This is a genomic window from Streptomyces sp. NPDC026500 (assembly GCF_055567635.1).
In genome coordinates this window covers 227956-284841 of sequence record NZ_JBVHQB010000006.1, presented here as the reverse complement: position 1 = coordinate 284841, position 56886 = coordinate 227956, and the positions used below count along the sequence as shown (strand labels likewise).

Sequence of the window (56886 nt, the reverse complement as noted above, 5' to 3'; positions counted from 1 at the left end):
GGCAACCTCGGTCTGATCCGAGCCGTCGAGAAGTTCGACTACACCAAGGGCTACAAGTTCTCGACGTACGCCACCTGGTGGATTCGTCAGGCGATCACCCGCGCCATGGCCGACCAGGCCCGCACCATCCGTATCCCGGTGCACATGGTCGAGGTCATCAACAAGCTCGCGCGCGTGCAGCGCCAGATGCTCCAGGACCTGGGCCGTGAGCCCACCCCGGAGGAGCTGGCCAAGGAGCTCGACATGACCCCTGAGAAGGTCATCGAGGTCCAGAAGTACGGCCGCGAGCCCATCTCGCTGCACACGCCGCTGGGCGAGGACGGCGACAGCGAGTTCGGTGACCTCATCGAGGACTCCGAGGCCGTCGTCCCGGCCGACGCGGTCAGCTTCACGCTTCTCCAGGAGCAGCTGCACTCCGTCCTCGACACCCTGTCGGAGCGCGAGGCGGGCGTCGTCTCGATGCGCTTCGGTCTCACCGACGGTCAGCCGAAGACCCTCGACGAGATCGGCAAGGTGTACGGGGTGACCCGTGAGCGGATCCGTCAGATCGAATCCAAGACCATGTCGAAGCTGCGTCACCCGTCGCGCTCCCAGGTGCTGCGCGACTACCTCGACTAGGCCTCGGCCGCACCTCGACGAGGGCCCGACTCCCCATGGGGGTCGGGCCCTCGTCGTATGCGCGGAATGCGTGCCTTCGCTCACTGGATCACTCTGGGTGTTCCACGACCATCCCAGTGTGAGGAGCGCACATGCGCCGTGCCTACGTCCCGACGCTGGCCCTTGCGGCCGCCGCAGCGGTGATACCGCTGACGTCCCCCGCCCTGGCGTCCTCCGACAGCGTTGTCATCGGAAGTCGTCCGGTCCAGATCTCCGAGAGTCCGTGGACGGTCGCGCTGTCCAGCCGTGACCGGTTCGGGGGTACGCGCGCGGGGCAGTTCTGCGGAGGAGTGGTCATCGGTCCGACGACGGTCCTGACCGCGGCCCACTGCCTCGGAGACGACGTGCTGGGGGCGCCGCCGCGCCAGGCGCGCGATCTGAAGGTCATCGCGGGGCGCGAGGATCTGACGGCCGGCGACGGCAAGGAGGTCCCCGTACGCGACATCTGGGTCAACCCGCACTACGACAGTGATACGAACGCCGGGGACTTCGGTGTGCTGACCCTCGCCGAGCCGCTGCCGGCCGCCTCGGCGATCCGTATGGCCCCCTCCGGCGACCCGGCGTACGAGCCGGGGACGGCCGCCGTGGTCTACGGCTGGGGCGACCTGACGGGCGGTGGCGACTACGCGAGCAGCCTGCGGGCCGCGGACGTGCACGTACTGACCGACCGCTCGTGCGAGCGGGCCTATCCCGGCAGCGAGGCCGGGACCTACGACGCGGTGTCCATGGTGTGCGCCGGAGAGCAGGCGGGCGGCCGTGACGCCTGCCAGGGGGACAGTGGCGGGCCGCTGGTCGCCCAGGGCCGTCTCATCGGACTGGTGTCATGGGGGAGCGGCTGCGGGCGAGCAGGGAGCCCGGGTGTCTACACGCGGGTCTCGGAGGTGGTCCAAGCGCTCGACGCGCGCCGCTGAGAGCTCTTGGCGATGCGGTACGAGTGTGGGCGGTCACTCCCTGTGTCCAGGGGGTGACCGCCCACTCACCGGCCTGTCGCCGGCACCCGCTCGTCGTTGATGCGAAGGGTCAGCGTTCTTCGTCGTTGACCGTCTCGGGAACGGACGTGAGCCGCTCCGTCTCGTCCTGTATCTCAGCGGCGATCTTCTTGAGTTCCGGCTCGAACTTGCGACCGTGGTGGGCGCAGAAGAGCAGTTCTCCGCCGCTCAGGAGGACGACGCGCAGATATGCCTGGGCGCCGCAACGGTCGCAGCGGTCAGCGGCCGTCAGCGGGCTCGCGGGGGTCAGAACAGTAGTCACGTCGCCTCTTCTCTAGCTCGACGAGCTGTCGTACCAGGGTCAACATCCAACCAGGCCGAAAACGTTCCCGCTCGCGGCTTTTCCTCGAAATTTTCTTTCGAGCCGGCTGTCTGCTGCCGGTTGGCGGCGAATGAGCCGTATTGCGTGTCTTCGTGTCTGTACGGGTTCGCGCTGTCTGTCAGGTGTCGGTCCTCCCGGCTGGATTGCCGGTTGTTCATGAGGACGTGCCCGGAGCCTAAATGGTTCATGCCTCGAAGGGAACGTGATATGTACTTCACTCCATCGAGGGATCGAACACCCATGCGACCCTGGACTAGTGTGAGTTCATGCGAGGGTGGTGCTACAACGGCTCTACCAGGCCTCGGTACCCTCTGAACGGCGACCGAAGCCGGGCCCTTACCCAAAAGGGTCTCCCATGAAATTCAGCGAGGAGCGAACCGCGTGACCGCCGAGACGTCCGTGCCGTCCACAGCGCTGCTGACCGGAGCAGACCGGGACGGTTCCAACTACACCGCGCGGCACCTGCTCGTCCTTGAGGGGCTCGAGGCAGTGCGGAAGCGCCCGGGCATGTATATCGGGTCGACCGACAGCCGCGGCCTGATGCACTGCCTCTGGGAGATCATCGACAACTCCGTGGACGAGGCCCTCGGGGGCTACTGCGACCACATCGACGTCATCCTGCACGACGACGCCTCCGTCGAGGTGCGGGACAACGGCCGTGGCATCCCCGTCGACGTGGAGCCCAAGACCGGCCTCTCCGGCGTCGAGGTCGTCATGACCAAGCTGCACGCCGGCGGCAAGTTCGGTGGCGGCTCGTACGCAGCCTCGGGCGGTCTGCACGGCGTGGGCGCCTCCGTGGTGAACGCGCTCTCCGCCCGGCTGGACGTCGAGGTGGACCGCAACGGCCAGACCCACGCCGTGAGCTTCCGCCGCGGCACGCCGGGAGCCTTCCAGGCCGACGGCCCCGACGCCGCCTTCGACGCGACGAGCGGGCTCCGCAAGCTCAAGCGGATCCCGAAGACCCGCACCGGCACGCGCGTGCGCTACTGGGCCGACCGCCAGATCTTCCTCAAGGACGCCAAGCTCTCCCTGGAGCACCTCCACCAGCGTGCCCGCCAGACCGCCTTCCTGGTGCCGGGCCTGACCATCGTCGTCCGTGACGAATACGGGCTCGGCGACGGCGGCAGCAAGGGCGAGGAGTCGTTCCGCTTCGACGGCGGGATCAGCGAGTTCTGCGAGTATCTGGCCGCCGACAAGCCGGTCTGCGACGTTCTCCGCTTCTTCGGGCAGGGGACCTTCAAGGAGACCGTCCCGGTCCTGGACGAGCACGGGCAGATGACTCCGACCGAGGTCACCCGTGAGCTGGGCGTCGATGTCGCGATGCGCTGGGGCACCGGTTACGACACGACCCTGAAGTCCTTCGTGAACATCATCGCCACGCCCAAGGGCGGCACCCATGTCGCCGGCTTCGAGCAGGCCGTCGGCAAGACGATGAACGAGGTCCTGCGGGCCAAGAAGATGCTGCGGGTCGCCGAGGACGACATCATCAAGGACGACGCGCTGGAGGGCCTCACGGCCGTCGTCACCGTGCGTCTCGCCGAGCCGCAGTTCGAGGGGCAGACCAAGGAGGTCCTCGGTACCTCGGCCGCCCGACGCATCGTGACGAACGTGGTGACCAAGGAGCTCAAGGCGTTCCTGACCTCCGCGAAGCGGGACGAGGCCGCGCAGGCGCGGGTCGTCATGGAGAAGGCCGTCGCCGCCGCTCGTACGAGGATCGCCGCCCGTCAGCACAAGGACGCGCAGCGCCGGAAGACGGCGCTGGAGTCGTCCTCGCTGCCCGCCAAGCTCGCCGACTGCCGCAGTGACGACGTCGAGCGCAGCGAGCTGTTCATCGTCGAGGGCGACTCCGCGCTGGGTACGGCGAAGCTGGCCCGGAACTCCGAGTTCCAGGCGCTGCTGCCGATCCGGGGCAAGATCCTCAACGTTCAGAAGGCGTCCGTGACGGACATGCTGAAGAACGCCGAGTGCGGTGCGATCATCCAGGTCATAGGGGCGGGCTCCGGGCGGACCTTCGACATCGACGCGGCGCGTTACGGGAAGATCATTCTTCTCGTCGACGCCGATGTCGACGGCGCGCACATCCGGATTCTGCTGCTGACGCTGTTCCAGCGCTACATGCGGCCCATGGTCGAGGCCGGGCGAGTGTTCGCGGCGGTGCCGCCGTTGCACCGGATCGAGCTCAGCCAGCCCAAGAAGGGGCAGGACAAGTACGTCTACACGTACTCGGACCGTGAGCTGCGGGAGACGTTGCTGGAGCTGCAGCGCAAGGGCGTGCGCTACAAGGACTCGATCCAGCGGTACAAGGGTCTCGGCGAGATGGACGCCGATCAGCTGGCCGAGACGACGATGGATCCGCGGTTCCGGACGCTGCGCCGGATCAACATCTCCGACCTGGAGGCGTCCGAGCAGGTGTTCGATCTCCTGATGGGGAACGATGTGGCTCCGCGCAAGGAGTTCATTTCGAGTTCGGCTGCGACGTTGGACCGGTCGCGGATCGACGCGTAGCCCTCCTGGCGTCTTCGGGCGCCTGGTTCGTTGTGGGTTGGGGCCGTGCCGGTGCATCCGCCTGCCGCCGCTGGATCAGACGTGAGTTTCCATGGGAACCCGCTGCTCGATCCGGACGTCAGCGACGGGCGTGCGATGTACCGGCGCGGTCCCTTCCGCTGTAGGAGCGCTGCGGGCGCGTCGCGGCTTGGGCGCATCACCTACCGCCCGCGCTTCAGCCGCGGGGGCAGTTCTGGGGCAGTTCCACCTCCCGCCCACTTCCGACTGCGGGGGCAGGATTCAGCCCCTCCGGCATTTTGAGGAGCGTCTGGGGCGCGGAGCCCAGGCTTGCGAGGGGGAGGGACGCAGGGGCGGAGGCGGAGGGGGCGAATGAAGGCTTGGGTCGGCCCGCTCGCCGCTCGCCGCTCGCCGCTCGCCGCTCGCCGCTCGGCGTGTGGATGGGGCTCCACCCGTGGGTGGAGGGATGAGGGCGTGGGGGATCCACCCACGATCCACCCGGGCGCCGATCTGCCAAGGGCGCGATTTCCGTAGCGTCGGTGGTGTCGGCAGCGCTCGCCGCGGACACCCTCTCCTCGCTCACGGAGGCCGTGCATGTCCGGGCTCATCAATGCTGTGGTGATCTTCGCCGTTGCCGTCGTGGTGATCGCGCGCCAGTTCCGCGCGCGCCGGATCAGTTCGGACAGGCGCTGGTGGATCGTGCCCGCCGTGCTCGCCTTCATGGCCCTGCGCGACCCCGGAGTGATCGATCCGCACCACCAGGTCGAGGCGTCCCTCCTGCTGGGCACGGAGCTGGTGACGGCACTGGCCATCGGCGCCGGATGGGCGTGGACCACCCGGATATGGACGGAGCCGGACGGCGCCTTGTGGAGCAGGAGCACCAAGGCCAGCGGGGCCATCTGGATCGCGGGCATCTGCCTGCGCCTGGGTCTGTTCGGTATCGGTCACCTGCTCGGTGTGCACCAGAACTCCTCTGCCTTGATGCTCGGACTGGCGGCCACCCTGCTGGTCCGTTCCGGGCTGGTGACCTGGCGGGCGCGGTCCCTGCAGCCGGCGGCGCCCGGACAGGGCCCGGCGTACGGTGACGGCGTGGGCCGGGTCCTGCGGAAGGAGCGCCTGTGACGGACAACGCCTGGATGCGCTGGCCCTCCCGTGAGGCCCTCTCCCGAGTCGGCGTGCACAAGGCCCGCCGTGCGCTCGCCCGGGTCACGCGCGCCATCGTCCTCGCCATGTTCATCGCGACGACGCTCACGAACACGGAGCTGAACGGTTGGGCGCTCGCCGGAGCCATCACGGGAATCGTGACGTGCGGGTTCCTCGCCTGGGGGTTCTGGCGCACCACACTGGAGCATCGCCTGCTGCCGTCCCTGGTGCAGCTCGCTCTGTTGCTGGCGATCGCGGCCGTGGGGCAGAGTGCGGGCTTCCGGGTTCCGGCACTCGTTCTGTGGTGCGGGTGTGCCGTCAGCGCCATCGAACGGCTGCCCCTCGCGGCGGCGTTGCCCGCCACGGCGGTGGCGCTGAGCGCGTACGCGGCGGTCAACAACGACGTCTGGCTGACCACCGCGGCCACCACCGTGGGGCTCGCACTCGCTGGGTATGTGCTGCGCCTCGACGCGGAAGCGCGGGGGAGTGCGCAGCGGCTGCTGGCCCAGGAGCGTGCGGCCCGCGTGGCCGAGGCGGAGTCGGCGGCGCTCGCGGAGCGCGCGCGGATAGCGCGGGAGATCCACGACGTGCTCGCCCACAGCCTCTCGGCGCAACTCGTGCATCTGGAGGCGGCGCGGCTGCTCATCGAGAGAGGAGCCGACCGGGAGATCATCCTCGAACGGGTCGTGGCGGCACGGGGAATGGCCCGCGAGGGGCTCGCGGAGACGAGGCAGGCACTCTCCGCGCTGCGGGGCGAGATGTCTCCGCTGGAGGAATTCCTCGGCGAACTCGTCACCACCGCCGACGGTGCCGATGTCACGGTGACGGGCGACCGTCAGCCGCTGCCGGCGGAGGCCTCCCAGGCGGTACGCAGAGTCGCGCAGGAGGCGCTGACGAACGTACGCAAGCACGCTCCGGGCGCCAAGATTCACATCCGGCTGGACTACGGCGAGCACGAAGTGACGCTGGACGTACGGGATTCGGGTGGAAAACCGGGCGAGCTCAGCGGTTCGGGAGCCGGGTACGGTCTGCTGGGCATGCGGGAGCGCGCCGAGCTGCTGGGCGGCTCGCTGGATGCCGGACCGGGCGAGGAGGGGTTCGTGGTGACGTTGAAGGTGCCGGTATGACCGAGCAGGTGGAGGGCAGGAAGCCGGCGCGGGTTGTCGTCGTGGACGATCAGACGGTCGTGCGCGAAGGCATCGTGATGCTGCTGGGACTGCTGCCCGGGATCGAGGTGGTCGGAGCGGCCGGTGACGGAGCTGAAGCGGTGGCGCTGGTGGCCGAACTCGCTCCGGACGTCGTGCTGATGGATCTGCGCATGCCCCGCTGCGACGGGGTCGAAGCGACCCGGCGGATCCGTGCCGAGTACCCCGGGACGCAGGTCGTCGTGCTCACGACGTACGCGGACGACGAGTCGTTGTTCCCCGCGCTCCGTGCCGGGGCCCGTGGCTATCTGACCAAGGACGCGGGAGGCGACGAGATCGTGCGGGCCGTGGAAAGCGTGCTCTCCGGGGACGCCGGGCTCTCGCCGAGCATCCAGCGACGGCTGCTGGAGCGGCTGTCGGACCCGGAACCGGAGCCCCGCCCGCCCGCTGAGGCGCCGGACGGGCTCACCTCGCGCGAGACGGAGGTGCTCCTGCTGATCGCCGAGGGCCTCAGCAACAACGAGATCGCCCGCAAGCTGCATGTGTCCACGGCCACCGTGAAGACCCACATCAACAATCTCTTCGCCAAGACCGGTCTCAAGGACCGTGCGCAAGCAGTGCGTTACGCCTATGGGAAAGGTCTCGTACGGCCGCCCGCGGGATGAAGTCACCTGATGGGGTGAAGAGCGCGGAGAGAGGAGTCCGGGAGCCTCCCGATCTGCACATCCTTGGGCACGCGGCCGAAACGGGTCGCGGACAAGGAGAGTTCGGTGGACAAGCACGACGGCGGCGACTCCGGGGAGGTCCGGTTCGACGACCCCTGGTACGACGCGCTCGCTTCCGGCTGGGGCGAGTTGGACGGCACGGGTGCGCTCGCCCCCGCCGTGCCGACCGCCCGCTCGGAGCACGAAGGACGAACGGGCGGAGCGGCCCACGTCTATCTGGAGGTGCAGCGCAGTGCCGCCTTCCAGGAAGTGCGCGGCCGGTACCGCAGGTTCGTGATCCCGGCCGTCGCCGTCTTCTTCCCCTGGTACGTGGGTTATGTGGTGACCGCGACCACCGCGCCGGGGTTCATGGCGCGTCCGGTCGCCGGTGCGGTGAACGTGGCGCTGCTCGCGGGACTTGCGCAGTTCCTCACGACGTTTCTGTTCGCGTGGGCCTACGCACGGCACGCGCGGCTGCGCAGGGACCGGGCCGCGCTGGAACTGCGCTGGGACACCCAGGAGATGACGCGGAACGCCAGGGGTGGTGAGCGGTGAGCGGCCACCATCAGACCCTGGCGCTGCTGCTGTTCAGCGCGTTTGTCGCAGTGACGCTGGCGATCACGACGTGGGTGAGTCGCAACCGGCATGGTTCGGCCGAGGAGTTCTACGCGGGCGGGCGGTTGTTCTCGCCCATGGAGAACGGTTTTGCCCTCTCCGGGGACTACATGTCGGCCGCTTCCTTCCTCGGTGTCACGGGACTCATCTCCCTGTACGGCTACGACGGGATGCTGTACGCCGTGGGCTTCCTCGTGGCCTGGCTGGTCGTCCTCTTCCTGGTCGCCGAACTGGTGCGCAACTGCGGGCGGTTCACGCTCGCCGACGTCGTCGCGGCCCGGATGGACGAGCGGCCGGTGCGGATCGCGGCCGGAACTTCCTCGGTAGTGGTGTCCGTTCTGTATCTGGTGGCGCAGATGGTGGGTGCGGGCAGCCTGGTCTCGCTGCTGCTGGGAGGCACGAGCGACGCGGCGCGCAACTGGACGGTGATCGGTGTCGGCGCGCTCATGGTGATCTATGTGTCGATGGGAGGGATGCGGGCGACCACCTGGATCCAGATCGTCAAGGCGGTTCTGCTGATCGGCGGGGCCGGCGTGCTCACCGTGCTGCTCCTGATGCGGTTCCACGGGGACATCAACGACCTGCTGCGTTCGGCCGCGCGGCGCAGCGGGCACGGCCAGGCCTTTCTCGCGCCCGGGTTGAAATACGGCGGGGACTGGACGGCACGCTTCGACTTCATGAGCCTCGGGCTCGCGCTGGTGCTCGGCACCGGCGGGCTGCCGCACATCCTGTCGCGCTTCTACACCGTGCCGACGGCGCGAGCCGCCCGGCGCTCGGTTCTGTGGTCGATCGGGCTCATCGGCGGCTTCTACCTGATGACGATCGTGCTGGGCTTCGGCGCGGCCGCCGTCGTCGGTCCCGAGGCGGTGCGCGGATCGAACGCAGCAGGGAACACCGCGGTTCCGTTGCTGGCCCTCGATCTGGGCGGCGGAGTCGACTCCACGGGCGGGACCGTCCTGTTCGCGGTCGTCGCCGCCATCGCCTTCGCCACCATTCTCGCGGTCGTCGCCGGAGTCACCCTCGCGTCCTCGGCCGCCGTGGCCCACGACCTGTATGCCTCGCTGCGTCGCCGCCACGCGAAGCCGCACGGCGAGGTCGCGGTGGCGCGCGCCGCGTCGGTCGGCATCGGCGTGATCGCCATCGCCCTGAGCCTCCTGGCCCGCGATCTCAACGTGGCCTTCCTGGTCGGTCTCGCCTTCGCGGTCGCCGCGTCCGCGAACCTGCCGGTGCTGCTGTACTCCCTGTTCTGGCGGTCCTTCACGACGCGCGGTGCCGTATGGGCCGTATACGGCGGCCTGGTGCCCTCGCTGCTGCTCGTGCTGCTGTCGCCGGTGGTGTCGGGCAGCCCCGAATCACTGTTCCCGGGCGTGGACTTCGAGTACTTCCCACTCCAGAACCCGGGCCTCGTCTCGATCCCGCTGGGCTTTCTCGCCGGCTGGCTCGGCACCGTCACCTCGGCGGAGCCGCCGGACGAGGCCAAGCACGCCGAGGTCGAGGTCCGCGCGCTCACGGGCGCGGGGGCTGTCTGAGGGCCCCTGAGCCGCGTACACGACCGGACTCGGGCGGATGATCCACACGTCACCCCCGGTCACCGGAGTGCGGGCTCAGGGCGCCACCCACGCGTAGCGGTGTTCCGGCCGTCCTGCGTCGCCGTATCTGAGGGACAGGCGCAGTCGTCCCGCTTGTTCCAGGTGTCGCAGATAGCGCTGGGCGGTGGATCGGCTGAGGCCGGTCTCGGCGGCCACCTCGTGGGCCGACAGCGGTTGGCGCGCGCGGTGCAGCACGTCGCAGATCAGGTCCGTCGTCGGCTCCGAATGACCGCTGGGCAGCCCGGGGGAGGACGGCGCGGGTGCGGTGCGCAGGGCGCCGAAGATCCGGTCGACCTGCTCCTGGCCCGTCACCCCCCGGCCGCCCACCCGGTCGACGGTGCGGCGCAGGGCGGCGTAGGAGTCGAGGCGGGTGCGCAGGGCGGTGAAGGTGAACGGCTTGACCAGGTAGTGCAGGGCGCCCAGGCGCATCGCCGTCTGAACGGTGACCACATCGCTGGCCGCGGTGATCATGATGACGTCGGTGCCGTGACCGTTCTCCCGCATCTGGTGGACGAGTTCGAGCCCCGTCCGGTCCGGCAGATAGTGGTCGAGCAGCACCAGGTCGATGGGCGCGCGCTCGACCGAGGCCAGGGCCTGGGCGGCACTGTGCGCGCGGGCGGCCACCCGGAATCCGGGAACCTTCCCCACGTACCTCGCGTTGATCTCGGCGACGCGGAAATCGTCGTCCACGACCAGGACGTCAATCATCGGGCCTCTTTCTCTCAAGGCCTGGGCGAGTGTTACGCCCGTGTTTCGGCTCCGCTGTTGTAGCGCGAGCAAAATGAGCACAACAGACTCTTGCGAGCAGAAGAATGCCTTGCGCCCAGAAGACTGATGCTGTGGCCCGCACCACATCTACGGTCCCGGGCCATGAGCACAGACACCAGCCCCGCCATCGAGCTGCGGGGCGCCAGCAAGATCTTCAAGACTCCGTCAGGGGGTTTGCACACAGCCGTCAGGGAGCTTGACCTGACCATCGGCCGGGGGGAGTTCGTGGCCGTCGTCGGACCGACCGGCTGCGGAAAGTCCACCACGCTGACGCTGGTCAGCGGTCTTGAGGAGCCCACCGAGGGCGAGGTCCTGGTCGCCGGAGAGCCGGTCGCCGGCGTCGGAGAAAAGGTCGGCTTCGTCTTCCAGCAGGATGCCACTTTCCCCTGGCGCACGGTTCTGTCCAACGTGATGGCCGGGCCCCGCTTCCGCGGTGTGCCCAAGGCGGAAGCGAAGCAGCGTGCCCGGGAATGGCTCGCCCGGGTAGGGCTCGCGGCCTTCGAGGACCGCTACCCCCACCAGCTCTCCGGCGGTCAGCGCAAGCGCGTCGCACTCGCCGCCACCTTCGTCAACGATCCCGAGATCCTGCTGATGGACGAGCCGTTCTCGGCGCTCGACGTGCAGACCAGGGCGCTGATGTCCGACGAACTGCTCGAACTGTGGGAAGGCACGGGCGCCTCGGTCGTCTTCGTCACCCACGACCTGGAGGAGTCCATCGCGCTCGCCGACAAGGTCGTCGTGATGACCGCGGGTCCCGCCACCGTGAAGCAGGTCTTCGACATCGATCTGCCGCGGCCGCGCAAGGTCGAACAGGTGCGCCTGGAGCCGCGGTTCATCGAGATCTACCGCGAGATCTGGGAGTCCCTGGGCGAAGAGGTCCGCATCACCCGCGAGAGGGGTGCCGCTCATGTCGCCTGAGGTTCTCAGCACCCCGGTCGTCGACACGGCCAAGATTCCGGGCCGCGCGCACTCCCGAGCCCGTGCCGCCCGCAGACGCAAGATCGTGGTGGGTACCTCACGGGTGCTGCTCCTGGTCACCGTGCTCGGCTTGTGGGAGGTGCTTTCCCGGGCCAAGGTCATCGACCCGTTCAACTTCTCGATGCCCTCGAAGATCTGGGAACAGATCCAGACCTGGGTGATGCACGGGACCGCGCTCGGCTCTCTCGGCGAGCAGATCTGGTACACGCTTCACGAGGCGCTGCTCGGCTGGGTCATCGGCGTGGTCGCCGGCGTGCTCTTCGGCATCGCCCTGGGGCGGATCACCTTGCTCGCAGACATCCTTGGTCCATACATCAAGGTGCTCAACTCCATACCGAGGATTGTCCTCGCGCCCATCTTCGTGATCTGGTTCGGACTCGGACCGGCCTCCAAGATCGCCTCGGCCGTGGTGCTCGTCTTCTTCCCGGTGTTCTTCAACGCCTTCCAGGGTGCTCGGGAGGTCGACCGGAACCTGGTGGCCAACGCACGGATCCTCGGCGCGAGCGACCGCCGGGTGACGCTTCAGGTCGTCATTCCGTCCGCCACCTCGTGGATCTTCACCAGCCTCCACGTCAGCTTCGGCTTCGCGCTCATCGGCGCGATCGTCGGCGAGTACATCGGCGCCACCAAGGGCATCGGCCTGCTCGTCGCGCAGTCGCAGGGCACCTTCAACGCGGCCGGCGTGTACGCGGCGATGGTCATCCTCGCTGTCGTCGCCCTGCTGGCCGAAGGACTCCTGACCTTCGGCGAACGCCGCATCTTCCGCTGGAAGCCGTCGGAATCCGACCGCTGACCCCGGCTTGCGGGCACACACGAACCCGCCCCCACTCCCTCCCGACTCCGCCGTACGCACGCACGGCCCCTCCTCCCTTCACAAGGACGTGAACCACCATGCGCAAGACCGCCAGATACTCCGCGCTCGCAGCCGCCGGTCTGCTCGCTCTCACCTCGCTCACCGCCTGCGCCAACGACGCGGCGAGCACGACTGCCGACTCCGGCAGCGGCGGGGGTGGCGGCAAGGGGGAGCACGTCAAGATCATGGTCGGTGGCCTGGACAAGGTCATCTACCTGCCGGCGATGCTCACCCAGCGGCTCGGCTACTTCCAGGCCGAGGGCCTGGACGTCCAGCTCCTCAGCGAGCCGGCCGGTGTCCAGGCCGAGACCGCCCTCGTCTCGGGACAGGTGCAGGGGGCCGTCGGCTTCTACGACCACACCCTCGACCTGCAGACCAAGGGCAAGGCCGTCGAGTCCGTCGTGCAGTTCTCGCACGCTCCGGGTGAGGTCGAGATCGTCTCCAACAAGCGTTCGGGCGACATCACTTCACCCAAGGACTTCAAGGGCAGGAAGCTCGGCATCACCGGACTGGGTTCCTCCACCGACTTCCTCACGAAGTACCTCGCGGTCAAGAACGGCGTGCAGGTCAGCGAGTTCACGCCGGTCGCCGTCGGCGCCGGGCCGACGTTCGTCTCCGCTCTCCAGCAGGGCGCCATCGACGGCGGCATGACGACGGACCCCACCGTCGCCACGGTCATGGAGAAGAACCTCGGCAAGGTCCTCATCGACATGCGGACGCCCGAGGGCTCCCAGAAGGCGCTCGGCGGGCCGTACCCCTCGTCCAGCCTCTACATGCAGACGGACTGGGTCAACAGCCACAAGGAGACGGTCCAGAAGCTGGCGAACGCCTTCGTGAAGACCCTCCGGTGGATGTCCGAGCACAGCGCCTCCGACATCGCCGCCAAGATGCCCGCCGACTACTCCCAGGGCGACAAGACGCTGTACGCCGGGGCCATCAAGAGCACGCTCCCGATGTTCACCGAGGACGGTGTGATGCCCGAGAACGGTCCCGAGACCGTCGAGAAGGTCCTCAAGGCGTTCAACCCCAACATCAAGAACGCCGACGTGGACCTGAGCAAGACGTACACCACGGAGTTCGTGAAGAAGGCGGCCGGCTGACCGGCTGCGGCCGGGAACGCGTCTAGCTGTTCTGTCGCGCGTACGACTGTGCTCCCCCGGCAGTCGTACGCGCGACGGGTGCGGGGCTGTCGCGCCTCGTCGGCCGTGTCCTCAGGCGCGGGTCGCCCAGAAGTAGCGATGCTCCGGGCGGCCCGCATCGCCGTATCTGAGGGTCAGTCCGGCCCTCCCCGTACGCTCCAGGAGCTTCAGATAGCGCTGCGCGGTCTGCCGGCTCAGTCCGGTCTCCTCCGCGACCTCCTGCGCCGACAGCGAGCCCTCCGCGCTCAGCAGGGCGCGCCGTACGAGCTCGGCGGTCGGAGGGGAGTGCCCCTTGGGCAGATCGGGCACGATGCCTGCCGAGAGGGCCCCGAAGATCCGGTCCACATCGGACTGTTCGGCCTTGCCGCCGCAGTCGAGGGTGCGTCGCAGATCCGCGTACGCCTCCAACTTGGCCCGCAGCCCGGCGAACGAGAACGGCTTGACCAGGTACTGGAGTACGCCCTGCCGCAACGCCGCCCGGACGGTCGAGATGTCACGTGCCGCGGTCACCATGATCACGTCGGTCTGGTGGCCCCGTCGGCGCATCTCCTGGACCACCGCGAGGCCCGTACCGTCCGGCAGGTAGTGGTCCATGAGGACCAGGTCCAGGCGCGGCAGCGTCTCCATCCGGCGCAGCGCTTCGGCGGCGCTGTGCGCTTCCCCCGAGACACGGAAGCCCGGCACCTTCTCCACGTAGGCGGCGTTGACGCGAGCGACCCGAGCGTCGTCGTCCACGACCAGGACCTCGATCATCGCGACTTCCCCTCGGCGCTCCGGTCGCTCCGGGCGTTCCTGGTGCCTCCGGTGGCGGCATCGGCGGTCTCCGGAGAGGGGAGCTGTCGTACGACTCCTGGTTCCTGACCGGGGACGGGGGCGAGCCCGTCCTGCGCCGCGAGCCCGTCGTCCAGCACTCCGCTGTCCTTCGGCGCGAGCCCCGGGTCCGTCAGCGCCTCCGGCAGGACGACCGTGAACTGCGCGCCTCCGCCGTCCGCATCGGCCACCTCCGCGCTGCCGCCCTGCCGCTCGGCGAGGCGCCGCACCAAGGAGAGGCCGATTCCACGTTTGCCGTGCGCGGGGGGCTTCTTGGTGCTCCAGCCGTCCGTGAAGATCAACTCCCGCCGTTCCTCCGGGATGCCGGGCCCGGTGTCCCGCACCTGAAGTACGGCGGTGCGCCCTTCGGAGCGCAATTCGACCTCCACGCGCGCGTGGAGCGTGCCCGCGACGGCGTCCAGCGCGTTGTCGACGAGGTTCCCGACGACGGTGACGAGCCCTCGCGGGTCGATCAACCGGTCCGGCAGCAGCGTCCGGTCCGAGATCCACAGCGCCACCCCACGCTCGGTCGCCACCGTCGCCTTGCCGACCAGGAGGGCGGCGAGCAGCGGATCGTGGATCTTCTCGGTGACCTGTTCCGCGGTGACCCTGTGGTCACCGACCACCTCTCCGACGAATTCCACTGCGTCGTCGTACATCTCCAGTTCGAGCAGCCCCAGGAGCGTGTGCATGCGGTTGGCGTGCTCGTGGTCCTGCGCGCGCAACGCGTCGATCAGGCCGTGCGTGGAGTCGAGCTCGCGGCCGAGCTGCTCCAGTTCGGTCCGGTCGCGCAGTGTGGCGACGGCGCCGCCGTCCTCGGTGGGCATCCGGTTGGCGACCAGGACGCGCTGACCGCGGACGGTGAGCAGGTCCGTGCCGGTGACGCGCCCGGCCAGCACATCCGTCGTACGGCCAGGTCCCAGCGCGTCGTCGAGCGGCTGTCCGATGGCCTCGGAGCCGACCCCCAGTAGCCGCTGCGCCTCGTCGTTCAGGAGGCGCACGCGACCGCCGCGGTCGAGGGCGACCACGCCTTCCCGGATGCCGTGCAGCATCGCCTCGCGCTCCGCCAGCAGCGCCGAGATATCGGAGAAGGCCAGGTCACGGGTCTGTCGCTGGACCCTTCGGGAGATCAGATACGCGGCCAGCGCGCCGACGGCCATGGCCGCGCCCGCGTACGCGAACAATCCCGGGATCGCGTCGATCAACCGGGCCCGCACACTGTCGTACCTGATACCGACCGACACCGCCCCGATGATCCGGCCGTCGGCGTCGCGCAGCGGCACCTTGCCTCGTGCGGAGCGGCCCAGCGTTCCGGTGTCGATGTCCATGACGTCGCTGCCGGCCAGGGCCCGGTCGGGGTTCGTCGACACCGGCTTGCCGATCTCGGCAGGGTTCCTGTGGGACCAGCGGATGCCCTGCATGTTCATCACGACGACGTACTCGGCACGGCTCGCCTTCCGTATGCGCTCGGCCTCGGCCTGCACGGGGCCGGTCGTGGAGGGAGTTGTCCTCTGGAGGTCCACGGCGATCTGCGGCTGCGCGGCCGTGGTCCGCGCGATCGCGAGGGCGCGCTGCATGGCCTGGTCGTCCAGCTGCGCGCTCAGCGGCGCGAGGAACAGCCCGGTGGCGAGTACGGCGACTCCCGCCGCGATCGCGATCTGCATGAAGAGCACTTGTGAGAACACTCGCCGCGGCAGACCGAGGCGCAGTCGTCGTACGGGGGGAGTGGGGCTCATGCCCCTGACGGTACGGGGGCGTACGCGCCCCTCCGAAGGGAGTGTGGCGTGGATCTCTTGATCAATGGGCGAGGCGGTCGTGGGGCTGGCTGAGAGGAGAGGGATCTGGGAGGCGGGATCCGGGAGCTTGTGGTCGGTGCGCGGGAAGTCCGTGCCTGACGCCGACGGGTAGGGCACGGCTTCATTGATCGGGCAGCGGGAAGCCGGGCAACGGCCCGGTTCGGGCGAGCCCGGCAGCTCCGGCCGTCGGGCCGGACTCCGGAGTCGCCGATCCGGCGCCAGGGAGCGGACGAGGGCTCCCGGTTCGCGCGAGCCTCGGACTCTGGCCGGCGGGGCCAGGTCGCGGTGTCGTTGATCCGGCGGTACGGAGCCGGCGACGGCCCCGGTTCTTTCGGGCGAGCGCGGGACACGGGCCGTCAGCAGGCCACGGCGACCGCCGCCTCCTCCAGCTGCCGTACGGCCACCACGTCCATCCGCGCGGGTGAACCGAGTGCCGAGCCGCAGCTCTCCGGGCGGGGCGGCAGCGAGGCGCCCTGCGCGATCATGACCCGCCACAGGCGGCCGTCGGCGTGGGCGACGGTCACCGCCCAGCGCGGCGCCGCGCCCTCCGTGCGGATCACCGTCAGGACATCGGCGGCGTGCTCTCCCGAAGCCGTCCGTACGGCCAGCTCGGCCGCCTGGCCGGGGCGTTCCCAGGCGGAGTTCCCGCGACAGCCCTCGGTGACGACACGGCCTTCCCGGACGCCCTGGAGGATCTCCTTGACGGCGTGGGCCTCGGCACGGCCGTACGCGTACCCGTACGGCAGGACCAGCACCGTGGGCGAGAAGCGATGACCACCCAGATGGGTCACCTCCCAGACACCGTTGACACCGGAGGCGGCCAGTTCCGCCGCCAGGGGCCGTCCGAGCAGGGCGCAGCAGCGGTCGCGCTTGCCGTTGGTGCAGACGAGGGCCAGCGGATCGTCGGTGTGGGGCCGCCCTCGGAGAACCTGGTCGAAGGAGCGCGGATCACCCGTGCCGAGCGCGGTGAAGTCGAGGTCGAGCAGCCGCCCGGGATCACGCGTCATTGCGGCGCGCAGCCATACGTTTCCTGGGGTGGTGTGGGCCGCGTACACATGCCGCTCGGCGGGCGCACCGCAATCGGCATGGCGCCCGGGACGGCGGATGAGCGCGATCCGTACTCCTGTGCCCTGCGCGGCGGCTTCGAGGGCGCGGCCGAGCGTGGGGTCCAGGTGGCTCGAAGTGAGCGCCTTCGCACCCCAGGGTCCGGGCTGCTCGATGAGCAGCCATGTCGTCGCGGTGGCCGCGGTCCCGGAGAGGGGCTCGTCGAGGTGCCGCGACGCGGTCGTGCACGTACTCACAGAGGTGAGCCTAACCTGACTTCGCCCGGGGAGACTTCCCGCCGTGTACACGGGGGCGCGTCAGGGTTGGTCCGGGCGCGCTGTCGGGTGTGCGGAAGTGCGTGTGGGGCGAGCGCGCAGGGAGGGCGCGCACAGGGCGCTCTTCTCACGCCCGGCGTGCGCCGTCTAGCGGGGGAGCGGCTGCGGTGGCCGCTCGCCCACGTAGTGCCCGCTCGGTCGCATCCGCAAGGGGCGCTCCGCGTACTCCTCCAGGATGTGGGCGATCCAGCCCGCCGTCCGGGCGACAGCGAAGATCGTCTCTCCGGCCGAGGCCGGCATGCCGGACGAGACGGTGAAGACGGCCAGGGCCAGGTCGACATTGGCGTGCAGGGGTGTGTGGCGGGCCGTGGTGGTCACCACGTCATGGGCCGCCGCCATGGCGGGCGCCGCACCGGGCACTTCCTCCAGGAGCGCGAACAGGGCACGCGCGCGTGGATCCTCGCCCGGGTAGAGCCGATGGCCGAGTCCGGGGACATGGCGCCCGGCGCGCAGTTCGTCGGCGACCACGGGAGCGGCGGTGCCCTGGTCCAGAACGTCGAGCAGCAGCCGGTGCGCGAGCCCGCTGGCCGCCCCGTGCAGGGGCCCTTCGAGGACGCCGAGGCCCGCCGACACGGCCGCGTACGCGTGGGCGCGGGCCGAAGCCGCGACCCGCACCGCCAGCGTCGAGGCGGCCAGGTCGTGGTCGACGAGCAGCCCGAGTGCCGTGTCCAGTACGCGCAGTGACGCGTCGTCAGGTGTACGTCCGCTGAGCCGTGCCCACAGCCGATGGGCCAGCGGGCCCTCGTCGCGGTGGTCGTGCCGTACCGGGGGAAGCGCGGCGACGAGGGTGGGAATGAGGGTGCGCCCGGTGCCGAGCACGGCGCTCTCGGAGAGGTCGAAACGCAGTGGATCGGCCGCCGCGGCGGCGATCGCCGCGACGCGCAGCCGGTCGGTCGGGCCGCTGTGCTCGGGCAGCGCGTCGACGCTGCGCCGGGCGATGGCCGCGGAGGCCTCCGGGGTCGTGAAGGTGACGCCGGGGCGCAGCTCGCCGGTCCACAGCCATTCGGCGATCTCTTCGTAGGAGTACCGCGCGGCCAGTTCCGTCGCGTCGACGCCTCGGAAGTAGTACCGATCCTTGTCGATCAGGGTGATGCGGGTGCGGACGGACAGCTCGCCGCCACTGCTCGAAGTACCCCCGCTCTCCCGTCTGTTGCGCCGCGCGAGTGCCTCCACCTCCTTGGTGTCGAACGTGCTCCCGCGTCCTCCCGGCTCCCGCCTGCTGCTGAGCTGACCGCGGCTCACATACGCGTACACGGTCTCCGGCTTCACGCCGAGCAGTTCGGCGGTCTCCTTGGTGCTGAGCCGCCGGCCCTCGCGTGCCGGCGTTGCCGCTTCTCGATCCCTCATGAGCGCCACCGTATCTGTGGATCAGTGCATTGATTGGATCAATATTGACAGTCACACAGTCAAGCATGGACAGTCGAATCAAGTCCAGGGAGGAAACATGCCGATCAACCGGGCCGCGTCCACCTCTGTCGACGTGCCGCGAGGACTCGCGGGCGTCGTCGTCACCGACACCGAACTGGGTGACGTCAGGGGGCTGGAGGGCTTCTACCACTACCGCCAGTACTCGGCCGTCGACCTCGCGCAGACCCGCGGCTTCGAGGACGTCTGGCATCTGCTGGCCCATGGTGAACTGCCCGACCGGGCTCGCCGTGCCGCCTTCGCCGCGCGGACCGCGCGGCTCCGCCGGCTGCCGGACGACGTGCGCGCCGCGCTGCCCGCGATCGCGGCGGCGACCGGACCGTCGGGACCACTCGCCGGACTGCGCACCGCGTTGTCGCTGCTCGGGGCCTCGCTGGGGTTCCGTCCGGTCTACGACATCGACACAGGGCGGCGCCGCGACGACGGCCTTGCGGCGACGGCGGCCGTGCCGACGCTGCTCACCGCGCTGTACCGGCTCGGACAGGGGCTGGAGCCGGTGGAGCCGCGCGAGGACCTGGGGTACGCCGCCAACTACCTGTACATGTTGACGGGTTCGGAGCCGGAAGCGGCCCGTGCCCGTGCGGTTGAGCAATACCTCATCTCAACCATTGACCATGGATTCAATGCATCAACGTTCACGGCACGGGTGATCGCGTCCACCGGTGCGGATGTGGCGGCCTGCCTCGTTGGCGCGGTCGGGGCCCTCTCAGGCCCTCTCCACGGGGGTGCTCCCAGTCGTGCCCTGGACACCCTCGACGCGATCGGGACCCGCGACCGTATCGACCCCTGGATCCGCGAGCGTGTCCTCGCCGGCGATCGCATCATGGGCTTCGGGCACCCCGTCTATCGAACGGAGGACCCGCGTTCGCGCATGCTCCGCGGGCTGGCTCAGGGGTTCGGCGGCCCGCTCGTCGAGTTCGCCGTCGAGGTGGAACGCCAGGTGGAGGCGATCCTGGCCGAACTCAAGCCGGGCCGCGAGCTGCATACCAACGTGGAGTTCTACGCCGGTGTGGTCATGGAACTCTGCGGGCTGCCCCGCGGGATGTTCACCCCCACGTTCGCCGCCGCCCGTGTGGTCGGCTGGAGCGCCAACATCATGGAACAGGCGGAGGACTCGAAGATCATCCGCCCGGCGGCCCGGTATGTGGGACCGGTTCCGCCGGTGGCGGTGCCCGCTCTCGGCTGAGCGGCCCGAAACGGGCCCGGCACCAGGTCGGTGCCGAGCCCGGGGTGGCGGTTGTTCCGGAACCACTGCCGCTACGCGCGGGGAATATCGTCCTTGGCCTGGACGAGTGTCTCGCGCGTGATGACCACGATCCGCTCGTCGTCGGCTCGTGCGGCGTCGTGCGGGAGCTCCTGCTCGAGCTCCTGAGTGGCCTCGCGCCCGATGACGGCGAAGCTGCCGTCGCTGAGCTCGAAGATGTCGGGACAGGACTGGCCAGTTGCGCTGCCTCGTGCACGGGGAGAGGCACCGATCCGACGGACGACAGTCGTCATTGTCTCGGCCTTTCGTGCGGTGACCCTGAGGTCACGGTGTAGGTCGTCCCGTGGCCGCCCACCGGACAGGGGCGGCTTGCGAATCGGGGCTACCGAGGGCAAAGCGAACGCATAGCGATGTGATGGTCTGCCGTACTCGCGTGAGAGTACGGCGTTCGGCCACCTATACGTCGGGAATATCCGCCTTCGCGTGAATAAGGGTTTCCCGGGACACTACGACGATCCTTTCGTAGTCTGCCCGGGACGCGTCGGGGGGAAGATCGGCGTCGAGTGTCTCGGTGACATCTGTTCCGATCACAGCGAACCTGCCGTCGGACAGTTCGAAAATGTCTGGGCAAGTGGCACCGGACGTACTTCCTCGCAAACTCGGAGGAGTGCCAATCCGACGGATGATGTGGCTCACTGTTCTTGATTCCCTTTGATCTCGAGGTGGGATTGCCTGCGCACTGTTGCTGCGCGGCACGATGCGGCCCTGTGGGGCTGCGACCTCGGACCGGGCGGCGTGGAGCGACGGTTCGGTGGGGATCGACCCAAACGTAATAGCGCAGCAGTCAACCCTGTTGGCAACTGAGGAAACGCGGCGGTTTACTGGTTCGTTATGGCCCGAAGGTGTGATCCGCCCGCCAGGGTGGCGCAGATGAACATGTTTGCGCCGGAGCGTGGCGGACGGAAGGCGCTACTCGCTCGGCGGTTCACCCACGACCCACCACTCGTCCGTGTCCGTCTCCTCCAGCTGGGCCAGGAGATCTTCGACCATAAGTCCGATTTGGGCTTCTTCTGATGTGCTGATGAGAGCTGCTCGATGAGGGCGCGTCGCATACCAGTACTCGCGGAAGATCGGGTGCTGGAGCCATCCGCGGGCAAAGCCGAAGAATTCCTCGCGGGTGATGTTGCCCATGCGGTAGTAGCAGAGCGCGTTGGTGTACAAGGCGTTGGTGAAGAGGAACTGGCGCTGTTTCCTCGGGGAGACGTTCCCCTCGTACGCGTCCAGTACCTCGGCCAGTTCGGGATCGTCCATGGCCTTGCTCAGCAGCTCCCAGTGAAGACGCTGTTGGTGGGCGAGATTGGCCTGTCGCTGGGTCTGAGCGGCTTGCTCGAGCAGCTCGATCCGCGCGTGCAACGCGTCAAGCGTGGTTCGCTGCGCGACGAGGGTGACGGCGGCCCCTGTCAGCAGGCCGACCGCTGCCGCGGCGGCGGAGCCCAACCCACGCACTTTGACTTTCCGTGTGGCCATGTCAACCCCCGAATCAGGCGACCGTCCGCCGGTCGTCGGTTGTGGGGCGACAGGGAGCGGACCGGCGAGCGGTGGGCGGCGCGCTTGCCGCCCCCCAGTGTTGCCGAGCGGCTCTGATCGGCAGGGAGGCGGAGAGGAGGCGCACGGAGGGATGTGCGGGTCGCGTCCACCGGCGCCATGTCCAACGTGTGCCCCGCGAGCGCCGCTAACAATCGTTCACTTCGGGGCGTTTCCTCCCACTCGTATGCTGGGTCGGCATTCATTCCCCGCGTGAGCGCCGGTCCCGTGAGCCGGTGCGCGCACAGGTTCAGAGAGGGCGCATGGTGAGCCAGTCGAGTCCCCGGCAGATCCCGGTCATCGTTCTCGCCGGTTTCCTGGGGTCCGGCAAGACCACGCTGCTCAACCATCTCCTGCACCGCAGCGGTGGCAGCCGTATCGGAGCCGTCGTCAATGACTTCGGGGCCATCGAGATCGACGCGATGGCGGTGGCCGGAGCGCTCGGCGACTCCACGGTCTCGCTCGGCAACGGGTGTCTGTGCTGTGCGGTCGATGTCGGTGAACTTGATCAATATCTGGATCGGCTTGCTCAACCCTCTGCCCGGATCGACGTGATCGTCATCGAGGCGAGCGGGCTCGCCGAGCCCCAGGAGCTCGTGCGCATGGTGCTCGCCAGCGAGCATCCGGGGATCGTGTACGGAGGGCTCGTCGAGGTCGTCGACGCCGCCGAGTTCGCCGGCACACGCGAGAAGCATCCCGAGATCGACCGGCACCTCGCTCTCGCCGATCTCGTCGTCGTCAACAAGACCGACCGGGCCGACGACGCCGGGCGGGTGCTGAATGCCGTCCGGGAGCTCGCCGACCGCGCCGCGGTCGTCCCCGCGACCTACGGTCGTGTCGATCCGGAGTTCCTCTTCGACTGCAGGCCCAGCGAGGAGCGCATCGGACAGCTGTCCTTCGACGATCTCCACGCTCATGAGGAAGGCGAGGAAGGCGACCCGGGGGAGGGCGGCCATGAGGAGTACGGCCACCTCGGCCATCTGCACTCCGCGTACGAATCCCTCTCCTTCAGCTCCGAAGTGCCGCTGCAGCCACGGCGGTTGATGGCATTCCTCGACAGCAGGCCCGATGGGCTCTACCGGATCAAGGGATACGTCGACTTCGGCGTCCAGGACACCCGCAACCGGTACGCCGTGCACGCTGTCGGGCGGTTCCTGCGCTTCTATCCGGAGCCCTGGGCCGACGCGGACGAGCGGCTCACCCAGCTCGTCCTCATCGGCTCCGGGATCGACGCGGTGGCCCTGGCCAAGGAGCTGGAGGCATGCAAAGAGGACGTCCCGCATGCCGACGAACACAGCATGTGGGGCGTCCTCCGCTACGTACAGGAGCCGAACCCGGAGGGCTGACCGCGGACTACACCGGGCCCGCCACCACCGACACCGGCTTGCCGAGCGAGATGCCCGAGCCGTCACGGCGCGGGTCGATCTCCGGCAGGTCGACGGGCATGCCGGTCTTCTGCGCCGCGCGTCCCGGCGTCGGACCGGCCCAGGCCAGCGACAGGCAGTCCTCGCCCTTCAGGAACCGCTGGCAGCGCACACCGCCCGTGGCGCGGCCCTTGCGCGGGTACTGGTCGAAGGGAGTCAGCTTGGCCGTGGTCTGGACGGAGTCGTCCAGCGTCCCCCGCGAACCCGCCACCGTGAACACCACGGCGTCGACCGCCGGGTCGACCGCGGTGAACGAGATCACCTTCGCGCCCTCGGTCAGCTTGATGCCCGCCATGCCGCCCGCGGCACGGCCCTGCGGGCGTACCTGCGAGGCCTGGTAGCGCAGCAACTGGGCGTCGTCCGTGATGAAGACCAGGTCCTCCTCGCCGGTGCGCAGCTCGACGGCGCCGACGATCCGGTCGCCGTCCTTGAGGGTGATGACCTCCAGCTCCTCCTTGTTCGAGGGGTAGTCGGGCACCACACGTTTGACGACACCCTGCTCCGTGCCGATCGCCAGGCCCGGCGACGTCTCGTCGAGGGTCGCCAGACAGATCACCGTCTCGTCCGGCTCCAGGGTGGACAGGAACTCCGAGATCGGAGCGCCCCCGGAGAGATTGGGCGCCGACGCCGTCTCGGGCAGCTGCGGGAGGTCGATCACATTCAGGCGGAGGAGGCGGCCCAGGGACGTGACAGCACCGATCTCGCCGCGTGCCGTGGTGGGCACCGCGGAGACGATCACGTCGTGCTTGGTGCGCTTGCCGTCCGGTTCCTCCCCGAACGGATCAGCGGTCGCCGTGCGCGCCAGCAGTCCCGTCGAGGACAGCAGAACCCGGCACGGGTCGTCGGCGACCTGGAGCGAGACCGTCGCGGTGGGGCTGCCCGCGGACTCCAGGAGCACCGTACGCCGGTCGGTGGCGAACTTCTTGGCCACCGCGGCCAGTTCGCCGGAGACCAGCTTGCGCAGCTCCGCGTCCGACTCCAGGATCCCGGTCAGCTCGTCGATCTCGCCGTTGAGCCGGTCGCGCTCCGACTCCAGCTCGATGCGGTCGAACCGGGTGAGGCGGCGCAGCGGCGTGTCCAGGATGTACTGCGTCTGGATCTCCGAGAGGGAGAAGTGCTCGATCAGGCGTTCCTTGGCCTGCGCCGAGTTGTCGCTGGAGCGGATGAGGCGGATGACCTCGTCGATGTCCAGGAGGGCGACGAGGAGACCCTCGACCAGGTGCAGCCGGTCGCGCTTCTTGGTGCGGCGGAACTCGCTGCGGCGGCGCACGACGTCGAAGCGGTGGTCGAGGTAGACCTCCAGCAGCTCCTTGAGGCCCAGAGTGAGCGGCTGACCGTCCACCAGTGCCACGTTGTTGATGCCGAAGGACTCCTCCATCGGCGTCAGCTTGTAGAGCTGTTCGAGGACCGCCTCCGGCACGAAGCCGTTCTTGATCTCGATGACCAGACGCAGTCCGTGCGAACGGTCGGTGAGGTCCTTGACGTCGGCGATGCCCTGGAGCTTCTTCGCGCCGACCAGGTCCTTGATCTTGGCGATCACCTTCTCCGGGCCGACGGTGAAGGGCAGTTCGGTGACGACGAGGCCCTTGCGGCGCGCCGTGACGTCCTCGACCGACACCGTGGCACGGATCTTGAAGGTGCCGCGGCCGTTCTCGTACGCGTCCCTGATCCCGGAGAGGCCGACGATCCGGCCGCCGGTGGGCAGGTCGGGGCCCGGGACGTGCTTCATCAGCGTCTCGAGGTCGGCGCCCGGGTACCGGATGAGGTGACGGGCGGCGGCGATGACCTCGCCGAGGTTGTGCGGCGGCATGTTGGTGGCCATGCCGACGGCGATCCCGGAGGAGCCGTTGACCAGGAGGTTCGGGAAGGCGGCCGGGAGAGCCACGGGCTCCCGCTCCTGGCCGTCGTAGTTGGGCGAGAAGTCGACGGTGTCCTCGTCGATCGACTCGGTCATCAACGACGTCGCGTCGGCCATCCGGGCCTCGGTGTAGCGCATCGCGGCCGGCGGGTCGTCGTTGCCGAGCGAACCGAAGTTGCCGTGGCCGTCGACCAGGGGAAGACGCATGGAGAAGGGCTGCGCCAGACGCACCAGGGCGTCGTAGATCGACGCGTCGCCGTGCGGGTGCAGCTTGCCCATGACCTCGCCGACGACGCGGGCACACTTCACATAGCCGCGGTCGGGACGCAGGCCCATCTCGTTCATCTGGTACACGATGCGGCGGTGCACCGGCTTGAGGCCGTCGCGGGCGTCCGGCAGGGCTCGCGAGTAGATGACCGAGTACGCGTATTCGAGGAAGGAGCCCTGCATCTCGTCCACGACGTCGATGTCGAGGATCTTCTCCTCGTACGAGTCGTCGGGCGGCGGGGTCTTCGTGCTGCGGCGGGCCATCGCTGCTGCGGCTCCTTCACAGTCTCTGCCGGGGCATGAACGGGTTCTGACGCGCACCATTGTGGACCGCCCCACTGACAACGCCGACCGCGACCCGTCCGTAGCGCCCCTCCGGCGCGCTCCGCGGGCGTCGCCGCGACCGTTCCCGAGCGGCCCTCGAGCCCAGTACCCGGCGGCCCGCGAACGTATCCGCGGTGGTTCCCGGAGGGTTCCCCGGGGTGTGTCAGGGACACGCGTAAGTCTCGCTCTCGGCGTACGAGGTGCGGGAACTTCGCCAGCCGTCCGCGCGCTTGCATACAGTGGCAGGACCGACAGGAATGACGCAGTTCCGCGATCGAAGGGACGTACATGCCCATGGGTCACACGGCCACAGCTGAGGCAGGCTCCGGCGGCCTGACAGCGACCGAGCACCGCCTGGCCAACGGCCTGCGCGTGGTGCTCTCCGAGGACCATCTGACCCCGGTCGCCGCGGTGTGCCTCTGGTACGACGTCGGCTCGCGCCACGAGGTCAAGGGCCGGACCGGACTCGCCCACCTCTTCGAGCACCTGATGTTCCAGGGCTCCAAGCAGGTCCACGGCAACGGTCACTTCGAACTCGTCCAGGGTGCCGGCGGCTCGCTCAACGGCACGACGAGTTTCGAGCGCACCAACTACTTCGAGACCATGCCCACCCACCAGCTGGAGCTCGCCCTCTGGCTGGAGGCCGACCGCATGGGCTCGCTGCTCGCGGCTCTGGACGACGAGTCCATGGAGAACCAGCGCGACGTCGTCAAGAACGAGCGCCGGCAGCGTTACGACAACGTCCCGTACGGCACCGCGTTCGAGAAGCTCACCGCGTTCTCGTACCCCGAGGGCCACCCGTACCACCACACCCCGATCGGGTCGATGGCCGACCTGGACGCGGCCACCCTGGAGGACGCCCGAGCGTTCTTCCGCACCAACTACGCGCCCAACAACGCGGTCCTGTCGGTCGTCGGCGACATCGACCCGGAGCAGACGCTCGTCTGGGTCGAGAAGTACTTCGGCTCCATCCCCGGGCACGACGGCAAGGCCGCTCCGCGGGACGGCTCGCTGCCCGACATCATCGGCGAGCAGCTGCGCGAGGTCGTCGAGGAGGACGTCCCGGCGCGCGCCCTGATGGCCGCCTACCGGCTCCCGGAGGACGGCACGCGCGCGTGCGACGCGGCCGACCTGGCGCTCACCGTCCTCGGCGGCGGCGAGTCCTCACGGCTGTACAACCGGCTCGTACGCCGTGACCGCACCGCCGTCGCGGCCGGGTTCGGCCTGCTGCGGCTCGCCGGAGCGCCCTCCCTGGGATGGCTGGACGTGAAGACGTCCGGCGACGTCGAGGTCCCGGTGATCGAGGCCGCCGTCGACGAGGAGCTCGCCCGGTTCGCCGAGGAGGGCCCGACAGCCGAGGAAATGGAGCGCGCGCAGGCCCAGTTGGAGCGCGAGTGGCTCGACCGGCTCGGCACCGTCGCTGGCCGCGCCGACGAACTGTGCCGGTACGCCGTCCTGTTCGGCGACCCGCAGCTCGCCCTGACCGCCGTGCAGCGCGTCCTCGACGTCACGGCGGAGGAGGTCCAGGAGGCCGCCAAGGCCCGCCTGCGCCCCGACAACCGCGCGGTGCTCGTCTACGAGCCGACCACCGCCGAAGCCACCGACGCGGCTGACTCCGCCGACGAGACCGACGAGGAGGCGGCGAAGTGACCGAGCTCGCCACCATGGACTTCCACCCGCAGCCCCAGGCCGGCCGGCCCAAGCCGTGGGCGTTTCCCGCCCCCCAGCGCGGCACCCTGGACAACGGTCTGACCGTGCTCCGCTGCCATCGCCCCGGCCAGCAGGTCGTCGCCGTCGAGGTCATCCTCGCCGCGCCGCTGGAGGCCGAGCCCGCGGGCCTGGACGGCATCGCCACGATCATGGCGCGCGCCTTCTCCGAGGGCACCGACAAGCACTCGGCCGAGGACTTCGCCGCCGAACTGGAGCGCTGCGGCGCCACACTCGACGCGCACGCCGACCACCCCGGTGTACGCCTGTCCCTCGAAGTCCCGGTCTCGCGCCTGGCCAAGGCGCTGGGCCTGCTCTCCGACGCGCTGCGGGCCCCCGCGTTCGCGGACAGCGAGGTCGAGCGGCTGGTGCGCAACCGGCTGGACGAGATCCCGCACGAGACGGCCAATCCCGCCCGTCGTGCCGCCAAGGAGCTCTCCAAGGAGCTGTTCCCGGCGAGCGCGCGCATGTCGCGCCCGCGCCAGGGCACCGAGGAGACCGTCCAGAAGATCGACTCCGTGGCCGTACGCGCCTTCTACGACAGGCACGTACGCCCCGCGACGGCCACCGCCGTCGTCGTCGGTGACCTGACCGGTGTCGACCTCGACGAGCTGCTCGGCGACACGCTGGGCTCCTGGACGGGTTCGTCCGCCGAGCCGCGTCCCGTGCCGCCGGTGAGCGCCGACGACACCGGCCGCGTGATCATCGTCGACCGCCCCGGCGCCGTCCAGACGCAGCTGCTCATCGGCCGGGTCGGCGCCGACCGGCACGACCGCGTGTGGCCCGCCCAGGTGCTCGGCACCTACTGCCTCGGCGGCACCCTCACCTCACGTCTCGACCGCGTCCTGCGCGAGGAGAAGGGCTACACCTACGGCGTACGGGCGTTCGGCCAGGTCCTGCGCTCCGCGCCGGACGGCACCGGTGTCGCGATGCTCGCCATCAGCGGCTCGGTGGACACCCCGAACACCGGTCCGGCCCTCGACGACCTGTGGAAGGTGCTGCGCACCCTCGCGGCCGAGGGGCTGACCGACACGGAGCGCGACGTCGCCGTGCAGAACCTGGTGGGTGTCGCGCCCCTCAAGTTCGAGACGGCGGCAGCCGTGGCGAGCACGCTCGCGGACCAGGTCGAGCAGTACCTGCCGGACGACTACCAGGCGACGCTCTATCAGCAACTGGCCGCCACCGGCACGGTGGAGGCCACCGCGGCCGCGGTGAGCGCCTTCCCGATGGACCGTCTGGTGACCGTCCTGGTGGGCGACGCCGCGACGATCGAGGAGCCGGTCAAGGCCCTCGGAATCGGTGAAGTCAGCGTGGTGGCCGCCGAGTAGGGCCCGTGCGACCGAGGAGGGCCCTGGTGACTGAAGAGTCGTCAGGGCTCTCTTTTTCCCGCATGCGGTCCCCAAGATGTCCGTATTCGTGCGGGAGTTGCCCTTCTGCCCTGTGGGATGCGTTACAAAAATCGTGATCCGTTTGTTGTTCGAATGACACCACGTTTAGCGTCGGTCCGGCTGTTCGCCACGCACTGCGCCGCGCCCGCGGCACCGGACAGTCATCGCCGAGTCCCCTATGGCGCGAGTCAGGGGAGCCGGGGACCCACACGTAGTCCCTGGGGTGAATCGGACGCCCTCCCCGGAGGGGGTCCGTAGGAGACCTTCCTGCTCCGAACCCGTCAGCTAACCCGGTAGGCGAGAGGGAAGGAAAGGATCAGCCCCTACATGGCGTTCACCTGTGGCACCGGCAAGCATCGTCGTCCGAGCCGGGTGCACAGCACCACCACGACCGCCGTCGGGGTCGCGGCGCTCACCACCACCGGTGTGATCGGAACCCTGGCCGCCCCCGCGTTCGCGGCGGAAGCCTCCGTCGAGCAGACCGGGCTGACCCAGGCCGTCACCCTCGGCGACTCGGTCGCCGACCAGATCGACGCCCAGGCCTTCGCCCAGCAGCGTGCCGCCGACGAGGCCGCCGCGCGGAAGCAGGCCGAGCAGACCGCGCGCAAGCACGCCGCGGAGCAGGCCGCGAAGTCCCGCGAGGCCAAGGAGCGCGCCGCCCGTGAGGCCGAGCGCAAGCGCCTGAACACGTTCGTCATCCCGATCACCGGTTCGTACATCTCCACCGGCTACCAGGCCAGCAGCAGCCTCTGGTCCTCCGGCAGCCACACCGGCGTCGACTTCCACGCCGCGTACGGCACCTCGGTCCACGCCGTGGGCTCCGGCACCGTCGTCACGGCCGGCTGGGGCGGCGCCTACGGCAATCAAATAGTGATCAAGATGCACGACGGGACGTACACCATGTACGGCCACCTGTCGTCCATCGGTGTGTCCGTGGGGCAGACGGTCACTCCGGGGCAGCAGATCGGCCTCTCCGGGGACACCGGCAACACCACCGGACCGCACCTTCACTTCGAGGCCCGTACGACCGCGGAGTACGGCTCGGACATCGACCCGGTCGCGTACCTGCGCTCGCACGGAGTCAACGTCTGACGACCGCTTCGCGGCTTCTTCACCGCTTTTGATGCCCCGGCTCAACGAGCCGGGGCATCATCGTTTCCGGAGGCCCTCTGTCCAAAAAATATCCATGGATTCAGGCCCGCCATCGGAAATTCAGGCTTCCTGCAATAGAGTCACTGAACAAGCGTCAATCGATGGCGTTTCGCGGGGATTAAAGCGGAGGTCGGTCATGCGTATTCCGGCGCACTCGGTATGCACGGCGATCCGTGACGACATCGTCGCGGGTGTCTACGAGCGCGGCGGCCGGCTCACCGAGGAACTGCTCGCGCGGCGCTACGGCGTCTCGCGCGTCCCCGTGCGCGAGGCTCTGCGCACCCTGGAGGCCGAGGGCTTCGTGGTCACCCGCCGGCACGCGGGCGCGTGCGTCGCGGAACCCAGCGAGCAGGAGGCCGCGGACCTCCTGGAGATGCGCATGCTGCTGGAACCGCTGGGCGCCGCGAGGGCCGCCCAGCGGCGTACGGAGGCCCACCTCAAGGTGCTGCGAGGCCTCGTCAGGCTGGGGCAGGAGCGTTCCAGGAGAGGCCACAGCGAGGATCTGCGCTCTCTGGGCGGCTGGTTCCACGAGACGCTCGCACAGGCGTCCGGCAGCCCCGCGTTGACCTCCACGCTCGCCCAGCTGCGACACAAGATCGCCTGGATGTACTCGGTGGACGCGCCGGCCAACCCCGCGGAGTCCTGGGCGGAGCACGGCGGGATCGTGGACGCGGTAGCCCGCGGCGACAGCGAGCGGGCCCGCGCGATCACGGCCCTGCACACCGAGCGCGCGACGACCGTGCACCGGCTCCGATTTCCCGGCGGCGAGCGGGCGGACCGTGTGAGAAGTTCGCAACATCCCGTAAACATGATGGGCCCGCGTCATTAACACGGGCGCCGTATACAAAGAGGGATATTCGGCAGGGGCTTATTTCTGATGCCCTTTTATTCGCGTCTCCGGAATTGCGGTGCGCGCTATTCCCGTGACCGCGGCGTGAGGGCCGCGCGCGTCGCCGGGGGAATTCCTGCGCGGGGTACGGAAAACGGCTGAGCCGCACCGCCCGGGGGAAGGGGCGGCGCGGCTCAGCCGCGTGTGTCCTGGGTGCCTTGTGGGCTCAGACGGTCTCGGGGAGCTCGTCGAGCCCCTCGGCGACCAGCTTCGCCAGACGGTCGAGAGCGGCGTCCGCGCCCTCGGAGTCCGACGCGAGGACGATCTCCTCGCCGCCCTGGGCTCCCAGGCCGAGGACCGCGAGCATGGAGGCCGCGTTGACGGGGTTGCCGTCGGACTTGGCGATCGTCACGGGGATGCCGGAGGCCGTGGCGGCCCGGACGAAGATGGAGGCGGGGCGGGCGTGGAGGCCCTCGGTCCAGCCGACGTTGACGCGGCGCTCAGCCATGTGATGCTGCCCTTCGGGTTTTCAAGGTTGTCTAGACCAGTGTTCCATATCGTGAGGCATGCCCGGACGGACCCGGGTTCCGCCCGCTGCGGCGCCGGTCCGCGGCCCCGCTCCGGCGTCCGTCACCCTCAGACTGCCTCGCGCCGTTGTCGTACGCGAGCCGTACTCTGGGCCCCATGCAGACCTCGTCGGACCGGCACGAGTACCCAGCTCACTGGGAGGCCGACGTGGTGCTGCGCGACGGCGGCACCGCACGCGTCAGGCCCATCACCGTCGATGACGCCGAGCGCCTGGTCAGCTTCTACGAGCAGGTGTCCGACGAGTCGAAGTACTACCGCTTCTTCGCGCCGTATCCGCGGCTGTCCGCCAAGGACGTCCACCGGTTCACCCACCACGACTTCGTGGACCGCGTGGGCCTCGCGGCCACGGTGGGCGGCGAGTTCATCGCCACGGTGCGCTACGACCGCATCGACGCCGACGGGATGCCCGCGTCCGCGCCCGCCGACGAGGCCGAGGTCGCCTTTCTCGTACAGGACGCCCACCAGGGCCGCGGCGTCGCCTCGGCGCTGCTCGAACACATCGCGGCCGTGGCCCGCGAGCGCGACATCCGCCGCTTCGCCGCCGAGGTGCTGCCCGCCAACAACAAGATGATCAAGGTGTTCACGGACGCCGGATACACCCAGAAGCGCAGCTTCGAGGACGGCGTCGTACGCCTGGAGTTCGACCTCGAACCCACCGACCGGTCGCTCGCCGTGCAGCGCGCGCGGGAGCAGCGCGCCGAGGCCCGCTCCGTGCAGCGGCTGCTCGCCCCCGGCTCGGTCGCCGTCATCGGCGCCGGACGCAGCCCCGGCGGGGTCGGCCGCAGCGTCCTCGACAACCTGCGGGAAGCCGGATTCACCGGGCGTCTGTACGCCGTGAACGCGGCACTCCAGGAGAAGGAACTCGACGGAGTCCCGGCCCACCGCTCCGTCCGCGACATCGCCGAGCCCGTCGACCTCGCCGTCGTCGCCGTGCCCGCCGAGCACGTTCCCGAGGTCGTCACGGAATGCGGCGAACACGGGGTGCAGGGGCTCGTGGTGGTCTCAGCCGGGTACGCCGAGAGCGGTCCCGAAGGACGCGAACGCCAGCGCGAACTCGTGCGGCAGGCGCGCACGTACGGGATGCGCATCATCGGGCCCAACGCCTTCGGCGTCATCAACACGTCCCCCGAAGTGCGGCTGAACGCCTCGCTCGCCCCGCAGATGCCCCGCCCCGGACGCATCGGCCTGTTCGCGCAGTCCGGCGCCATCGGCATCGCCCTGCTGTCCCGGCTGCACCGGCGCGGCGGCGGCGTCACGGGCGTGACCGGCGTGTCGACCTTCATCTCCTCCGGGAACCGGGCGGACGTCTCCGGCAACGACGTACTGCAGTACTGGTACGACGACCCGGACACCGACGTCGCCCTGATGTACCTCGAATCCATCGGCAACCCGCGCAAGTTCAACCGCCTCGCACGGCGGACGGCGGCGGCGAAGCCGCTGGTCGTGGTCCAGGGCGCGCGGCACGGCGGGGCCGCTCCCCAGGGCCATGCCGTACGGGCCACCCGGCTGCCGCACGCCACCGTGTCCGCGCTGCTGCGCCAGGCCGGAGTGATCCGGGTGGACACCATCACCGAACTCGTCGACGCGGGCCTGCTGCTGGCCCGCCAGCCGCTCCCCAAAGGACCCCGCGTGGCGATCCTCGGGAACTCCGAGTCACTGGGGCTGCTCACGTACGACGCGTGTCTCGCCGAAGGGCTCAGGCCGCTGCCGCCGCGTGACCTGACCACGGCGGCCTCGGCGGAGGACTTCCACCGGGCGCTGTCGCAGGCCCTCGCCGACGACGGCTGTGACGCCGTGGTCGTGACGGCCATACCGGCGCTGGGGGAGACCTCGGCCGCCGACGCGGAGCTCGCCGAGGCGCTCCGGTCCTCAGCCCTGGCGGCTCCGGCGAAACCCGTGCTCGTCGTGCACGTCGAACTGGGCGGGCTCGCCGAGGCCCTGTCCGCCGCCGCGAGCACCGCCCCCCAGGCCCCCGGGACGGCGCCCGGCGCGGCGCCCGGCGCCCGCTTCCACCCCTCGGACCGATCGCCCACCGCGGTGCGTGCCGAATCCGCGCCGGACTCCCGGCTCATCCCCGCCTACCCGGCCGCCGAACGTGCCGTCCGCGCCCTCGCCGAAGCCGTCAAGTACGCCCAGTGGCGCCTGGACGCCGGCGAGCCCGGCAAGGTGCCCGAGTACGAGGACATCGACGAAAAGGGAGCGGCGCAGCTCATCGACGACCTCCTCGCGCGCGGGGAGGGCCTGACCCTGGGAGGCGAGGAGACGGGGGCACTGCTCGGGCGGTACGGCATCGACGTACACCGTGCCCTGCCCGCCCCCACTCCGGACGACGCGGTGGAGGCCGCCCGGGCCATCGGTTACCCCGTGGCCCTCAAGACCACCGCCCCGCACCTGCGGCACCGCGCCGACCTCGGCGGCGTACGGCTGGACGTGGCGGACGAGGAACAGCTGCGCCGGGCCTACGCGGAGCTGACCGAGCTGTTCGGGACGCCGACGGTGCTGCGCCCGGTCGTGCAGGGGATGGCGCCGCGGGGTGTCGACACGGTCGTCCGCGCGGTGATCGATCCGGCGGCAGGGGCAGTGCTCTCCTTCGGGCTCTCCGGAGCCGCCTCCGAACTGCTCGGGGACACGGCGCACCGGCTGATTCCGGTCACCGACCGAGAAGCGGCTTCTCTGGTGCGGTCGATCCGGACGGCGCCGCTCCTGTTCGGCTGGCGGGGCTCCGCGCCGGTCGACACGGCGGCCCTCGAAGAGCTCATGCTGCGGGTGTCCCGGCTGGTCGACGATCACCCGGAGGTCGTCGCGGTCTCGCTGGAGCCGGTGGTGGTCGCCCCGACCGGCCTGAGCGTGCTGGGCGCGACGGTGCGACTGGCCCGCGCCCCGCTCCGGGACGACCTCGGCCCCCGGACACTGCCCGTCGTCTGAGTCGTCTGAGTCGTCTGAGTCGTCCGAGTCGTCCGAGGGGTGCGTTGCCTCCGGGGACGGCGGGCGCCCCGGCCGGGGACGCTGGTCGTCGCCCGAGCGGTGCCGTCCGCGATCTCCCCGGCCCGGAACTCGGCGCAGTCCCAGGCGGCGTCCAGGGTGCCCCCGTCCGTCCGGAGTGCCGCAGCACCCGCTCCCGTGCCTGCACCGGTCCCCGCCCCGTCTGGGCCGTCGCATCCGCGCCATGGCCCTTGCCGTGCCCGCGTCGCACCGGCCGCCGTCGCCGAATCGATCTGATCGGTCCACGACAGACCCACGCGAGCGGTGCCTCGCAGTCAGTGGGCCCCCGTAGGATGGACGGCATGGCCAAGACCAGTACGACGACCCAGGGGCTGCGAGCGGCGATCGAGCGCAGCGGCTACTACCCGGCCCTCGTGGCCGAGGCGGTGGAGGCCGCGATCGGCGGCGAGACCATCCGGTCGTACCTGGTCCACCAGGAGACGACGTTCGACGCGAACGAGGTCCGGCGGCACGTGACCGTGCTCGTCCTCACCGGCAACCGTTTCATCGTGAGCCACACCGACGAGCAGAACGCGGACACCACGTCCCCGACGCCGTACGCCACGACCTCGACGGAATCGGTCAAGCTCGGCCGGATCTCCTCGGTCGTGGTCAGCCGCGTCGTCGCGAACCCGGAGTCGTACACGCCGGGCACGCTTCCCCGCGAAGTGGTCCTGACCATCGGCTGGGGCGCCGTCTCCCGCATCGACCTGGAGCCGGCCGCCTGCGGTGACCCCAACTGCGAGGCGGATCACGGCTACACCGGCAGCTCGACGGCGGACGACCTGAGCCTGCGGGTCAGCGAGGCGGGGGACGGTCCGGAAACCGTCCGTCAGGCCCTCGCCTTCGCGCAGTCCCTCTCCGAGGCGACCGCGGACGTCGCCCGCTGATGGCCCTGCACACCTGGGATCACCCGGAACCGCTCGCCATCGACTCCGCGCCCGTCCCCGAGTACGGCGCCGGTTCGCTGGCCGACCTGCTGCCCACGCTCGCCGCCGGCATGTCCGTGCCCGGTGCGACCGCCGCCATACCCGAACTGACCGAAGCCGACCGGAACTGCGTGTTCCTGATCGACGGTCTCGGCTGGGAGCAGCTCAAGGCTCACCCGGACGAGGCACCCTTCATGACGTCGCTCCTCGCGTCCTCACGCGGCGGCACGGGGCGTCCGATCACCGCGGGCTACCCGGCCACCACCGCGACCTCCCTCGCCTCCGTCGGCACCGGCCTGCCTCCGGGCGCGCACGGCCTGCCCGGCTACACCGCGCGCAACCCCGCCACCGGTGAGCTGATGAACCAGCTCCGCTGGAACCCGTGGACCGAGCCGCGCGCCTGGCAGCCCTACCCCACGATCTTCCAGCTGGCCGAGGCGGCGGGTGTGCACACCGCCCAGGTCTCCTCGCCGACGTTCCAGAACACACCGCTGACGAAGATCGCGCTGAGCGGCGGGACGTTCCACGGCCGACTGTCCGGCGAGGACCGCATGGACCTCGCCGCCGAGCAACTGGCCGCCGGGGACCGCTCCTTGGTCTACACGTACTACGCCGAGGTGGACGGCAAGGGCCACCGCTTCGGTGTCGACTCGGACCCCTGGCGCGGCCAGCTGATGTATGTCGACCGCCTGGTCCAGCGACTCGCGGAGCAGCTGCCGTCGCGCACGGCGCTGTACGTCACCGCCGACCACGGCATGATCGACATCCCGTTCGACGAGCAGCACCGCATCGACTTCGACGAGGACTGGGAGCTGCGCGCCGGGGTCGCCCTGCTGGGCGGCGAGGGCCGCGCCCGCCATGTGTACGCGGTCCCGGGTGCCGAGGTGGATGTGCTGACCTGCTGGCGCGAGGTCCTCGGCGAGCAGTTCTGGGTCGCCTCCCGTGACGAGGCGATCGAAGCGGGCTGGTTCGGCCCGCGCGTCGACGAGCGAGTGTACGGCCGGCTGGGTGACGTGATCGCGGCCGCCCGGGACGATGTCCTGATCACCGCCTCCGAGCGGGAGCCGAAGGAGTCGCTGATGGTCGGCAACCACGGTTCGATGACCCCGGCCGAGCAGCTGGTGCCCCTCCTCCAAGTACGCTCCTGACGCCCTTCCCCCTTCCTCCGTTGCCGAAAGGTGCTCAACTCCCCATGCCCGAGCTGGTGTTCTTCTCCGGAACGATGGACTGCGGGAAGTCCACGCTGGCTCTCCAGATCGAGCACAACCGCTCGGCGCGGGGTCTGCAGGGCATGATCTTCACGCGCGACGACCGCGCGGGCGAGGGCAAGCTCTCCTCGCGCCTCGGTCTCGTCACCGACGCGGTCGAGGTGGCGGACGACCAGGACCTGTACGCCTATCTGGTCGACCACCTCTCGCAGGGAGGCCGGGCGGACTACGTGATCGCGGACGAGGCGCAGTTCCTGGCCCCGCCGCAGATCGACCAACTGGCCCGTGTGGTGGACGACCTGGGTGTCGACGTCTTCGCCTTCGGGATCACCACCGACTTCCGTTCCAAGCTCTTCCCGGGCTCCCAGCGCCTCGTCGAACTGGCCGACCGGGTCGAGGTCCTCCAGGTCGAGGCCCTGTGCTGGTGCGGAGCCCGCGCCACGCACAACGCCCGCACCGTGGGCGGCGAGATGGTCGTCGAAGGCGCCCAGGTCGTCGTCGGCGACGTCAACCAGCCCGAGAACATCGGCTACGAGGTCCTGTGCCGCCGGCACCACCGCCGCCGTATGACAGCCGCCACGGCCCACGCGAGCGCCCTGTCCCCCGACGTCCTGCCGATCCACTCGGTCTGAGGCCTGTTCCCGGAGACCTGCTGCCCGAGGTCCGACGCGTGAGCCCCATGCCCGCCCCCATGGCCGACGCCCGGCCCGGCGTCGGATCGTCGGGCCGGACCGCTCAACGGGTCATGTGACGGAATGGATCAGGGAGAACATCGCGCCCTCCGGATCCGCCACCGTCGCCACGCGGCCGTACGGGGAGTCCTGGGCCGCCCGCAGGAGGTGGCCGCCGAGTTCCGTGACCCGGCGGACGGTGTCGTCCAATGCGGCGGCCTCGAAGTACGTCAGCCAGTGCGGGCCCCGGTCGCGCGGCAGGGCGTTTCCGACGCCGTGGATGCCGGCCACCGGCCGACCGTCGATGTGCAGGGTCACATAGTCGAAGTCGGCCGACACGGTCGGCTCCACTTCGTAGCCGAAGACCCCCTGGTAGAACTTGACGACGCTCTCGGTGTCACGCGTCACGAGCTCGTCCCACGCCGGCGTGCCCGGCACGCCGGTGATCCCCGTACCCAGATGGGCCGCCACCTGCCAGATGCCGAAGACGGCGCCCGACGGGTCGGAGGCGATCGCCAGGCGGCCGGCCTCGGCGGCGTCGATCGGGCCCACCCCCACGGTGCCGCCGCTGTGCCGTACCTTCTCGGCGGTCTGGTCCACGTCGGCCGAGGCGAAGTAGGGCGTCCAGGCGATCGGCAGGTGCCGGTCGGGCGGCAACTGGCCGATCCCGGCCACCTCGTGGCCGTCGAGAAGGGCCCGCGCGTACGGGCCGAGCTGCGGGGGGCCCGGCTGGAACTCCCAGCCGAACAGTGCTCCGTAGAAGTCCTGGGTCGCGGCCATCTCATGCACCATCAGACTCACCCAGCAGGGTGTGCCGGGCGCGTGCCGAGCGTGCGTGGTGCCGTTCGGGCCGGCCGATTCCCGTGCCTCGGTCATCGTCACTCTCTTCTCGGCCCCTCGCGGTGGCCGGTCACCTTCCGCCTGCGAACACGCGTACTCAGTCGCGTGCGTGCACGCCCCGTGCCGATGTTCGCACCACCGGTCGTGCCGTGCGTCCGGGCCGCGCCGCCGTTGAGCGGTGCACGGACGGCGGACGCCCGATCTGCCGTTCCTCATCCGTTTCGGAGTGATTGCCGCGTGGTGTCCATCGGTTGTACAGCATGTGCCCGATCCCATACGCCTGGTGATCGGACCTGTCCGGCGGAGCAGAGTAGCCGGACATGGACGAAGCGGCCACCCCGTGCGCGAGGATGGTGGCCATGAACGCCATCATCACGGCACCCGAACTCGCGAGTGACCTGGCGGGGCCGAACCCGCCGGTGCTCCTCGACATCCGCTGGCAGTTGGGCGGCCCCAACCTGCGCTCCGAGTACGAGAACGCGCACATTCCCGGTGCCGTCTTCGTCGATCTGGATTCCGAACTCGCTGGTCCGGCCGGTGCGGCGGGCCGGCATCCGCTTCCCGACCCCGAGGTCTTCGGCGCGGCGATGCGGGCCGCGGGAGTGTCCGAGAACCGCGACGTCGTTGTGTACGACGGCGGGCAGGGCTGGGCCGCCGCGCGCGCCTGGTGGCTGCTGGGCTATTCGGGTCATCCGTCGGTACGCGTGCTTGACGGCGGGTTCGGCGCCTGGAGCGGACCGGTGTCCTCCGAGGTCCCCTCGCCGGTGCCCGGAACCTTCGTACCGGCGCTCGGCGCCCGGCCGGCGCTCGACGCGGACGGGGCCGCAGCGCTCGCCCGCACGGGGCTGCTGCTGGATGCCCGCGCGGGGGAGCGGTACCGGGGCGACGTCGAGCCGATCGATCCGGTCGGCGGGCACATCCCGGGCGCCGTCTCCGCGCCGACCGCCGAGAACGTCACGGAGGACGGACGGTTCCTGCCGTCGGCCGAACTCGCCGACCGCTTCAAGTCCTTCGGCGTGACACCCGCGTCCGAGGTGGGCGTCTACTGCGGCTCCGGAGTCTCGGGCGCCCATGAGGTGCTGGCCCTCGCCGTGGCCGGAGTTCCGGCGGCGCTGTACGTGGGTTCATGGTCGGAGTGGTCCCAGGACGGGAACCGCCCCGTCGCGGTGGGTCCCGACCCGCAGTGAAACCGGCGGCGGTGCCCAGGGCGGTTCCCGCAGGAAGGTCCGCGGTGCCGTCCGCGGCAGCACCCGTGGTGCCGCCCCTACGAGCGCCTGTGGTGCCTCTCACCGACACCTGCGGGCCCGGCGGTAGCACCTGCGGTGTGACCGCCGGGTGGCGGCACGGTGCGCCGTGTGGTCCGTCGTGCCGGACGTAGGCGCCGGCCTCGCCGCTCGGCGCATGACGAGGGGGCCCGCACCGATCCGGTGCGGACCCCCTCGTCGTAGATCTGCCTGGTCCTGCTAGTCCTGCTTCTTCCGCCGTGTGCCGAAGACGATCTCGTCCCAGCTCGGGACCGCCGCTCTGCGGCCGGGACGGACGCCGTCGGCCTCGGCCTGGCGGTCGGTCGCGCCGACGAGCCGGTCGCGATGGCTGCCGACCGAGCGGGGCATGAGCACGTCCGCGTACGCGGAACCGGCACCCGCCGAGGCGGCGGGAGCCGGGGGCTCCTCCTCCTCGGGTTCGGGGACGGGCTCCTCGGCGGCGGGCCGCTCGGCGGGGGCGGGCCGCTCGGGCACCACCATGTCGCCACGGAAGCTGGGCACCGCCTCCAGGAGGCTGGTCAGCGAGTCCCGGTCCTCCGCCTCCTCGGCCGGCTCCGGGGAGGCCGAGGGCAGGCTCGGCCGCTCCATCTGCCGGTCCAGGGCGCGGTCCAGCGGACGGTCGCGGGGCAGCCGGGCGATCCGCGGCACGAACGGGAAGCTCGGCTCGGGCGCCGCGAGGTCGTCGGACTCGCCGATCAGCGAGCGTGCCTCGTCGTCGACGGCCTGGACGAGCCGCCGGGGCGGGTCGTAGGTCCAGCTCGCGGCGTGCGGTTCGCCCGCGACCCGGTAGACCAGCATGACTTCCCAGGTGCCGTCGTCGCGGCGCCAGGAGTCCCACTGCACGGTGTCCTTCTCGGCACCCCGGATCAGCAACCGCTCCTGGACGGCCTCGCCGAGCTGGGGTCCGGCGTTCTCTCCGGGGCGGCGGACGGGGGTCTTCCTGGCGCGCTCGGCCATGAAGGCGCGCTCGGCCAGCACGGGTCCTTCGAAGCGGCGTACGCGATCGACGGGGATTCCGGCGAGCTGGGCGACTTCCTCCGCGGAAGCGCCGGCGCGTATACGCGCCTGGATGTCTCGGGGGCGGAGATGGCTCTCCACCTCGATCTCGATCTGGCCGAGGCGGGGACGGTCGCCGCGTACGGCGGCGCGCAGACGCTCGTCAATCGGAAGCGTGTACTCCGTACTGTCCGCAGCCTTCAGCACCAGCCGTGTGCCGTCGTTAGAGACGGCCACGACACGCAGTTCGGGCATGGGGACCTCCCGGGTGGTGCCTGCCGACGTCACGTGCGTCGCTGCTTCCGCTAGTCGAGTGTGGCCTGCCCGGGTGCAGCCTGCCACAACCTTGCCGAGTTGCCCGGCGTGTCGGGCACGGGCCCGGGGTCGCCGTTATGGCACGGTTACCTATTCGCAACGCTAAGTGACGAACTCCATCACCCTGTGCAACGAGCCCCCTCCCGGCGGTCCTGCAAGGCCCCGGACACCCTGGCGGGAGTCCGGACCCAGGGCTCGCAACAGTACTCCATTCGGGCCACTTGCGTGGATCGGCACGCCGCCCAACTTCGAGCGGGGGGTGCTAGTTGGCCGATCCCGGCGCCCTTTCGGTGGCCATGGAGCGTGGCGCACTTCACGTAATCGGCAGAAATGGAACTAATCGTTTCGCCTGTACGTCCCTTTCTCGTGCGGTTGATCGATCAAGTACGGGGAAGGCAGGCAAGGTCCGGGAATGCGTAAGAAGCCGGATGTCGGCGGCGAGCAGCCGGGTACCGACGTGGAACCGAGGAAGAGGCGGCTGGACCTGAGCGTCCCCCAAGTGGCGGGGAGCGCGGTCGCCGCGGTGGTCGCCGCGAAACTCGCGTCCTACTTCGGTGTCTACGGGACGATCCTGGGTGCCGGCCTGGTCAGCGCCGTCGCCACCTGCGGAGGAACGGTCTTCCAGCACTTTTTCAAGCGCACCGGCGAACAGATCCGTGACGTGAAGGTGCAGACGAGGCCGAAGCCCCGGCAGCTGCCCGGTCCCCCCGGAGAGTTCACCGAGGGGACCGTCTACCGCGCGCGGGTCAGGAGCTGGAAGAGGCCGCTGGTCGCGACCGCGCTCGTCTTCGGCGTCACGATGGCCGGAATCACCTCGTACGAGATGGTCTCGGGGCAGAGCTTCAGCGGCGACGGCACGAGCACGACGGTCGGCGACGCCTTCAAGGGGCACAGCGCCGGTTCGGGGAGTCCGGATCCCGGTAGGGCTCCGGCGACCGGGTCTTCGCCCTCCTCGGCCCCGGCTTCTCCGGAGGCGCAGGCGCCGTCCGCCGACAGCGGCGGCTCAGGTGACGTGGGCGGCGACGGTGGTGGCGCGACCTCGGTGCCGACGCCGGGCGACGGCGCGTCCTCGGGACCGGAAGCCGGGGACGGCACCCCGGCTCCGGCACCCAGCGCGACCGCTACGACCCCAGAACCCTCCGCAAGTAGTCATTCGCAAAGCGCCGGTCCGGATCGAGCCGATCCCGCAGCGCAGTGAACTCGCCGAAGCGCGGATAGGCCTTGGAGAAGTACTCCGCGTCGCGCGTGTGCACCTTGCCCCAGTGCGGCCGCCCCTCGTGCGCGGTGAAGATCCGCTCGGCCGCGGTGAAGTACGCCTGATAGGGGGTGCCCTTGAAGATGTGGACGGCGATGTACGCGCTCTCCCGTCCGGACGCCGTGGAGAGGGTGATGTCGTCCGCGGGCGCGGTCCGCACCTCCACGGGGAAGCTGACCCGCAGGGTCGAGCTGTCGACCATCGACTTCAGCTCGCGCAGTGTCTCGACGAGGGCCTCGCGCGGCACGGCGTACTCCATCTCCACGAACCGCACGCGGCGCGGAGAGGTGAAGACCTTGTACGGAATGTCCGTGTAGGTCCGCGAGGACAGCGCGCGACTGGAGAGTCCGGCGATCGAGGGGATGGCCGCGGGAACGGCCCGGCCGAGCAGATTGGCCACCTGGAAGGCGCCGTTGGAGAGGAACTCGTCCTCTATCCAGCCCCGGATCGGCCCCACCGGGTTCTCGGGGCCCGCGCTGCGGTTGTTGCGCTTGGTGTTGCAGTTGCCTGTGTGCGGGAACCAGTAGAACTCGAAGTGCTCGTTCTCGGTGAAGAGTTCCTCGAAGTCGGCGGTGACCTTGTCGAAGGTCATCGGCTCCTCGCGGGCCGTGAGGAGGAAGACAGGCTCCACGGAGAAGGTGATCGCGGTGACGATTCCCAGGGCGCCGATCCCGATGCGGGCCGACGCGAAGATCTCCGGGTTCTCGTTCTCGGAGCAGGACAGGACCGAGCCGTCCGCCGTCACCAGTTCAAGGCCCTTGATCTGCGCGGCGATCGAGGCCGAGTCGCGCCCGGTGCCGTGCGTACCGGTGCTGGTCGCCCCCGAGACCGTCTGCTCCATGATGTCGCCCATGTTCGTGAGCGACAGACCCTCGCGTGCGAGGGCCATGTTGAGCCTCTTGAGCGGGGTGCCCGCCTCGACCGTGACCGTCATGGCCGCACGGTCGATCTTGCGGATTCCGGTCAACAGTTGAGGGCGGATCAATACACCGTCGGTCGCCGCGGCGGCCGTGAAGGAGTGCCCGGTGCCGACGGCCTTCACCGTCAGGCCGTCCTCGGCCGCCTTGCGTACGGCGGCGGAGAGTTCGTCGACCGAGGCAGGGGTGACCTCCCGTACGGGACGGGCGGTGACGTTCCCCGCCCAGTTACGCCACGTGCCGCTCTTCCCGCTCACTGTGGTGCTCATGAGACCCTCCCCGCTGCGGAACCGGCCTGCTGAGCCGGCGATACCCGAGGAAACCGACCGCCACCGCGACGGCCCCGGACACCGCCGGAACCCCGTACCCGGCCTTCGCGCCGGCGGAGTCGATCACCCAGCCGGCCACGGAGGAACCGAGCGCGACCCCGACTGCGAGTCCTGTGCTCACCCAGGTCATGCCTTCGGTCAGTTTCGCGCGAGGTACGTGCTGTTCGATGAGGGACATCGTCGTGATCATCGTGGGAGCGATGGAGAGGCCCGCAACGAACAGCGCCACGGCCAGGAACAGCAAGTTTCCGACCAGTAGGAGGGGGATCATACTCACGGCCATCGCACATATGCCCAGCAGCCACCTGCCTTCGGCTGCCCCCTTGAAGTGCAGCAGCCCGAAGACGGCCCCCGCGAGGCAGGAGCCCGCCGCGTAGAGGGCCAGGACGATGCTCGCGGCGCCCTTGTGGCCCTGCTCCTCGGCGAAGGCCACGGTGACCACGTCGACGGCTCCGAAGATCGTCCCGGTCGCCACGAACGTGGCCACCAGGACCTGGAGTCCGGCCGAGCGGAGCGCCGAGCCACCGCTGTGCTGCCCGCGCGGATGCGGCTGCGGCTCGGTGGCGCGCTGGGAGGTCAGCCAGAAGACCCCGGCCGCCAGGAAACAGGCGGCGAGCAGCGGTCCGGCCTCCGGGAACCACACCGTGGACAGGCCGATGGAGATGATCGGCCCGAAGATGAAGCAGATCTCGTCCACCACGGACTCAAGGGAGTACGCGGTGTGCAGTTGCGGGGTGCCTCCGTAGAGGGCCGCCCAGCGGGCCCGGATCATCGCGCCGATGCTCGGGACGCAGCCGATGCCGGCCGCGCACACGAACAGCACCCAGTCCGGCCACTCGAAGTGCGAGGCGAGCAGCAGCCCCGCGGCCGCCGTGAGCGCGAAGAGCGTCACAGGGCGCAGGATCCGCCGCTGACCGTGCCGGTCCACCAGTCGCGAGATCTGCGGGCCCATCGCCGCGGCCGCCAGGGCGATGGTCGCCGACAGGGCGCCGGCGAGGCCGTAGCGCCCGGTCAGCTGGGAGATCATCGTGACGATGCCGATGCCCATCATGGACAGCGGCATCCGGCCGAGCAGGCCCGCTGTGGAGAAGCCCTTGGAGCCGGGGGCGGCGAACAGGGCGCGGTACGGGCTGGGCACGAGGGTCTCCGTCGGCTCGGCTCGGCCCCTCCCCGACGTCGCGGGCGGCCCGAACTTCGGTAAGGCGTGAAGCTGGCCGATACAGCTTACGTGTCGGATGAACTTACGTGTTAGGTGCACCTAACGGGCGCCTTCCGTACCTCGCTCAGGGCGGCCTGCGCATGCCTCGTCACCCCGCCGGTTCTCGCCCGTCAGCGGCGGGTGGCAGGATCGGACGCATGCCAGAAGTGCTCGATGCCACCCCCTACGACGCCCTGCTCCTGCTTTCGTTCGGCGGTCCGGAGGGCCCGGACGAAGTCGTCCCGTTCCTGGAGAACGTGACACGGGGCAGGGGTATCCCCAAGGAACGGCTCAAGGAGGTCGGGCAGCACTACTTCCTGTTCGACGGGATCAGCCCCATCAACGACCAGAACCGTGCCCTGCTCGATGCGCTGCGCAAGGACTTCGCCGAGCACGGTCTGGATCTGCCGGTCTACTGGGGCAACCGCAACTGGGCGCCGTACCTGACCGACACGCTGCGCGAGATGGCCGCCGACGGACGGCGCCGGACCCTGGTGCTGGCCACGAGCGCGTACGCCTCGTACTCGGGCTGTCGGCAGTACCGCGAGGACCTGGCGGGGGCGCTGACCGTCCTGGAGGGGGAGGGGCTGGAGCCGCCGAGGATCGACAAGCTGCGGCACTACTTCAACCATCCCGGGTTCGTGGAGCCGATGACCGAGGGCGTCCTCAAGTCGCTGGCCGAACTGCCCGAGGAGGTCCGGGCGGGCGCGCACCTGGCGTTCACCACGCACTCGATCCCTGTCGCCGCGGCGGACACCTCCGGCCCGGCCGAGGGACACGGTGGCGGTGGCGCGTACGTCCGGCAGCATCTGGACGTGGCCCGGCTGATCGCGGAGGCGGTACGCGAGGAGACCGGGATCGACCACCCGTGGCGGCTCGTCTACCAGTCGCGTTCCGGAGCCCCGCACATTCCGTGGCTGGAGCCGGACATCTGCGACCACCTGGAGGAGCTGCACGGAGCCGGGGCCGGGGCGGCGGTGATGGTGCCGATCGGGTTCGTGTCGGATCACATGGAGGTCCTGTACGACCTGGACACCGAGGCGCGGGCGAAGGCGGAGGAACTGGGGCTGCCGGTGCGTCGTTCGGCCACGGTGGGCTCCGATCCCCGGTTCGCCGCGGCGGTCCGTGACCTGGTGCTGGAGCGCGCCGCGGCCGAGAGCGGCCGACGGGTGACACGGTGTGCCCTGGGCGCGCTGGGCGCGAGTCATGACCTGTGCCCGGTGGGCTGCTGCCCGGCCCGCACGCCCAAGCCCGCCGCCGCGGGCACTGACAGCCCCTACGCATGAGGAGCCCCGTGACCGAGCCTTTGCACACCGAACTCCTCCAGCTCGCGCACGAGGCCGCCCGCCGCGCGGGCGCGCTGCTGCGAGACGGCCGCCCTGCGGACCTCGCGGTCGCGGCCACCAAGTCCAGTCCGATCGACGTCGTCACCGAGATGGACATCGCCGCCGAGAAGCTGATCACCACGCTGATCGCCGAGCACCGCCCTCGTGACGGCTTCCTCGGCGAGGAGGGCTCCGCCACCGAGGGCACCAGCGGCATCCGCTGGATCGTCGACCCGCTCGACGGCACGGTCAACTACCTGTACGGGCTGCCGACCTGGGCGGTGTCCATCGCGGCCGAACAGGACGGCGAGACCGTCGTCGGCGTGGTGGCGGCACCGATGCGCGGCGAGACGTACCACGCGGTCCGCGGCAGGGGTGCCCGAGCCTCGGGCGCCTGGGTCGGCGAACGCCGGCTGGCCTGCCGCCCGTCGCCACCGCTCGACCAGGCCCTCGTCTCGACCGGCTTCAACTACGTGACCGAGGTCAAGATCCATCAGGCCGACGTGGTCCAGCGGCTGATCCCGCTGGTGCGTGACATCCGGCGCTCCGGCTCTGCGGCGGTCGACCTGTGCGACGTCGCGGCCGGGCGACTCGACGGCTACTACGAGCGAGGTCTGCACCCCTGGGACCTCGCGGCGGGGGACCTGATCGCCCGGGAAGCGGGCGCGGTGACCGGTGGACGCCCCGGAGAGCGCCCAGGGGGCGATCTCACGGTGGCGGCCTCCCCCGGTGTCTTCGGGCCCCTCCAGCGGCTCCTGGAGGACTTCGGGGCCTGGCACGACTGACGTCACGGCCGGCCGCGGGCCGCCGACAACCGACCGCGGACGGCGCAGGACAGCGGACGGCGTGGGACCAGAGACGGCGGAGAGCGAAAACGGAGCGGGGCCCCGGTACTGGATCGATACCGGGGCCCCGCTCTCGTACGTACTGATCAGACGCGTGTGGCGCCGACCTCCACACCGTGCTCTGCGGCAAGGCGGTGCAGGTCGTCGAGCTCGGCCTGCTCGACCTCCGCGAGGAAGTCGTCGCCTGTTTCGCGAGCCCGCGTCAGGTCGGACTCGGTCGCCCTTATGCGCTGCAGAAGTCCTGCGGTGAATGCGTCCATGCTGCGCCCCCTCGTCCTGGGTCGTGGGTCGGGTGGCACGGGGGTGTGCCGATGGGAAGGGGCGATCACGTCTCTGATGGGGTGCCCAGCGCTGCCCGGTCTGGGCGGCGACGGTGCCGGACACCCACGCCCGCTCTGCGGAAGCGGTTGGACGTACCACAATGTGGCTTGCCACATGCAGAGCGTGATCGCGGGGTGTAAAGCCGTCCTCCCCCCGCTCTCTTCCGTGGAAACCTCAACCCGACGAGAAAATCTCGCATTCCCGGTCCCCTGGACGGGCTTCCCTGGTGCCCTCCCCCGTCTTACAGCCGGTTTATGGCCGAAACGGGCAGGATGGAGCTCTCATCCGTGACGGACCTGCCCGCGTGGTACGCCGAAACGTGCCCCGCCGGTGGACAGAGGAAGGACAAGCGACGTGCGCGTACTCGTCGTCGAGGACGAGCAACTGCTCGCCGATGCGGTGGCCACCGGACTGCGCCGGGAGGCCATGGCCGTCGACGTCGTGTACGACGGCGCAGCCGCGCTGGAGCGCATCGGGGTCAACGACTACGACGTGGTCGTCCTCGACCGCGACCTCCCGCTCGTGCACGGCGACGACGTCTGCCGCAAGATCGTCGAGCTCGGCATGCCCACGCGCGTGCTGATGCTGACCGCGTCCGGCGATGTCAGCGACCGTGTCGAGGGTCTGGAGATCGGCGCCGACGACTACCTCCCCAAACCGTTCGCGTTCAGCGAGCTGACCGCACGCGTCCGTGCCCTCGGACGTCGTACGAGCGTGCCGCTGCCGCCGGTCCTGGAGCGTGCCGGGATCAAGCTGGACCCCAACCGCCGCGAGGTCTTCCGCGACGGCAAGGAGGTCCAGCTCGCTCCCAAGGAGTTCGCCGTCCTGGAAGTGCTGCTGCGCAGCGAGGGCGCCGTCGTCTCGGCGGAGCAGCTCCTGGAGAAGGCCTGGGACGAGAACACGGACCCGTTCACCAATGTCGTGCGCGTGACCGTCATGACGCTGCGCCGCAAGCTCGGCGAGCCCGCCGTGATCGTCACCGTGCCCGGCTCCGGGTACAGGATCTGATCCACCGTGGCAACCACCCCCGCGCCGCCCGAGGCGCCTCCGAAGCCCACCTGGGACCCCAGAAGGGCGGAGCCGCCGTTCCCCTGGCTGCGCCCCACGATCCGCATACGACTTACGCTGCTGTACGGCGGCATGTTCCTGATCGCCGGCATCCTGCTGCTGTCGATCATCTACCTGCTCGCGGCGCAGGCGCTGAACGTCGGCAGTGAACTCCCCTTCAAGATCATTTCTGGGCAGGTCGGCAGCAGCACCTGCAACCTCCCCTCCGGGGCGGCGGACGAGCTCAACCACGCGATGTACGACTGCGTGAACCGGCAGCGCCAGCACGCCCTGGACGACCTGCTCAGCCGCTCTCTGCTGGCCTTGCTCGGCCTCGCGATCATCGCCTTCGCGTTCGGCTACGCGATGGCGGGCCGGGTCCTGTCGCCGCTGGGCCACATCACCCGCACCGCGCGCGCGGTGGCCGGCTCCGACCTGTCCAGGCGGATCGAGCTGGACGGCCCGGACGACGAGCTGAAGGAGCTCGCGGACACCTTCGACGACATGCTGGAGCGACTGCAGCGGGCCTTCACCGCTCAGCAGCGGTTCGTCGGGAACGCCTCGCACGAACTGCGCACCCCGCTCGCGATCAACCGCACGCTCCTGGAGGTGCACCTCTCCGGTCCGGGGGTGTCGACGGAGCTGCAGCAGCTCGGCAAGACGCTGCTCGCCACGAACGAGCGCAGCGAGCAGCTCGTCGAGGGCCTGCTGCTGCTCGCCCGCAGCGACAACCAGATCGTCGAGCGCAAGCCGGTGGACCTCGCCGAGGTCGCCTCGCAGGCCGTCGACCAGGTCCACGCCGAGGCGGAGGCCAAGGGCGTGAAGATCCGTGGGCAGCGTTCTCCGGTGGTCGTCCAGGGCAACGGCGTCCTCCTGGAACGGATCGCCCTGAACCTCGTCCAGAACGCCGTTCGGTACAACGTGCCGAAGGACGGCTGGGTCGAGGTCACGACCGACACCCAGCACGGCCGGGCGGTCCTGGAAGTGTCGAACACGGGACCGGTGGTTCCCGCGTACGAGGTCGACAATCTTTTCGAGCCCTTCAGGCGGCTGCGCACGGAGCGCACGGGCAGCGACAAGGGCGTGGGCCTCGGCCTGTCGATCGCCCGGTCGGTGGCCCGCGCTCACGGAGGCCGTATCGTCGCTCAGCCCCGTGAAGGGGGTGGGCTCGTGATGCGCGTCACCCTTCCCATCTGAGACCATGTCGCGGACACGCGGCGATGTTCGCTTTGCGCGGAATTTTCTGGTCACCCATCCGAGTGACCCGTGTGTGATCGATCACAAGGCCGATTTTCGGTCCATCTACTCTCCGTGATCATGCAAGCTGTCGGAAAGCCGGGAAAATCCGGGTTTTCGGGGGTCTTGATCACGGGAAGTACACGGTGGGGCGCCTTTGAAGTGCGGCCTCAGGACCGTGTACGGTCCGCATCGCCATCCAAGCCGATCACTCTTGAGGGGTCCGGTTGGGTGTCGATTGAGTAACAGACCTTGATGTGAGGCAAAATCTCCGCCTCGGGTCGGGCACAAGTCCGGCCTCTCACGCGTTACGTGCGCTGAGACACCGCAGACACCCAGAGGGGGAGAGCGACAATGGCAACGGATTACGACACCCCGCGCAAGACCGACGACGACGTCGACTCGGACAGCCTTGAAGAACTGAAGGCTCGCCGGAACGACAAGTCGACTTCGTCTGTCGACGTAGATGAGTTCGAGGCCGCAGAAGGCCTGGAGCTGCCCGGTGCGGACCTCTCGAACGAGGAGCTGGCCGTCCGGGTGCTGCCCAAGCAGCAGGACGAGTTCACTTGCATGAGCTGCTTCCTGGTGCACCACCGCAGCCAGCTGGCCCGCGAGAAGAACGGTCAGCCGATCTGCCGCGACTGCGACTGAGGCAGGGTCGGCCGTGACTGGCTCGACCTCACCCTGGAAGCGCCGCCTCCCCTCCGGGGCGGCGGACGAAGGGTCCTTCACGGGCCCTGAAGGCGTGCGTGACGACGAGCGGGGCTCTTCCGAACAGGGATCAGCCTCGCTCGACCGAGCGGGCGCCACAGACGGCCTGACGGCCCCCACGGACACTCCCGCGCCCGCCGCAAGGCGTCGCGCGGCGGCTGTCCGGGACGGGGTCATGAGGGGCGTCACCAAGAGCGGTGTCCGGGCCAGGGCGGGCCTGGCGTATGTCACCGACCGCATCATCGACATCGCCCCGCGGGTTCCCGTACGGGACCTCGCCACCCTCCGCAGACAGTTCCCGGGCCTCGGCCCCGAGGAGCTCGCGGACAAGCTCGTCGCGGGCGCCGCCGCCGCGACGTCCACCGTCGGTGCCGGGATCGGTGCCGCCGCGATGCTGCCGGTGCCGCCCGCCATGCCCACGGAGCTGGCCGCCGAGATCACCGCCGTCGCCGCGATCGAGCTGAAGCTGATCGCCGAACTCCACGAGGTCTACGGCCTGCGTCCGCCCGGCAACCTCAAGCAGCGCAGCACCGCGTATCTGAGCTCCTGGTCGGGCGAGCGCGGAATCGATGTGGCCAAGCCCGTGACGATCAACGCCGCACTGGGCGGCCAGATGAAGCGCGAGCTGCGCCAGCAGATCATGAAGCGAACGGTTCGGGACCTGCCCAACCTGATGCCGTTCATGGTCGGCGCGGCGGTCGGGGCGGTGATGAACCGCCGCGACACCAAACGCGTCGCGGGCCACATCCGCAAGGACCTGCGCAAGATGCAGGTGCCGTGGGACGCGCTCCCGCAGCTGCCACCGCTGGAGAAGCCGACGGATCCGGTGCGGATCGGAGAGATCCCCACAGACCTGGGGACCTGAAGCCGTACGCCCGGCCGGCGCCCGCGACCGTCCGTCCGCGCTCGGCCGACCGCTCGCTTCGCCGGTGGCCCGGCTCAGAGACCGCCGGACGCGGTGAAGGAGCCGACCGGTCCCCGTGGGCGGGGCCTGTGGCATGCGCCCGGAGGCCGGCGAATCGGCGGGGAAGCGTGACTGGCGACGTCCCGCAGGGATGCCGGGCCGGGGTGCTGCCTCGTCGGCGAGAGTGTGCCGAACCCCGAGTCCGCGGCATGATCCAGAACGTTGGCCCCGTAGCCCGTAGCCCGTAGCCCGTAGCCCGTAGCCCGTAGCCCGTAGCCGGTGGGCTGCCCTAGCTTTCCGCGGGCCGGGACGACTCCCGTGCCGTCTCCAGGGCGGCCACCAGGCGCTCCGGCTCCCGCGTCGACAGGTAGAGGTAGGGCGTCGGGTCCGCCGGGTCCGTGACCTGGACGCGCAGCGCCGTGGGGATGTACGAGCGCAGGAGCATGAAGGCACGGGTGTCGGCCTTGTAGGTGCGCCAGGCGCGCGCCTCCTCCTGGTCCATGATCTCCGTGTCACCGAGGGCCGATACCGGGATTTTCGCGTCGCCGGCGATCAGTGAGTCACCGACCACGCGGATGCGGATCGAGCCGTACGCACTGGCCGCGACCGCCGAGACCGCGGTGCCGCCGACCAGCGCTCCGAGCATCGGCAGCGTGCCGAACGGGAGGAAGACCAGGGCCAGCGCGACCCCGACCAGGAAGCTGATCAGCCACCACGACCGGGGTGCGGTGAGGCGTTCTTCGTACGGGGAGGCGGAGAGCTGCATGTGGCCAAGCTTGGCACGGTGCGAAGACTTGGTGGACGCGCGGGTAAGGTCTGCGGCTGTGAGTGGTACTTCCGCAGCTCTGACGCCTCCCGCCGACGCCGTCGCGCCGGTGCGGCACCCCGACGCGCCTGCCCCCGGAGAGCTCCTCGGAGCACACTACGAACAGTGTTTCGGGTGCGGTGGTGGGCAGTCCCACGGACTGCATCTGGAGGCCCGCGCGGGTGAGGGGGTCCGGGTCACGGCGGAGTTCACCGTGCGGCCCGTCCATCAGGGTGCCCCCGGTCTCGCTCACGGCGGTGTTCTCGCCACCGCCCTCGACGAGACGCTCGGATCGCTGAACTGGCTGCTGCGGACGATCGCCGTGACGGGCCGCCTGGAGACCGACTTCCGGCGCCCTGTACCCGTCGACACCGTGCTGTATCTGGAGGCCGAGGTCACCGCGGTGGCCGGCCGGAAGATCTACTGCACCGCCACCGGACGGATCGGCGGCCCCGACGGGCCTGTCGCCGTCCGCGCGGACGCCCTCTTCGTCGAGGTGAAGGTCGACCACTTCATCGACAACGGCCGCCCGGAGGAGATCCGTGCGGCGATGAACGACCCGGACCAGATCCGGCGAGCCCGTGCCTTCGAGGTGAACCCGTGACCCGTAGTCCCGGGGCCCGTGAGCCCCGTCAAGAAGTTGCTGTGCTGATCCGGCGCGTCGATCCGGAAGTCCCGCTCCCCGAGTACGCGCACCCCGGTGACGCGGGAGCCGATCTGCGCACCACCGAGAGCCGCGAGCTGAAGCCCGGTGAACGGGCCGTGCTGCCGACGGGCGTGTCCATCGCGCTGCCCGAGGGGTACGCGGCCTTCGTGCACCCGCGTTCCGGCCTCGCCGCCCGCTGCGGCGTCGCCCTCGTGAATGCCCCGGGGACGGTGGATGCCGGGTACCGTGGGGAGATCAAGGTGATCGTGGTGAATCTCGATCCGCGCGAGTCCGTGCGGTTCGAGCGCTTCGACCGGATTGCTCAACTGGTCGTCCAGCAAGTCGAGAGGGTTCGCTTCCAGGAGGTGGCGGAACTTCCCGATTCGGCGCGGGCCGCAGGGGGCTTCGGGTCCACCGGCGGTCATGCCGCCGTGGACAGCACAACGGGTGGGAATCGATACGCGTCGGTCGTATCCGACCGGGAAGGACAGTGACGTGTTCGGACGTCGCAAGAAGGGCAGTGCCGCCGAGGACGCGGCGGGCGAGGCCGAGCAGGTCGTCGACGGCGTCGACACTGAGGCGGACGAGGACGGGGAGCGCGAGCGCGTGAGGCTCGAACCCGAGCCGCGTCCCGACGGGCCCTGGGACAGTGAAGAGGTCCGTGACCCGGCCGAGGGCCGGGTGGACCTGGGCGGTCTTTTCGTGCCCGGAGTCGACGGCATGGAGCTGCGGGTCGAGGTCGCGGGCGACGCGATCGTCGCGGCGACCGTCGTCGTCAACGACAGCGCCGTGCAGCTCCAGGCCTTCGCCGCTCCCAAGCGTGAGGGCATCTGGGGCGAGGTGCGCGAGGAGATCGCCTCCGGGATCACCCAGCAGGGCGGTGTCATCGACGAGGTCGAGGGCCCGCTGGGCTGGGAGCTGCGGGCGCAGGTACCGGTCCAGCTGCCGGACGGCACGGGCGGTTTCCAGGTCGTGCGATTCGTCGGCGTGGACGGTCCCCGCTGGTTCCTGCGCGGAGTGATCTCCGGGCAGGGTGCCGTGCAGCCGCAGGCCGCGGGTCTGCTGGAGCAGATCTTCCGGGACACGGTCGTCGTCCGCGGTGAGGGCCCGATGGCCCCGCGCGACCCGATCGTCCTGAAGCTGCCGAACGACGCGCAGATGGTCCCCGAGGGTGTTCAGCAGGAGGACCAGAGTGGCTCCCGCTTCTCCGGCGGCATGGGTCAGCTGCAGCGCGGACCGGAGATCACCGAGGTCCACTAGACGGACAAACAGACAACAGGCGGGCCGCACCCCCAGGGGGTGCGGCCCTTTCCTGTATGTGGGTTCCGTAGGGCGCGTATCCCGCAGGTTCTTGTATGTGAACAGTAGTTGAGCAGCGGGTCTTTCTTCGGGCCTTGACGGAAGTCTGGTCCGTACCTATGGTCACCGGCCAGCGAAGCTGTTCAGCATCCCATGTGTAGTTCACATACAAGAACGGATGGCTCTGCATGTCCGACACCCCCACTCGGCACCGCCGCAGACGACGCCCCGCTCTCCTCGTCACAGTCGCCGCCGCGACCGCTGCACTCGTGGGCACCCTTCTGTCCTGGCCCGGCGCGCACCGGGCCGACGCGGCGCCCGCCACCTTCGTCCACCCCGGAGTCACCGTCTCCAGGGGGCAGCTGGACTTCGCCCGGACCCAGGTCCTGGCCGGCGCCCAGCCCTGGAAGGGCGCCTACGACCAGATGATGGCGAGCAAGTACGCCTCGCTCACGCGCACCCCCACGCCCCGCGCGACCGTCGAGTGCGGCTCGTACTCGAACCCGAACTACGGCTGCACCGACGAGCGCGAGGACGCGATAGCCGCGTACACCGACGCCCTCGCCTGGTACGTCACCCGCGACGACCGCTACGCCAAGAAGGCCATCGAGCTGATGGACGCCTGGTCCGCGGTGATCAAGGAGCACACCAACAGCAACGCGCCCCTGCAGACCGGCTGGGCCGGCTCTTCCTGGCCCAAGGCCGCCGAGATCATCAAGTACACGTACACCGGCTCCTGGGCGAACTCCGGCCGCTTCGCGACCATGCTGCGCGACGTCTACCTGCCGGAGATCATCAACGGCTCCAACTCCAACGGCAACTGGGAACTGTCGATGATGGAGGCCGCGGTCGGCATCTCCGTCTTCCTGGAGGACAAGACGTCGTACGACAGGGCCATGGCGAAGTTCCGGACGCGCACGGCGGCGTACGTCTACCTCTCCACCGACGGCGCCGTGCCGAAGACCGTGCCGAGCCAGAACCTCGACACGACCGCGAAGATCGTCAGTTACTGGCAGGGGCAGTCCACCTTCGTCACCGGGCTCACCCAGGAGACCTGCCGCGACTTCACCCACACCGGCTACGGCATCTCGGCCATCTCGCACATCGCCGAGACCAGCCGCATCCAGGGGCAGGACCTGTACGGCACCGATGTCGGCGAGCGGCTGCGCCAGGCGCTCGGCTTCCAGTCGAAGTACCAGCTGGGTACGGCGGTGCCGAGCTGGCTGTGCGGCGGATCGCTGAACCTCGGGCTCGGCCCGGTCACCGAGGTCGGCTACAACGCGCTGCACAACCGCCTGGGCATCGCGATGACCAACACCCAGACGCTCACCCAGCAGAACCGCCCGGCCGGCAGCAACAACCTCTTCGTGGCGTGGGAGACGCTGACGCACGGCGACAATCCCGCGTGAACCGAAGCCGGGGTCCCATCCGATGAACCATTGAGGGACCGGGCGTCCGGTCGCGATACTGACGCCCGGTCCATGGGGGATCACGGGGATCACGGGGAGGGAACATGAGCCAGGCCATCACCGGCATCGACACCGGCACCGGCACCGACACCGACACCGACACCGACACGATGGTGCGCGTCGAGAACGTCCGTCGTTCGTACGGCACCGGAGCCGCCGCCGTGCACGCGCTGCGAGGGGTCTCCTTCGATGTACCGCGCGGAGAACTCGTCGCCCTCAAGGGGCGCTCCGGATCGGGCAAGACCACACTGCTCAATCTCGTCGGCGGGCTCGACGAACCGGACGAGGGACGCGTCACGGTGGACGGCCTCGATCTCTCGACCCTCGACGAGAGCGGTCTGCTGGGCCTGCGCCGCGACCGCATCGGCTTCGTCTTCCAGTCCTTCGGGCTCATCCCCATCCTCACCGCCGCGGAGAACGTCGGGGTCCCGCTGCGGCTGCGCCGGGCGGAAGCACGCGAGCGCGAGGAGCGCGTCGAGCTGCTGCTCTCCCTCGTCGGTCTCGCCGACCACGCGGCCCAGCGGCCCGGAGAGCTCTCCGGCGGCCAGCAGCAGCGCGTGGCCATAGCCCGCGCCCTCGCCAACAACCCCGCACTGCTCATAGCCGACGAGCCCACCGGCCAGCTGGACGCGGAGACCGGCCATGCCGTGATGGAGCTGCTGCGCGCCGTCGTCCGCAGCGAGCGGGTGACAGTACTGGTCGCCACCCATGACGCGACCCTGCTCGACCTGGCCGACCGGGTGCTGGAGCTGAGCGACGGGGAGATCGTCGAGCAGTGAGGCCCCGCGGGGTCGCAGGGGGCCACGCGGGCCTTACGAGGCTGTGCGGGGGCCATGCGGGATCGCGCCGAGGGGTGTGTGCGGTGTCGTCCGGAATTCTGCGAGGCCGCGTGGAACCGTGCGAGGCCGTGCGGAACCGTGCGGGTCCGCGTGGAACTGTGCGGGTCGTGCGGAACCGCGCGAGGCCGCTGGAGCCGTGTGGGTCCGCACGGAACCGTGCGGGTCGTGCGCAACCGTGCGAGGCCGGTGGAACCGTGTGGATCGTGCGAGGTCGTGCGGGGCATCAGGGTTGCGTCAAAGACGTTCCCCGGCCGGACACTCGTCCCTTTCGTCGGGAATCTTGGCCGTAAGGTCGACGCTGCGTACACAGCGGTGACAGGAAGACAATAGGGCTCATGGGACGAGGCAAGCTTCGGATCTACCTCGGTGCGGCACCGGGCGTCGGCAAGACGTACGCGATGCTCTCCGAGGCGCATCGCCGCGTCGAACGCGGGACGGACTGCGTGGTGGCGTTCGTCGAGCACCATCACCGGCCGCGCACCGAAGTGATGCTGCACGGTCTGGAGCAGGTGCCGCGCAAGGAGCTGGAGTACCGGGGCGGCGTCTTCACCGAGATGGACGTCGACGCCGTGCTCCGGCGCGCCCCGGCCGTCGCCCTGGTGGACGAACTGGCGCACACCAACGTGCCCGGCTCCCGCAACGACAAGCGCTGGCAGGACGTGGAGGAACTGCTCGCCGCCGGCATCGACGTCGTCTCCACCGTCAACATCCAGCACCTGGAGTCACTGGGCGATGTCGTCGAGTCGATAACGGGCGTTCGGCAGCGCGAGACCGTGCCGGACGAGGTGGTGCGGCGGGCGGACCAGATCGAGCTGGTCGACATGTCGCCGCCCGCGCTGCGCCGCCGGATGGCCCATGGCAACATCTACAAGCCCGACAAGGTCGACGCCGCCCTGTCCAACTACTTCCGTCCGGGCAATCTCACGGCCCTGCGCGAGCTCGCGCTGCTGTGGGTCGCCGACCGGGTCGACGAATACCTCACCGAGTACCGCAGCGAGCACCGGGTCTCCAAGATCTGGGGCTCCCGGGAGCGGATCGTCGTCGGGCTGACCGGCGGTCCTGAGGGGCGGACGCTGATCCGGCGCGCCGCGCGGCTCGCCGAGAAGGGCGCGGGCGGTGAGGTACTGGCCGTCTACATCGCCCGCAGTGACGGGCTCACCTCCGCCTCGCCGAAGGAGCTGGCGGTCCAGCGCACCCTCGTCGAGGACCTCGGCGGCACCTTCCACCACGTGGTCGGCGATGACATACCCGCCTCCCTGCTGGACTTCGCGCGCGGTGTCAACGCCACCCAGATCGTGCTCGGCTCGTCCCGCCGCAAGACCTGGCAGTACGTCTTCGGGCCGGGCGTCGGTGTCACGGTCGCCCGGGAGTCCGGCCCCGACCTGGACGTCCACA

General features: G+C 69.9%; 52 protein-coding genes and 1 riboswitch (2 of these 53 cut by a window edge). Of the genes, 35 read left to right on the top strand and 17 right to left on the bottom strand.

Annotated elements, in window-relative coordinates; genetic code table 11:
• A protein-coding gene (locus ACZ4N5_RS14165; RefSeq protein WP_467757357.1) for an RNA polymerase sigma factor crosses the window boundary here: on the top strand, window positions 1–618 show its 3' portion. 924 nt of this gene lie to the left of the window's left edge; only the last 618 of its 1542 coding nucleotides appear in the window; its start codon lies beyond the left edge, outside the window; its stop codon occupies window positions 616–618.
• Window positions 619–749: 131 nt separating this feature from the next.
• Window positions 750–1568: a serine protease gene (locus tag ACZ4N5_RS14160; RefSeq protein WP_467757356.1), complete on the top strand. Its 819-nt coding sequence runs from the start codon at window positions 750–752 to the stop codon at window positions 1566–1568.
• Window positions 1569–1677: 109 nt separating this feature from the next.
• On the opposite strand, the gene ACZ4N5_RS14155 is transcribed toward ACZ4N5_RS14160, so the two are convergent.
• The gene (locus ACZ4N5_RS14155) at window positions 1678–1908 is read right to left on the bottom strand and encodes a DUF7455 domain-containing protein (RefSeq protein WP_467757355.1); all 231 of its coding nucleotides are present in this window, start codon (window positions 1906–1908) and stop codon (window positions 1678–1680) included.
• A 441-nt stretch (window positions 1909–2349) separates the two neighbouring features.
• Here ACZ4N5_RS14155 and ACZ4N5_RS14150 point away from each other — a divergent pair, with 441 nt between their 5' ends.
• The 6 genes from ACZ4N5_RS14150 to ACZ4N5_RS14125 all read left to right on the top strand — a co-directional run bounded on the left by ACZ4N5_RS14150 (window position 2350) and on the right by ACZ4N5_RS14125 (window position 9606).
• Window positions 2350–4473, top strand: a complete 2124-nt coding sequence (locus ACZ4N5_RS14150) for a DNA gyrase/topoisomerase IV subunit B (protein ID WP_467757354.1) — start codon at window positions 2350–2352, stop codon at window positions 4471–4473.
• Between the two features lie 591 nt (window positions 4474–5064).
• A complete protein-coding gene (locus tag ACZ4N5_RS14145; RefSeq protein WP_467757353.1) occupies window positions 5065–5592 on the top strand; it encodes a DUF1453 domain-containing protein in 528 nt (175 codons plus the stop codon).
• On the top strand, window positions 5589–6740 hold the full coding sequence (locus ACZ4N5_RS14140) for a sensor histidine kinase (protein WP_467757352.1): 1152 nt from the start codon (window positions 5589–5591) through the stop codon (window positions 6738–6740). The genes ACZ4N5_RS14145 and ACZ4N5_RS14140 overlap by 4 nt, the downstream gene beginning before the upstream one ends.
• The gene (locus ACZ4N5_RS14135; RefSeq protein ID WP_467757351.1) at window positions 6737–7423 is read left to right on the top strand and encodes a response regulator; all 687 of its coding nucleotides are present in this window, start codon (window positions 6737–6739) and stop codon (window positions 7421–7423) included. Before ACZ4N5_RS14140 ends, ACZ4N5_RS14135 begins: the two co-directional genes overlap by 4 nt.
• Before the next feature lie 105 nt (window positions 7424–7528).
• Window positions 7529–8017 carry a DUF485 domain-containing protein gene (locus ACZ4N5_RS14130; RefSeq protein ID WP_467757350.1) on the top strand — a complete coding sequence of 163 codons (489 nt, stop codon included), beginning with the start codon at window positions 7529–7531 and terminating at the stop codon, window positions 8015–8017.
• Window positions 8014–9606 (top strand): solute symporter family protein, encoded by a 1593-nt coding sequence (locus ACZ4N5_RS14125; RefSeq protein WP_467757349.1) that lies wholly within the window; start codon window positions 8014–8016, stop codon window positions 9604–9606. Before ACZ4N5_RS14130 ends, ACZ4N5_RS14125 begins: the two co-directional genes overlap by 4 nt.
• A 75-nt stretch (window positions 9607–9681) precedes the next feature.
• Here the strand turns inward: ACZ4N5_RS14125 and ACZ4N5_RS14120 are convergent, their stop codons facing one another.
• The gene (locus tag ACZ4N5_RS14120; RefSeq protein WP_467757348.1) at window positions 9682–10374 is read right to left on the bottom strand and encodes a response regulator; all 693 of its coding nucleotides are present in this window, start codon (window positions 10372–10374) and stop codon (window positions 9682–9684) included.
• 162 nt (window positions 10375–10536) lie between these two features.
• Between ACZ4N5_RS14120 and ACZ4N5_RS14115 the strand changes: the two genes are divergently transcribed.
• The 3 genes from ACZ4N5_RS14115 (at window position 10537) to ACZ4N5_RS14105 (ending at window position 13365) form a co-directional block, all read left to right on the top strand.
• The gene (locus ACZ4N5_RS14115; protein ID WP_467757347.1) at window positions 10537–11352 is read left to right on the top strand and encodes an ABC transporter ATP-binding protein; all 816 of its coding nucleotides are present in this window, start codon (window positions 10537–10539) and stop codon (window positions 11350–11352) included.
• On the top strand, window positions 11342–12205 hold the full coding sequence (locus tag ACZ4N5_RS14110) for an ABC transporter permease (RefSeq protein ID WP_467757346.1): 864 nt from the start codon (window positions 11342–11344) through the stop codon (window positions 12203–12205). Before ACZ4N5_RS14115 ends, ACZ4N5_RS14110 begins: the two co-directional genes overlap by 11 nt.
• 98 nt (window positions 12206–12303) lie before the next feature.
• Window positions 12304–13365, top strand: a complete 1062-nt coding sequence (locus ACZ4N5_RS14105) for an ABC transporter substrate-binding protein (protein WP_467757345.1) — start codon at window positions 12304–12306, stop codon at window positions 13363–13365.
• 111 nt (window positions 13366–13476) lie between these two features.
• Here ACZ4N5_RS14105 and ACZ4N5_RS14100 read toward each other — a convergent pair whose 3' ends face one another.
• From ACZ4N5_RS14100 to ACZ4N5_RS14085, 4 genes are all read right to left on the bottom strand, one after another.
• Window positions 13477–14157 (bottom strand): response regulator, encoded by a 681-nt coding sequence (locus tag ACZ4N5_RS14100; protein WP_467757344.1) that lies wholly within the window; start codon window positions 14155–14157, stop codon window positions 13477–13479.
• Window positions 14154–15950: an ATP-binding protein gene (locus ACZ4N5_RS14095; protein WP_467757343.1), complete on the bottom strand. Its 1797-nt coding sequence runs from the start codon at window positions 15948–15950 to the stop codon at window positions 14154–14156. The genes ACZ4N5_RS14100 and ACZ4N5_RS14095 overlap by 4 nt, the downstream gene beginning before the upstream one ends.
• Before the next feature lie 416 nt (window positions 15951–16366).
• On the bottom strand, window positions 16367–17311 hold the full coding sequence (locus tag ACZ4N5_RS14090; protein WP_467757342.1) for a sucrase ferredoxin: 945 nt from the start codon (window positions 17309–17311) through the stop codon (window positions 16367–16369).
• Between the two features lie 165 nt (window positions 17312–17476).
• Window positions 17477–18736 (bottom strand): citrate synthase, encoded by a 1260-nt coding sequence (locus ACZ4N5_RS14085; RefSeq protein ID WP_467757341.1) that lies wholly within the window; start codon window positions 18734–18736, stop codon window positions 17477–17479.
• A gap of 97 nt (window positions 18737–18833) precedes the next feature.
• Here ACZ4N5_RS14085 and ACZ4N5_RS14080 point away from each other — a divergent pair, with 97 nt between their 5' ends.
• Complete coding sequence (locus ACZ4N5_RS14080) at window positions 18834–20000, top strand: citrate synthase/methylcitrate synthase (protein ID WP_467757340.1); 1167 nt, start codon at window positions 18834–18836, stop codon at window positions 19998–20000.
• A 71-nt stretch (window positions 20001–20071) separates the two neighbouring features.
• Here the strand turns inward: ACZ4N5_RS14080 and ACZ4N5_RS14075 are convergent, their stop codons facing one another.
• The 3 genes from ACZ4N5_RS14075 to ACZ4N5_RS14065 form a co-directional block, all read right to left on the bottom strand.
• Window positions 20072–20311 (bottom strand): hypothetical protein, encoded by a 240-nt coding sequence (locus tag ACZ4N5_RS14075; RefSeq protein ID WP_467757339.1) that lies wholly within the window; start codon window positions 20309–20311, stop codon window positions 20072–20074.
• A 163-nt stretch (window positions 20312–20474) separates the two neighbouring features.
• Entirely contained in the window at window positions 20475–20702 is a 228-nt protein-coding gene (locus ACZ4N5_RS14070; RefSeq protein ID WP_355853482.1) for a hypothetical protein, read from the bottom strand.
• A 285-nt stretch (window positions 20703–20987) separates the two neighbouring features.
• Complete coding sequence (locus ACZ4N5_RS14065) at window positions 20988–21524, bottom strand: DUF6082 family protein (protein ID WP_467757338.1); 537 nt, start codon at window positions 21522–21524, stop codon at window positions 20988–20990.
• A 341-nt stretch (window positions 21525–21865) separates the two neighbouring features.
• Between ACZ4N5_RS14065 and ACZ4N5_RS14060 the strand changes: the two genes are divergently transcribed.
• Window positions 21866–22948: a CobW family GTP-binding protein gene (locus ACZ4N5_RS14060; RefSeq protein WP_467757337.1), complete on the top strand. Its 1083-nt coding sequence runs from the start codon at window positions 21866–21868 to the stop codon at window positions 22946–22948.
• A gap of 7 nt (window positions 22949–22955) precedes the next feature.
• Here the strand turns inward: ACZ4N5_RS14060 and ACZ4N5_RS14055 are convergent, their stop codons facing one another.
• Window positions 22956–25415: a DNA gyrase/topoisomerase IV subunit A gene (locus tag ACZ4N5_RS14055; protein ID WP_467757336.1), complete on the bottom strand. Its 2460-nt coding sequence runs from the start codon at window positions 25413–25415 to the stop codon at window positions 22956–22958.
• 354 nt (window positions 25416–25769) lie between these two features.
• On the opposite strand from ACZ4N5_RS14055, the gene ACZ4N5_RS14050 reads away from it, so the two are divergent.
• The 4 genes from ACZ4N5_RS14050 (at window position 25770) to ACZ4N5_RS14035 (ending at window position 30551) form a co-directional block, all read left to right on the top strand.
• Window positions 25770–27125, top strand: a complete 1356-nt coding sequence (locus ACZ4N5_RS14050; protein WP_467757335.1) for a M16 family metallopeptidase — start codon at window positions 25770–25772, stop codon at window positions 27123–27125.
• Window positions 27122–28510, top strand: coding sequence for a M16 family metallopeptidase (locus ACZ4N5_RS14045; RefSeq protein ID WP_467757334.1), 1389 nt, complete (start codon window positions 27122–27124; stop codon window positions 28508–28510). The genes ACZ4N5_RS14050 and ACZ4N5_RS14045 overlap by 4 nt, the downstream gene beginning before the upstream one ends.
• Window positions 28511–28725: 215 nt before the next feature.
• Window positions 28726–28885: riboswitch (cyclic di-AMP (ydaO/yuaA leader) on the top strand.
• A 12-nt stretch (window positions 28886–28897) separates the two neighbouring features.
• On the top strand, window positions 28898–29662 hold the full coding sequence (locus tag ACZ4N5_RS14040; protein WP_467757333.1) for a M23 family metallopeptidase: 765 nt from the start codon (window positions 28898–28900) through the stop codon (window positions 29660–29662).
• 196 nt (window positions 29663–29858) lie between these two features.
• A complete protein-coding gene (locus ACZ4N5_RS14035; protein WP_467757332.1) occupies window positions 29859–30551 on the top strand; it encodes a GntR family transcriptional regulator in 693 nt (230 codons plus the stop codon).
• Between the two features lie 226 nt (window positions 30552–30777).
• Here ACZ4N5_RS14035 and ACZ4N5_RS14030 read toward each other — a convergent pair whose 3' ends face one another.
• Window positions 30778–31059 carry an HPr family phosphocarrier protein gene (locus ACZ4N5_RS14030; RefSeq protein ID WP_365869032.1) on the bottom strand — a complete coding sequence of 94 codons (282 nt, stop codon included), beginning with the start codon at window positions 31057–31059 and terminating at the stop codon, window positions 30778–30780.
• A 176-nt stretch (window positions 31060–31235) separates the two neighbouring features.
• Between ACZ4N5_RS14030 and ACZ4N5_RS14025 the strand changes: the two genes are divergently transcribed.
• The 4 genes from ACZ4N5_RS14025 to ACZ4N5_RS14010 all read left to right on the top strand — a co-directional run bounded on the left by ACZ4N5_RS14025 (window position 31236) and on the right by ACZ4N5_RS14010 (window position 36890).
• On the top strand, window positions 31236–34064 hold the full coding sequence (locus ACZ4N5_RS14025) for a bifunctional acetate--CoA ligase family protein/GNAT family N-acetyltransferase (RefSeq protein ID WP_467757331.1): 2829 nt from the start codon (window positions 31236–31238) through the stop codon (window positions 34062–34064).
• Between the two features lie 359 nt (window positions 34065–34423).
• Window positions 34424–35011: a DUF5998 family protein gene (locus tag ACZ4N5_RS14020; RefSeq protein WP_261707673.1), complete on the top strand. Its 588-nt coding sequence runs from the start codon at window positions 34424–34426 to the stop codon at window positions 35009–35011.
• Window positions 35011–36198 carry an alkaline phosphatase family protein gene (locus ACZ4N5_RS14015; RefSeq protein ID WP_467757330.1) on the top strand — a complete coding sequence of 396 codons (1188 nt, stop codon included), beginning with the start codon at window positions 35011–35013 and terminating at the stop codon, window positions 36196–36198. Before ACZ4N5_RS14020 ends, ACZ4N5_RS14015 begins: the two co-directional genes overlap by 1 nt.
• 44 nt (window positions 36199–36242) lie before the next feature.
• Window positions 36243–36890, top strand: coding sequence for a thymidine kinase (locus ACZ4N5_RS14010; RefSeq protein WP_355853395.1), 648 nt, complete (start codon window positions 36243–36245; stop codon window positions 36888–36890).
• Window positions 36891–37001: 111 nt separating this feature from the next.
• On the opposite strand, the gene ACZ4N5_RS14005 is transcribed toward ACZ4N5_RS14010, so the two are convergent.
• Complete coding sequence (locus ACZ4N5_RS14005; RefSeq protein WP_467757329.1) at window positions 37002–37805, bottom strand: VOC family protein; 804 nt, start codon at window positions 37803–37805, stop codon at window positions 37002–37004.
• Between the two features lie 323 nt (window positions 37806–38128).
• Here ACZ4N5_RS14005 and ACZ4N5_RS14000 point away from each other — a divergent pair, with 323 nt between their 5' ends.
• Complete coding sequence (locus tag ACZ4N5_RS14000) at window positions 38129–38956, top strand: sulfurtransferase (RefSeq protein WP_467757328.1); 828 nt, start codon at window positions 38129–38131, stop codon at window positions 38954–38956.
• 276 nt (window positions 38957–39232) lie between these two features.
• On the opposite strand, the gene sepH is transcribed toward ACZ4N5_RS14000, so the two are convergent.
• Complete coding sequence (gene sepH, locus ACZ4N5_RS13995) at window positions 39233–40285, bottom strand: septation protein SepH (RefSeq protein WP_467757327.1); 1053 nt, start codon at window positions 40283–40285, stop codon at window positions 39233–39235.
• Between the two features lie 472 nt (window positions 40286–40757).
• Here sepH and ACZ4N5_RS13990 point away from each other — a divergent pair, with 472 nt between their 5' ends.
• Window positions 40758–41543 (top strand): hypothetical protein, encoded by a 786-nt coding sequence (locus ACZ4N5_RS13990; RefSeq protein ID WP_467757326.1) that lies wholly within the window; start codon window positions 40758–40760, stop codon window positions 41541–41543.
• On the opposite strand, the gene ACZ4N5_RS13985 is transcribed toward ACZ4N5_RS13990, so the two are convergent.
• A complete protein-coding gene (locus tag ACZ4N5_RS13985) occupies window positions 41467–42786 on the bottom strand; it encodes a D-arabinono-1,4-lactone oxidase (protein WP_467757325.1) in 1320 nt (439 codons plus the stop codon). The genes ACZ4N5_RS13990 and ACZ4N5_RS13985 overlap by 77 nt on opposite strands.
• A complete protein-coding gene (locus ACZ4N5_RS13980) occupies window positions 42746–43984 on the bottom strand; it encodes an MFS transporter (protein ID WP_467757324.1) in 1239 nt (412 codons plus the stop codon). Before ACZ4N5_RS13980 ends, ACZ4N5_RS13985 begins: the two co-directional genes overlap by 41 nt.
• Window positions 43985–44202: 218 nt before the next feature.
• Between ACZ4N5_RS13980 and ACZ4N5_RS13975 the strand changes: the two genes are divergently transcribed.
• Window positions 44203–45330, top strand: coding sequence for a ferrochelatase (locus ACZ4N5_RS13975; RefSeq protein WP_467757323.1), 1128 nt, complete (start codon window positions 44203–44205; stop codon window positions 45328–45330).
• Window positions 45331–45338: 8 nt separating this feature from the next.
• Window positions 45339–46154: an inositol monophosphatase family protein gene (locus tag ACZ4N5_RS13970; protein WP_467757322.1), complete on the top strand. Its 816-nt coding sequence runs from the start codon at window positions 45339–45341 to the stop codon at window positions 46152–46154.
• 146 nt (window positions 46155–46300) lie between these two features.
• Here ACZ4N5_RS13970 and ACZ4N5_RS13965 read toward each other — a convergent pair whose 3' ends face one another.
• The gene (locus ACZ4N5_RS13965) at window positions 46301–46474 is read right to left on the bottom strand and encodes a hypothetical protein (protein ID WP_167459062.1); all 174 of its coding nucleotides are present in this window, start codon (window positions 46472–46474) and stop codon (window positions 46301–46303) included.
• Between the two features lie 415 nt (window positions 46475–46889).
• On the opposite strand from ACZ4N5_RS13965, the gene ACZ4N5_RS13960 reads away from it, so the two are divergent.
• The 4 genes from ACZ4N5_RS13960 to ACZ4N5_RS13945 all read left to right on the top strand — a co-directional run bounded on the left by ACZ4N5_RS13960 (window position 46890) and on the right by ACZ4N5_RS13945 (window position 50394).
• Window positions 46890–47543 (top strand): response regulator transcription factor, encoded by a 654-nt coding sequence (locus ACZ4N5_RS13960; RefSeq protein ID WP_103549594.1) that lies wholly within the window; start codon window positions 46890–46892, stop codon window positions 47541–47543.
• Between the two features lie 6 nt (window positions 47544–47549).
• Window positions 47550–48779 carry a sensor histidine kinase gene (locus tag ACZ4N5_RS13955; protein WP_467757321.1) on the top strand — a complete coding sequence of 410 codons (1230 nt, stop codon included), beginning with the start codon at window positions 47550–47552 and terminating at the stop codon, window positions 48777–48779.
• Between the two features lie 393 nt (window positions 48780–49172).
• The gene (locus tag ACZ4N5_RS13950) at window positions 49173–49469 is read left to right on the top strand and encodes a DUF4193 domain-containing protein (RefSeq protein ID WP_003997302.1); all 297 of its coding nucleotides are present in this window, start codon (window positions 49173–49175) and stop codon (window positions 49467–49469) included.
• A gap of 13 nt (window positions 49470–49482) precedes the next feature.
• Window positions 49483–50394: a hypothetical protein gene (locus ACZ4N5_RS13945; protein WP_467757320.1), complete on the top strand. Its 912-nt coding sequence runs from the start codon at window positions 49483–49485 to the stop codon at window positions 50392–50394.
• A 328-nt stretch (window positions 50395–50722) separates the two neighbouring features.
• On the opposite strand, the gene ACZ4N5_RS13940 is transcribed toward ACZ4N5_RS13945, so the two are convergent.
• Window positions 50723–51199 (bottom strand): DUF3093 domain-containing protein, encoded by a 477-nt coding sequence (locus tag ACZ4N5_RS13940; protein WP_467757319.1) that lies wholly within the window; start codon window positions 51197–51199, stop codon window positions 50723–50725.
• Between the two features lie 58 nt (window positions 51200–51257).
• On the opposite strand from ACZ4N5_RS13940, the gene ACZ4N5_RS13935 reads away from it, so the two are divergent.
• From ACZ4N5_RS13935 to ACZ4N5_RS13910, 6 genes are all read left to right on the top strand, one after another.
• Window positions 51258–51842 carry a PaaI family thioesterase gene (locus ACZ4N5_RS13935; protein ID WP_467757318.1) on the top strand — a complete coding sequence of 195 codons (585 nt, stop codon included), beginning with the start codon at window positions 51258–51260 and terminating at the stop codon, window positions 51840–51842.
• Between the two features lie 41 nt (window positions 51843–51883).
• Window positions 51884–52378, top strand: a complete 495-nt coding sequence (gene dut / locus ACZ4N5_RS13930) for a dUTP diphosphatase (protein ID WP_467757427.1) — start codon at window positions 51884–51886, stop codon at window positions 52376–52378.
• A gap of 1 nt (window position 52379) precedes the next feature.
• The gene (locus ACZ4N5_RS13925) at window positions 52380–53144 is read left to right on the top strand and encodes a DUF3710 domain-containing protein (RefSeq protein WP_261707690.1); all 765 of its coding nucleotides are present in this window, start codon (window positions 52380–52382) and stop codon (window positions 53142–53144) included.
• 227 nt (window positions 53145–53371) lie between these two features.
• Window positions 53372–54592, top strand: coding sequence for an alginate lyase family protein (locus ACZ4N5_RS13920; protein ID WP_467757317.1), 1221 nt, complete (start codon window positions 53372–53374; stop codon window positions 54590–54592).
• 104 nt (window positions 54593–54696) lie between these two features.
• Window positions 54697–55431: an ABC transporter ATP-binding protein gene (locus tag ACZ4N5_RS13915; protein ID WP_467757316.1), complete on the top strand. Its 735-nt coding sequence runs from the start codon at window positions 54697–54699 to the stop codon at window positions 55429–55431.
• A gap of 395 nt (window positions 55432–55826) precedes the next feature.
• Window positions 55827–56886: the beginning of a DUF4118 domain-containing protein gene (locus ACZ4N5_RS13910; protein WP_467757315.1), read on the top strand. Its footprint extends 1484 nt past the window's final position; only the first 1060 of its 2544 coding nucleotides appear in the window; its start codon is at window positions 55827–55829; its stop codon lies off the right edge, out of view.

Coding starts and splice junctions, on each gene's coding strand:
- ACZ4N5_RS13915 (WP_467757316.1), top strand. CDS start 54,697: ATGAGCCAGGCCATCACCGGCATCGACACCGGCACCGGCACCGACACC.
- ACZ4N5_RS14015 (WP_467757330.1), top strand. CDS start 35,011: ATGGCCCTGCACACCTGGGATCACCCGGAACCGCTCGCCATCGACTCC.
- ACZ4N5_RS14110 (WP_467757346.1), top strand. CDS start 11,342: ATGTCGCCTGAGGTTCTCAGCACCCCGGTCGTCGACACGGCCAAGATT.
- ACZ4N5_RS14060 (WP_467757337.1), top strand. CDS start 21,866: ATGGTGAGCCAGTCGAGTCCCCGGCAGATCCCGGTCATCGTTCTCGCC.
- ACZ4N5_RS14135 (WP_467757351.1), top strand. CDS start 6,737: ATGACCGAGCAGGTGGAGGGCAGGAAGCCGGCGCGGGTTGTCGTCGTG.
- ACZ4N5_RS14095 (WP_467757343.1), bottom strand. CDS start 15,950: ATGAGCCCCACTCCCCCCGTACGACGACTGCGCCTCGGTCTGCCGCGG.
- ACZ4N5_RS14010 (WP_355853395.1), top strand. CDS start 36,243: ATGCCCGAGCTGGTGTTCTTCTCCGGAACGATGGACTGCGGGAAGTCC.
- ACZ4N5_RS14105 (WP_467757345.1), top strand. CDS start 12,304: ATGCGCAAGACCGCCAGATACTCCGCGCTCGCAGCCGCCGGTCTGCTC.
- ACZ4N5_RS14000 (WP_467757328.1), top strand. CDS start 38,129: ATGAACGCCATCATCACGGCACCCGAACTCGCGAGTGACCTGGCGGGG.
- ACZ4N5_RS14100 (WP_467757344.1), bottom strand. CDS start 14,157: ATGATCGAGGTCCTGGTCGTGGACGACGACGCTCGGGTCGCTCGCGTC.
- ACZ4N5_RS13950 (WP_003997302.1), top strand. CDS start 49,173: ATGGCAACGGATTACGACACCCCGCGCAAGACCGACGACGACGTCGAC.
- ACZ4N5_RS14030 (WP_365869032.1), bottom strand. CDS start 31,059: ATGGCTGAGCGCCGCGTCAACGTCGGCTGGACCGAGGGCCTCCACGCC.
- ACZ4N5_RS14075 (WP_467757339.1), bottom strand. CDS start 20,311: ATGACGACTGTCGTCCGTCGGATCGGTGCCTCTCCCCGTGCACGAGGC.
- ACZ4N5_RS13990 (WP_467757326.1), top strand. CDS start 40,758: ATGCGTAAGAAGCCGGATGTCGGCGGCGAGCAGCCGGGTACCGACGTG.
- ACZ4N5_RS14020 (WP_261707673.1), top strand. CDS start 34,424: ATGGCCAAGACCAGTACGACGACCCAGGGGCTGCGAGCGGCGATCGAG.
- ACZ4N5_RS14055 (WP_467757336.1), bottom strand. CDS start 25,415: ATGGCCCGCCGCAGCACGAAGACCCCGCCGCCCGACGACTCGTACGAG.
- ACZ4N5_RS14080 (WP_467757340.1), top strand. CDS start 18,834: ATGCCGATCAACCGGGCCGCGTCCACCTCTGTCGACGTGCCGCGAGGA.
- ACZ4N5_RS14050 (WP_467757335.1), top strand. CDS start 25,770: ATGGGTCACACGGCCACAGCTGAGGCAGGCTCCGGCGGCCTGACAGCG.
- ACZ4N5_RS14005 (WP_467757329.1), bottom strand. CDS start 37,805: ATGACCGAGGCACGGGAATCGGCCGGCCCGAACGGCACCACGCACGCT.
- ACZ4N5_RS14115 (WP_467757347.1), top strand. CDS start 10,537: ATGAGCACAGACACCAGCCCCGCCATCGAGCTGCGGGGCGCCAGCAAG.
- ACZ4N5_RS13940 (WP_467757319.1), bottom strand. CDS start 51,199: ATGCAGCTCTCCGCCTCCCCGTACGAAGAACGCCTCACCGCACCCCGG.
- ACZ4N5_RS13985 (WP_467757325.1), bottom strand. CDS start 42,786: ATGAGCACCACAGTGAGCGGGAAGAGCGGCACGTGGCGTAACTGGGCG.
- ACZ4N5_RS14085 (WP_467757341.1), bottom strand. CDS start 18,736: ATGAGGGATCGAGAAGCGGCAACGCCGGCACGCGAGGGCCGGCGGCTC.
- ACZ4N5_RS14025 (WP_467757331.1), top strand. CDS start 31,236: ATGCAGACCTCGTCGGACCGGCACGAGTACCCAGCTCACTGGGAGGCC.
- sepH (WP_467757327.1), bottom strand. CDS start 40,285: ATGCCCGAACTGCGTGTCGTGGCCGTCTCTAACGACGGCACACGGCTG.
- ACZ4N5_RS14145 (WP_467757353.1), top strand. CDS start 5,065: ATGTCCGGGCTCATCAATGCTGTGGTGATCTTCGCCGTTGCCGTCGTG.
- ACZ4N5_RS13975 (WP_467757323.1), top strand. CDS start 44,203: ATGCCAGAAGTGCTCGATGCCACCCCCTACGACGCCCTGCTCCTGCTT.
- ACZ4N5_RS13965 (WP_167459062.1), bottom strand. CDS start 46,474: ATGGACGCATTCACCGCAGGACTTCTGCAGCGCATAAGGGCGACCGAG.
- ACZ4N5_RS14160 (WP_467757356.1), top strand. CDS start 750: ATGCGCCGTGCCTACGTCCCGACGCTGGCCCTTGCGGCCGCCGCAGCG.
- ACZ4N5_RS14035 (WP_467757332.1), top strand. CDS start 29,859: ATGCGTATTCCGGCGCACTCGGTATGCACGGCGATCCGTGACGACATC.
- ACZ4N5_RS14040 (WP_467757333.1), top strand. CDS start 28,898: ATGGCGTTCACCTGTGGCACCGGCAAGCATCGTCGTCCGAGCCGGGTG.
- ACZ4N5_RS14120 (WP_467757348.1), bottom strand. CDS start 10,374: ATGATTGACGTCCTGGTCGTGGACGACGATTTCCGCGTCGCCGAGATC.
- ACZ4N5_RS13920 (WP_467757317.1), top strand. CDS start 53,372: ATGTCCGACACCCCCACTCGGCACCGCCGCAGACGACGCCCCGCTCTC.